The organism is Parasaccharibacter sp. TMW 2.1891, assembly GCF_023337675.1.
GTDB classification, from domain to species: Bacteria; Pseudomonadota; Alphaproteobacteria; order Acetobacterales; family Acetobacteraceae; genus Bombella; species Bombella apis.
The window spans coordinates 460,029-517,699 of record NZ_QORT01000001.1; the positions used below are offsets into that span (position 1 = coordinate 460,029).

The window sequence follows — 57,671 nt, forward strand, 5'->3', positions numbered from 1 at the left end:
TCTGGATACCGTCCTGCATCATGACCAGCCTGTGGTGATGACAGGGGCCATGCGTCCGGGCTCGGCCATCAGTGCGGATGGTCCGGCCAACATTTATGAGGCAGTCAAGGTGGCAGCCCATCCGCAGGCGAAGGGGCGGGGGGTGCTGGTCGTGCTGAATGATACCATCCATGCGGCCCATTGGGTCAGCAAGGCGGACAGCACGGTCCTGCAGACCTTCGTGTCCCGACAGACAGGGCCTGTGGGTATTGTGGACCCTGCCGCCGTACGCTTTTACGGGCCGCCGCGGCCCCGTCTGTTCCTGTCCCTGCCGGATGGAGCAACGCTGCCTGCTGTGGATGTGGTGTATGCGCATGCGGATATGGATGGTCGCCAGATTGATGATGCCATCCGTGCCGGTGTGAAGGGGATCGTCATTGCTGGAATGGGGGATGGCAATGTGTCGGCCCAGGCCATGCAGGCGTTGGACAGGGCCGTCCGGGCGGGGATTGTAGTCGTACGTTCCAGCCGTGTCGGTGACGGGTTTGTCAACCGTGATGTGGAAGTGGATGATGAGGCCCATCACTTCGTGGCGTCATATGACCTCAACCCGCAGAAGGCCCGTCTGTTGCTACAGCTGCTCCTGGCCGGTGGGGTGCAGGATGTCCAGGCCGTGCAGCGTGCTTTTGCCTTCGGGTATTGATTGCGTCGTGCTGAGTTCTACCTTGGTGTGAGTGCTGGATGTCGGCATGAAACGGGCCGGGGGAGGATGTGAATATGGATGAACCGATGCGGGATGGAAAAGCAGGGGCTGGTGGTTCTGCCGGCCGTCTGACACGCCGCGGTCTGCTGGCGGGTCTTGCAGGGGTAGCGGCGTCTCCCGTGGCGGGACATGCTCTTGGGTCCATCGTGTCGGGCCCGAGTGTGATTTCCTCCCCGCCCCGGACATGGGGTGCGGAGGAGACACCGGTCAATCTGCCCGACCCTGACGTGCTGGCGCTTGATCCATCCTTCGGGCTTGTGAATTATGGCAATGCTCCCTTGCGGAAGCTCTGGCAGGGGGCTGGCTGGCTGGAAGGCCCGGCCTGGTGTACGGTCGGGCGTTTTCTGCTGCTGAGCGATACGATCACGGGGTGCCAGTATCGCTACGACCCGGAGGATGGGCCGCAGGGCCATGTGAGCCTGTACCGGCGGGAAAGTTTTAATGCCAATGGCAACACGTTTGATGCTGAAGGGCGGCTGGTGACCTGTGAGCATGGGATGCGCCGGGTCATACGCTGGGAGCATGATGGCAGTGTCACCGTGCTGGCGGACCGGTACAGGGGCAGGACGCTCAACTCTCCCAATGATGTCGTGGCAGCACCCGATGGCAGCATCTGGTTCACAGACCCGGCCTACGGGGACGGAGTGGTGGAAGGCCACGCCGATGTGGATGGCCCTGCCAATCCCCAGCGTCATCTCAATCCTTATCTGGATGCGGAGCTGACAAGCCAGTATGGCGGGTTGCGTCGGCAGGAGGATCATACCTTCCGGGTGGATGCAAAAACCGGGAAGGTGGAGGCCGTGCTGGGGCAGAAGGATGTGGCAGGGCCCAATGGTCTCTGTTTTTCCCCTGATGGTAGCCGGCTCTATGTGGCGTCCTCTGGTGTGGGCCCTGGTGCGCAGCCGCCTTTGCCGGACCATGCCATCCATGTGTTCGACCTGAAACAGGGGCGGCCGACCAACGGGCGTCTCTTCACGGATTTTACGCTGGCTGGCCGGGCCATGCGCCCTGATGGCCTGCGCACCGATGTGGAGGGCAACCTCTGGTGCGGTGCCTGGGGGCCGCTGGGGCTTTGCGGTGTGTTCATCTATAATCCACATGGCCAGATGATTGGCCGTATCCGCCTGCCTGTCGGCTGTTCGAACCTCACTTTTGGGGGGCCGAAGCGCAATATCCTCTATATGTGCTGCGGGACGGCCCTGTTCAGCCTCATCACCGCCACGCAGGGTGCTGGCCACAGCTGAGCATCATCAGAGGTTACCCACAGTTCCGGCGGATGGAATGGTGGAGGAATCGGGGATGATGGTGTGAATAGAGGGTATGGAAAACGGCAGTCCGTTTTCTGATGTTTTTTGGAAGGACAGGACGGAATGCTCATGCCACATCCTCAGACCATCGAGATTTTTTTGCCGTCTGGGGATCCCCAGAGTCTGCGTGTCGCCTCGGTTGTGACCCGTACTGTCAGTCTGGTTGAAATTCCCCGGTCACAGCTGCGTCTTTTTTTACAAAGACCGGAAGCAGGGCGGGTGGGTCTTTATTTTCTTTTCGGGGAGGAAGATAAGACGGAACGGCCGAAAGTATATGTTGGTCAGACCGGAAAGTTGGGGGAGCGGCTGAAGCAGCATAACGGGGAAAAGGATTTCTGGAACAGGGCTGTGGTGGCTGTCACGTCGACGGATGTCTTGACCGAGGTGCATGCCCGTTTTCTGGAGGTGTGGTCTCTCAGGCAGGCAGAGGCGGTCGGCCGGTATGTGCTGGACAACAGACAGAAAGGCGGGGATTTCCCGCACATGTCTCCCTCCATGAGGGCTGTCTGTGATGAACTCTTTGAGACCATCAGCATTCTGTTGACGACTCTGGGGTATCCTGTTTTTAAACCGGTCCTGGAGCAGTTTCCTTTAGGTGAAGGGCAGGTTGCCCAAGTGCAGGATGATGTACCGGAACTGTTTTTCTGTCGAGGGACTGGTGTTGAAGGGCGGGGCCACTATACCGAAGAAGGCATGGTGATTTTGGCAGGGTCTTATGGACGCAGGTCTTCTCCGAGATATGAGGAATATGCTCCCCGTGCGGCGGAGGGGCGTCAGGAAGCTCTTGACAACGGTCTTTTGCGGTTGGAGGGAGAAAGGCTGGTGCTGACACGGGACACGCTTTTCAAGAATCCTTCGCCAGCTGCCAGCTTTTTGTTGGGACGTTCTGCCAACGGTTGGATAGAATGGAAAGATGGAGAAGGGCGTACCCTGTCACAACGGATGCGGGATGTCGTCGAGGATGATGTCTGAAGGTTCCAGATAGTGGGGCTGTTCAGGGTTGCCGGTATCATCCATTTCATAGACAAGTGGCGTGCCTGTCGGGATTTCCAGCGTCTGTGTTTCCTCGGGGGACAGGCCGTCCAGATGGCCGATGAGGGCCCGCATGACAGTCCCATGCGTGATGACAAGCAGGGACTGGCCCTGCCGCAGGGCTGGCAGCAGCATATCCTGCCAGTAGGGCAGCACCCGCTTCATGGTCATGGCCAGACTTTCGGCGCAGGGAAGATCGCATCTAGGGATGGAGGCATAGCGGGGGTCGTTCCCCGGATGGTGCGGGCTGTCCGGCTTTACAGCTGGCGGTGTGACGTCAAAACTCCGGCGCCATTGCTGCACCTGTTCCCGGCCGTAACGGGCGATGGTGTCGTCCTTGTTCAGCCCCTGCAGGGCACCATAATGGCGTTCATTCAGCCGCCAGCTCCTGTATTCCGGCAGCCATGACTGGTCCAGCTCGTCCAGACAGTGATGCAGTGTGTGGATGGTTCTTTTCAGCATGGAGCTGTGGGCTGCATCGAAGCGGAAGCCGTGGTGCCGCATCAGGCGGCCTGCCCTGCGGGCTTCCTCATGGCCGTTGGCGGAGAGGTCCAGATCATTCCAGCCCGTGAACAGGTTGGCCTCATTGCCCAGGCTCTGCCCGTGGCGCATCAGCACCAGCTTTGCCTCCGTCATCATGAGGGTCCTCCTTTCTGCTCCATGCCGTACTGTCATGCATGTGCGCATGGCAGGCCAAGATGGCAGGATATGTCAGGCTGGAAAAGATGGCAGGCATCATTATTACGCATGGCTTCTGATACTTGTCAGAAATGTGAATATACGTCATCCTTTTCAGGGAAGATTATGGAGGGATAAGGCTCATGACTGATAATCAGCAGAAAAATCTGGTAAAGCAGGAAGGTAATTGTGGAATCGTCATGGGGGCCCTGATCGTCCTCACGGGTGTGCTTGTGGCCATGACACCCGTGCTGAGCATCATCTCTCTTACGGCCCTCATTGCGGTCGGGCTTCTGTTCGTCGGGGTTTTCACGCTGGTGGATGTGTTCCGCCGGACAGGTATGGAACGCCGGATGCTGGATGGTCTCCTGGGTATTTTCTTCATCATCCTGGCCATCCTGATCTTCTTCAACCCCGTAGGGTCGGCCATCGGGCTGACGATCTGGGTTGCTGCATGGTTCATCGTGCGTGGCGTGATGGAGCTGGCCGGAATGGGGGCTTCGCCTTATGGCCGCAGCTTCATGGCGCTGGATGCCATCGTCAATATTGTTCTGGGCGTGACACTGTTCTGCATCAACCCGATCACGGCACAGGCGGCGCTGGGCTATTATGTGGCTATCAGCCTGATGTTCTGGGGCTTTTCGGTCATCCATCGCAGCATCCTGCTCAAGCATCTGGTCTGAGCCCTGCTTTCAGGCCTGGATGAGGTCAGAACCCGGCCAGAAAAGGCCGGGTTTTTTCATGTTCCGGTTCAGGGTTTCTCCAGGGCGTTTATGACGGCTCTGGTGAACTGGTCTGTTGTGGCCGTGCCACCGAGGTCGCCCGTGCGTGTGCCGTTCTGGAGTGTCTGGATGATGGCGGTTCTCAGGCGGGTGGCCAGGGCTGCATGGTTTGTGTGGTCCAGCATGAGGGCGCCTGCGAGCAGGAGAGCCGTGGGGTTCGCCCTGTTCTGTCCGGCAATGTCGGGAGCGGAGCCATGGACGGCCTCGAAGATGGCCATGTCTTTTCCAATATTGGCCCCCGGAGCCAGTCCCAGCCCACCTGTTAGACCGGATATCTGGTCGGAAAGGATGTCACCGAACAGATTGGTGGTGACAATCACATCAAACTGGGAGGGGGCGAGGCAGAGCTGCATGGCGCAGGCATCCACGATCCGTTCATCACAGGCGATGCGCCCTTCATAACGGGCGGCAACCTTGCGTCCTGTTTCCAGGAAAAGGCCGCTCATCAGCTTGAGGATGTTGGCCTTGTGGACCAGCGTTACCTTTCTGCGACCATGGGCCAGTGCATAGTCAAAGGCATGGGTCACGATGCGTTCGCATTCGGCCCGTGTTGTATAACCAGCTGAAAGAGCCATGCCCTGCGGGTCATCGCCCTGGGGAAGATAATAGTCACGGGCGGCGTAATAACCCTCGATATTTTCCCGGATGAGCACGATGTCCAGCCCGTCATAGCGGCGCAGGTCATCCCGTGGGAGAAGAGTACGGGCAGGGCGTATGTTGGCGTAAAGGTCGAATTTCTGGCGCAGTGTGACATTGACGGAGCGGAATCCCGTGCCGCTGGGCGTGGCCAGCGGTGCCTTGAGGGCAAGGCGGGTGCGTTCCAGGCTGCGGAGGGTGGCGTCCGGCAAAGGGGTTCCTTCGTCTTCCAGAGCATGGACTCCGGCTTTCTGCTCGTCCCAGAGGAAGGGGGCGCCAAGGGCCGCCAGAACCTCTTTTGTGGCCCGTGTGATTTCCGGGCCGATTCCATCACCGGGAATCAGTGTTACGGGTATGGGTTGTCCTGCTGTGGAGGATGTGTGGGCTGACATGGGGGGGAATTCTCCCTGAAAATGGGGCTGTGTGCCCTCTTCATGCCCGTGGTGGGTGAACCTTTCTGTCTGGCCGGTGGCATGATCCAGCCAGAGAGCACCAGCTCATCATGCTTCATGGGAATGTGACAAGAGCTGGAAGATAAAGATTTTTTTGTAGAGCATGATGCTTGCGGGGGCAGGAACTATGTGCGTTACTCAAATATAACGATACCGAAATTAAATGGACTGTTCCGGTGTTGTTTCGCAGGGAGGTCACATCATGGGGATCCGTGAAGTAATGGCAGCACAGCAGGATGCCGGGCAGTGGGTGCTTCGCAGGGTGGAGGGAACCGCGCAGGAGGTGCCGCTGGGCAGCATGAAGGGGCAGCTGGGGCCGGATGTGGTGGACATGCGGACCCTCTACCGGCGGGCGGGTGTGTTTTCCTATGACCCCGGTTTTGCCAATACGGCATCCTGCATGAGTGCCATCACCTATATTGATGGTGAGGCCGGGATATTGCTGCATCGTGGCTACCCGATTGAGCAGCTTTGCCAGAAAGCGAGTTTCCCGGAAGTCGCCTGGCTGCTGTCGCACGGAGAGCTGCCTGATGCACGGCAGAAGGCCCGTTTCGAACATGGGTTGATGGCTGAGGCACATCTGCATGAGCAGATACGCAACTTCTTCAACGGGTTCCGGCGGGATTCCCACCCCATGGCCATGCTCTGCGGGACGTTGGCTGGCCTCTCCAGCTTCTATGGCAATCAGGGAGCGGACCAGCGGCACCGTATCACATCAGAGGAGCGGGAGATGTCTACCCTGCGGCTTGTGGCCAAGATGCCGACTCTGGCAGCCTGGGTCTACCGCTACAGCCGGGGGTTGCCGCTGATCTACCCCCGTCCGGGACTGAGCTATGCGGAGAACTGTCTGCACATGCTCTTCTCCATGCCGGAAGCAGCCTGGGAGGTGAATCCGGTTCTGGCACGGGCCTTCGAGAGGATTCTGATCCTTCATGCCGACCATGGGCAGAATGTTTCTACATCCACCGTGCGGACGGTGGGGGCCACGGGGGTCAATCCTTTTGCGTGTGTCGCTGCTGGTGTGGCGGCGCTCTGGGGGCCAGCACATGGCGGTGCGAACGAGGCCGTGCTGGATATGCTGGATGAGATCGGTACGGTGGACGGCATTCCGGCTTTTATGAACCGTGTCAGGAATCAGGAGGATGGTACGCGGCTGATGGGCTTTGGCCACCGTGTTTACAGGAATCTGGACCCACGGGCCGGGCTGATGCGGAACATCTGCCATGAAGTGCTGGCAGAGCTCGGGATGGATCATGATCCCCGTCTCGAGCTGGCCATGAAGCTGGAAGAGACAGCCCTGAATGATGAGTATTTCATCTCCCGGCGGCTTTATCCCAATGTGGATTTCTATTCCGGAATCATCCTCCGGGCGATGGGGATTCCGTCCTCCATGTTCACGGTGTTTTTTGCTGTGGCCCGTACAGCGGGATGGGTTGCCCAGTGGAAGGAAATGCTGGAGAGCCGCGCAGGCATCAGCCGTCCCCGTGCCCTTTATGTCGGGCCGGACAGGCGGGATGTGCCGGCGTCCTGAGGAGCAGCCGGCTGAAGAAACAGGGCACGAGACTGGCAAGCGGGAGGGCATGATGACTGGAACAGACAGGACAGCCGGGCAGGGGGGCATTCCATGGCAGAGGCTGGAGCATGAGGGGCAGAGTTATCGATATGTATCGCTCCCCCAGGCTCTGGCCGGAGCGGGGGAGAAGGCGCAACGCCTGCCTTATGTGTTGAAGATCGTTCTGGAGAACGTGTTGAGGCAGGGGCAGCATGATGCGGCGGCGCTGGTGACGGGTTGGGCTGAGACCTGCCATGCCGAAGGTGAGATTCCGTTCCGTCCGGCCCGTATCCTGATGCAGGATTTTACAGGTGTTCCCGCTGTGGTCGATCTTGCCGCCATGCGTGACGGCATGAAACGGCTGGGTGGTGATCCGGAGGAGGTCAATCCGTTCATCCCTGTAGATCTTGTGATTGATCATTCCGTGACAGTGGATGTGGCGGGGCAGAAAGATGCTCTGGAGCAGAATGTGGCCCACGAGTTCAGCCGCAACCGGGAGAGGTACAGCTTTCTGCGCTGGGGGCAGCAGGCCTTCGACAATTTCCGGGTCATTCCGCCAGAGGCCGGCATCTGCCATCAGGTGAATCTGGAATATCTGGCTCCGCTGGTCATGCGGAAGGAGGAAGAGGGCGTGACAACCCTTTTCCCGGATACGGTCTTCGGAACAGACAGCCATACGACCATGATCAACGGCCTTGGTGTTCTGGGCTGGGGTGTTGGTGGCATCGAGGCCGAAGCCGCCGCCTTGGGAGAGGCCATTGCCATGCGTCTGCCCGATGTGGTGGGGGTGTATCTGGAGGGACGGTCCGCTCCCGGCGTGACAGCGACGGACATCGTGCTGACCCTGACAGAACAACTCCGGGCGGAAGGGGTTGTCGGCAAGTTTGTGGAGTTTTTCGGTCCGGCGCTGGACCACCTGCCGGTGGCGGATCGGGCCACCATTGCCAACATGGCACCTGAATATGGAGCGACCTGCGGCTATTTTCCACCCGATGCACTGGCCATGGACTATCTGACCCTGACAGGCCGTTCGCCGGATCATGTCCGGCTCGTGGAAGCGTACCTGCGGCAGCAGGGACTGTTCCGGGAGGGTAATGAAACACCGCTTTTCACCACTGTGCTGAGTCTGGACCTGGGGACGGTGAAGCCTTCTGTTGCCGGGCCGAAAACACCCTCCCAGCGTCATGACCTTCCTGCCGTGGCAGAGACCAGCCGGGCCGCCTTGGCGGCCGAAGGACAGGGGGATGTCCGTTTCCCCATCCGCACGAAGGATGCCGCCCTTGCGGGGGAAAGCCTTGGTGCCGGGGATGTCGTGCTGGCAGCCATTACATCCTGCACCAATACATCCAACCCTGCGGCCATGCTGACAGCAGGGCTTCTGGCCCGGAAGGCCCGTCAGCGGGGCCTGAAGGTGGCACGGCGCATCAAGACCTCTCTGGCCCCGGGCAGCCAGGCCGTAACCCGGTATCTGGAACGGGCCGGTCTGCTGGAGGATTTCAGTGCGTTAGGGTTTGAGATCGTTGGTTATGGCTGCACGACCTGCATCGGCAATAGCGGCCCTTTGCAGGCTGACATTGCCCGGACGATCACGGAGCATGATCTGACAGTTGCCGCAGTGCTGTCCGGGAACCGTAATTTCGAGGGGCGTGTTTCCCCTCATACGAAGCTGAATTATATCACCAGCCCACCGCTCGTGATGGCCTATGCCTTGGCCGGGACCGTGACACGGAATCTTGCGGTGGAACCTCTTGGCCATGATGAGGCCGGTCAGCCTGTCATGCTGGCCGATATCTGGCCCGGCGGGGATGAGGTGGCGAATCTCATGGCGCAGTCCGTCGTGGCGGAGGCCTTTGCCCGTGGCTATGCGACTGTGGAGCGGGGGCCTGCCCAGTGGCAGGCACTGGGAGACGGCAAGGCCGGTGCAACGTTTGCGTGGGATGGGTCTTCAACCTACATCCAGTCACCGCCGTGGCTGGAGGAGGCTGCCGGCGTGACGGGGCCAATCCGCAAGGCCAGGATTCTGGCCCTGTTCGGGGACAACATCACGACGGATCATATTTCTCCGGCCGGAACGATTGCCATCGGTTCGCCTGCTGCCCGGTATCTTGAGGAGCATGGCGTCTCACCGGCGCAGTTCAACTCTTATGGCAGCCGCCGTGGGAATGATCGTGTCATGGCACGGGGGACATTTGCCAATATCCGTATCCGTAATGAGATGATCCCCGGTAGTGAGGGTGGCGTGACCCGGCACTGGCCAGATGGGGAGGAAGGAGCCATTTTCGATGCTGCTGCCCGGTATCAGCAGGAGCAGGTACCGCTGGTGGTGGTAGCGGGGCGGAATTACGGCATGGGGTCATCACGGGACTGGGCAGCGAAAGGCCCCCGTCTCCTGGGGGTAAAGGCTGTCATTGCCGAGGATTTCGAACGGATTCACCGGGCCAATCTGGCAGGGATGGGGGTTCTGCCCCTTACCTTTCCCAAGGGGGTGACCCGTCAGACGCTCGGCCTGACGGGGCAGGAAGAAGTGAGCATCGACCTTCCGGCCCGGCTTGAGCCCCGGCAGCCTGTCCGTGTGTGTTTTACGGCACCGGATGGTATGGAGCAGGTCGTGCAGGCCACCCTCCAGCTGGAGACGGAGGCTGAGCTGGCCTATGTCGCCCAGGGGGGTATCCTGCCTTATGTGTTGCAGCGCATTGCGGATGGCGGGAGCGTGCGGTGACGGCATGGTCCATGTTTTCCTGATGATGTGTGTGCCGGTTGGTGTTACGGTGGCGGCATGACCGTAGAAGGAGAAAGAAAGATGTTCAGACGCCCTCATGCCGTCATGGTGATGACACTTGGTCTGCTGTCTGCCGTGCCAGCTTCTGCGGCTGGGCCGAAGGATGGTCGGGCCGCAGCTGTGGAAGCCGTGACGGAAAAAGGGGGAGGTCTGCCGGAAATCATGGCGGCTGAACATCCGGGAGTAACGGCCCGGTCCGCCTTTGCCGGGCCTTGGCGTTATGGTTGTGCCTATCCGGCCAAGGGCAGCCGACAGGGGACGCAGTTCTGCACCATCCAGCTGGAACGCATGACGGGGACGACGATGGATAGCGGATTTTTCCTGCTGGCTCATGCCACGCCAGACCTCATCAGGAAGCCGCTGGCCCAACAGCCCTGGCAGATCAGCCTGAACCTGCCGACACGCTTGCCGTTCGACATGAAGGCCACTCTTCAGCTGAGCGTGGATAACGGGCAGGCCGTGCCTTTGCCCCTGCAATCCTGTGACGAGACAGGCTGCATGGCCCAGCAGGAGCTTCCGGCCAGTGCCGTGCAGGCTCTGTCATCGGGGAAGACGGCACAGCTGACGGCGAAGACGAAAACGGGCGAGACATGGGCCTATGAGTTCCCGCTCTCCGACATCCAGACGGGGATGCAGCAGATTGCAGGCTGGCTGGAGCGGGGCGAGCTGAACCCGTAAGAAGCGGGCCGACCTTCAGCCCTTCCTGCCATCACGGATGAGCAGCAGGAAGACGAGGCTGAACAGCGAGGCCACGCAGATGATCGTGGCCATGGGGCGGGGTGTGGCATCCGCCAGCAGCCCCACCAGCCCGGACCCGATGATGCCGCTGCCATAATGGACGGCTCCCGTCATGGCGGAGACGGTGCCCGCATGGGCGGGGTCATCATGCAGGGCACCGGAGAGGGAATTGGCCACGATGAATCCGGCCATGGCGACATAGAGGAAGAGCGGCAGGAACAGCCCCCACAGTCCGCCATAATCAGTCCAGACATCAGCGACCAGCCAGAGCGAGACCAGAACGCTGATGATGACCCCCATGACAAGCAGCCTGTCGCTGCCCCATGCGTGGACCAGCCGGGCATTGATCATGTTGGCCGTCATGATGCCCACGATGCCCATTCCGAAGAGCAGCGCATAGAGCAGGGAGGAGGCGTGGTGGTAGCTGATATAGGCAAAGGGGGAGCCGGAAATGTAGGCGAACGTCCCCGCATAGTAGCAGCCGCCGGCACAGGCATAGCCCAGCAGGCGGGGGCGGCGGATGAGGTGGGCATAGTGTGAGAAGGCATGGAGAACGGAGTGGGGGCGTTCATCCCGCTTCGGCAAAGTCTCCGGCAGGAAGAACAGGCTGCCGAGCATGATGAGGCCCACACAGACCAGACTGACGAAGATGGCCCGCCAGCCCCAGAAGGCCAGAATCTGTCCGCCAACCAGCGGGGCCAGCAGAGGCGTGATGGCCGTGACGGTCATCAGTGTGGAGAGCATCTGGGCGGCACGGTGGCCGTGATAGAGGTCCCGCACCATGGCCCGGGCGATCACGACATTGGCGCAGGCCCCGATGGCCTGAAGGAGGCGGAAGGCGATGAGCGTCGTGATGGAACCGGCAGCGGCACAGCCTGCCGACCCGAGAGTGAACAGGACCAGCCCGATGGCAATGGGCAGCCGTCGGCCATAATGGTCACTGACCGGCCCCCAGATGAGCTGGCTGAAACTGAACCCCACCAGATAGCCGGAGATCGTCCAGGCCATTTCACCTCCCGGCGCCTGCAGGGCCTGCGCCATGGTGGGCATGGCTGGCAGGTAGAAATCGGTGGAGATGGCCGCAAACCCCATCAGGACGCTGAGAATCCCCAGCAGGCGGAGGGAGTGGACGGTTGGTGGCTGTGTGGCGGTGGAGGACATGCCTCAAGAGATGCGGGGCCGTTGTCGGCCTGTCAAGCAGGGGCGGTACATGGGCATGGCGGGTTTCTGCCGGAGTGACCTTGCCATGCCGGTCCAGATCGGCACGATGGGGCTGGTGATGGATGGTGCGGATCATCCGGCAGCGGGAGGCCGGGCCGGTGGAGATGGAGGAGAAAGACCCATGCCGACAGGAACGCAGACGGACGCTCACGTCCCGCCCATGCATGTGCTGGCACGGCGTGCCCGTGAGGCAGCCGGGATTCTGGCCGTATGTCCGGCAGGGCAGCGGACGGCGGCACTGCGCCATGTGGCCGCAGGCTTGCGGGACGGAACGGAAACCCTGCTGGCTGCCAATCGCCGGGACCTTGAGCAGGCCAGTCTCAGCCCGTTCTTTCAGGAGAGGCTGACCCTGACGGCGGAACGGCTTGAGGGCGTGGCCCGCAGCGTGGACGCCCTTGCGGGCATGGAAGACCCGGTCGGACAGGTTCTGGCCGCATGGCAGCAGCCGAATGGCCTGAAGCTGCGTCGTGTGGCCACGCCACTTGGCGTGCTGGGGATGATCCATGAGGGGCGGCCCACCGTTGGGGTGGATGCGGCCATTCTGGCCATCCGGTCCGGCAATGCCCTGCTGCTGCGGGGCGGGCCGGAGAGTTTTCACAGCACACAGGCCCTGCATCATGTGATCCAGCAGGGGCTGGCCCGTGCTGGCCTGCCGGAGGATGCCGTGCTCATGGTGCCGGATGCCGGGCCGGAGCATGTGGGGGACATGCTCCGTGCAGCAGGGCTGATTGACGTGACCGTGGTCCGTGGCGGGCGCGCGCTGGTGGAGCGTGTGCAGGCCGAGGCACGGATGCCGGTTCTGGCCCATGCGGCGGGGCTGTGCCACAGCTACGTCCATGCGGCGGCGGATCATGAGCTGGCCCGGAGGGTCGTGCGCAATGCCAGGCTGCGCCGTCCCGGCATCTGTGGGGCCACGGAAACGCTCCTGATCGACGCTGCCATTGCTCCGGGTCTCCTGCCGCAGCTTGTGGCCGATCTGGCAGCGGAGGGCTGCACCTTCCGGGCTGACGAGGCCGCCCGCAGCATCCTGCCGGAACTGCCCGCTGCCACGGAGGAAGATTTTGCCACGGAATGGCTGGACAAGGTTCTGAACATTTCCGTCGTGGAAGGGGTGGATGCGGCACTGGCGCATATTGTCCGCTTCTCGTCCCGTCATACGGAGGCGATCCTGACGGAAGATGAGGCCGTGGCGCAGTATTTCATGCAGCGTGTCCCCAGTGCTATCGTGATGTGGAACACCTCGACGCAGTTCAGTGATGGTGGTGAATTCGGACTGGGTGGGGAAATCGGTATCATGTCAGGCCGCCTGCCGCCCCGTGGCCCGGTTGGCCCGGCCCAGCTCATGACATGGCGTTATGAGGTGCACGGAACAGGGCAGCTGCGCCCGTGACGGACCGGGATGACCCTTCCAGACCATTCCTGAACCGGAACGGGCCGTGCATGGTCATGTAAACGGATCGTGACGTGAAACCGTTTGATGCGCTCCGGGAGGGCGGTTGACGTGCGGGGCGGGGCAGAAGGTGGTCTTCATCAGGAAGAGCTGTTGAATTGAAACAGCTTGACGTGATGGCCGATATTCGCAGAAGGTCGTCTTCATCAGGAAGAGCTGTTGAACAGGAGATGCCCCATGTTCCGAGATGAGATGGATACGACCCGGCCAGGTGAGGCTGCTGCCAGCCATGAAGGCGAGGGCGTGTCATCCGTGGGCAGGTGGGCGTTTTTCTCCGGTGTGGCGGCTTTTGTCATTGGTTTGCTTCTCGCCGCTCCTGTAGTTGCCGAAGCTGCTCCCCTCTCCATTCCTGCCACCATTACCGTGACCATGCCCAAGGGTAGCGAGACAGTCATGGTCTGTACGTCCAAGCTGAATCTTTCGGACGTACAGGTTGCTTGTCGTCCTACTGAGAAGGTCGTCAAGAAGTTCCTGATAATGGCAGGGATTTTCGAAGTGGTTGGCATCGTCCTTCTTGTTCTTCTGATTGAGGGCATTGCCTTCTTTCTTCGGAAGCTGTGGTCACGGAGGAAGTCATGACGTTCTTGTGTGAACAGGAGACACCCTAGTACCGTCCCGGACAGCCGGTGGAGATTGCGCCGGTCTATGTCACCCTGGCCTCTCAGGAGAGCAGCTACGTGACTGGGCAGGTCTGGGGCATCACCGGCGGTGACGGCGTACCGGGCTGAGGGAAGGCGGGCTGCCTGTGGAGAACATGAGGCGCAGGCTCTTTCGAGATATTTTTCCGAGATCGTAACATTCTCTGGGCTGCATTCTCTGGATTATACGGCAGACATGAGGTAATAAGCCGCCAGAACAGCCTGAGAATAAGGATGGTCATGGCGGCAAGGGTGCGGAAACTGCTTTGTACAGCTGCAATGTCGGCTGGTGTTTTTACCGCTTCTGAAGCATCTGCGGACGTGACCCTGTTTTCCCGCAAGGATATCACCCTGAATGCCGCTCTCGATATTGGGGGTGATGCCTTTTATTTCCCCAATGCCAATTTTGGCACGGGCTCTTATGCGCCGCATAAAGCGGGTTATTACACACGCACGAAAAATGTTGGTCTTGGTGAGCTGTATGGCCAGCCCATGCTTTCAGGCACATGGCAGACCCCGTGGGGTTTTTCGGTGTTCGGGCTGGTTTCGGCCATCGGGTCCACGACGTTGGGTGACGGCGATGCAGAGAGCGTGAGCCAGACCTCCGGCACGCCCCGGCAGGTGAATCTTGAGGATGCCAATCTGGGCGTGAAGATTCCGCTGAATGGGAAAAGACGTCTGATCATCGAGGGGGGACGGCAGAAATTCCAGATTGATGACGGTTTTCTCATGGGGAAGGGAGCCTACAGCTCTGGTGAGCGTGGGGCCTGGTGGTATGCGCCCCGGTTTGCTTTCTCCGGGCCGGGGGTCATCAAGTATGAGGGGACATCCATCCGGTCCGATGTGTTCATGCTGGAGAACAACAGCAACAACCGGCAGACCTACGGCAATGACAAGCCGGAAACGAAGTTTGTCGGTTTTGACGTGACGCTCTTCCGCAGCCGTCCGGATGGAGATGGCGGCTCGTCCTACGGAGACCGGGCGGCCTATGTCACGCTGACCTATTTTTATGTCCGCCATGCCGACAAGGGAGCGGCCTACGATTACTCCAACAGGGCGGACCGGCAGGGTATGAGCGTGACGGCCCTGAGCTGGGGGGGAACGCCCTTTGCGATGAAGAGCCGCCCCTTCACGAAGAACATCACCTTCTATGGCAATTTTGTTTCCGAGCAGAACAGCCACGCAGGCAATGGGTACAAGGGGGTCAGTGCCTATGCCGTCTATGTGGAGCCGGGCTATACGTTTTCCCGGGTTCCGTGGCGGCCTCATGTTTTCTACCGGTACACCCGCTTCAGCGGGGGGCGGGATCCCCACAGCCGGACGAAACACAATTACGATACGTTTTTTCTTTATGATGGTGCCCGTTACACGTACGGCGGTTACTGGCCGGGGGAGATTGTGGGGAACAACATGTCCCCACTCTCCAACATGGAGGTCCATCAGTTTGACATTACCGGTGTGCCGCCCGTCCATCTGCTGAAGAAGGATGATGAGCTGAAGCTTGGCCTGCATTTTTACGATCTTGCCTATCTGTATCCCACGGGCGCAGGCCTGCCTGCGGGTACGAAGCGACATATGTCGGATGAAGTCAACGTTTCAGCAGAATATGCTTTTGATGCGAATACATCCGGTGCGATTGCAGCGGGTGCTGCCTTTTCTGGTCCAGCAGGGCGGGCACTGGCCAAGGCTGGCGTGCCGGATGGACAGACCATGCCGAAGATCCATGGAGCTTCCGGTGTAATGGAAATTTATTTTTATAAACATTTTTAATATTAGCGCCCATCATTCCGTTTCTGTTCTTCTGTCCGGTTTGATACGGAACAGGGCGTGGAAGGGTTAATAAACTGCCATTTAGAGCGTGTTTTCGTGAGGCAGTATCGTCATGATGAAGAAAAAGAATAAATTTTATATTGTCTCCATTTCATAGACTGTACTGATAAACAAGTCAGACGGTCGATAGACAAGGAACGGTTCTTCTGTAATAAAATTGTGAGGAAAATTTCCAAAAGGTTCCTCATATGTCATCAAAACTGCGGAAACTCTTCGTTTCGTTGGCCGTTTTGGGCAACGTTTATGTGATTTCTGACGCTTATGCTGACCAGACACTTGTTGCGACCAGAAACATTTCTCTCAAGGCCTCTCTGGATATTGGGGGTGATGCGTTCTTTCTGCCCAATACCAACTTCGGGACAGGGTCGTACCGTGAAAAGCGGACGGGCGGCTATGCCCTCATCAAGGATACGACATATGCCGAGCTGTACGGCAAACCCATTCTTGCAGGGCAGTGGAAAACGCCCTGGGGGTTCAGCGTATTCGGGCAGGCATCGGCCATTGGCTCCACGACATTGGGGGATGGCGATGCCGAGAGCATTTCCCAGACGACACGGACCCCTCGTGCGGTCACGCTGGAGGAGGCCAATCTGGGCATAGACCTGCCCTTCAACAAGGAGCGGAAGCTGATCATTGAGGGAGGACGGCAGAAGTTCCAGATTGATGATGGCTTTCTGATGGGGAAGGGTGCTTACAGCTCCGGGGATCGTGGCGCTTGGTGGTATGCGCCCCGGTTTGCCTTTTCCGGCCCTGGTGTCATCAAATATCAGGGGAAGGCGCTGCGGGCGGATGTCTTCATGCTGGAGAACAACACCAACAACAAGCAGACCCGCAATAATGACAGGCCGGAGACCAAGTTTGAGGGGTTTGACATCACATGGTTTCGCAGCAGGCCAGGAGGGGATGGCGGGGCCGTCTACGAGGACAGGGCGGCTTATCTGACCCTGACCTATTTTCATGTGCGGAAGGCGAATATCGGTTCAGCCTACGACTACGCCAATCGTGGGGACAGGCAGGGGATGAATGTCAGTCAGCTGAGCTGGGGTGGTACGTTCGTGCCCATCCGGGCGCTGGGCATCTCAAAGCACTTCACGCTCTATGGCACATTCGTTTCCGAGCAGAACAGCCATGCGGGCAATGGTTACAAGGGGGTCAGTGCCTATTCGACATATATTGAGCCAGGCTATACGTTCACCAGCCTGCCATGGAAGCCGCACGTCTTTTACCGTTATACCCGTTTCAGCGGGGGGAAAAACCCACATAGCCGGACAAAGCACAATTATGATACGTACTTTCTGTACGATGGGCGCCGGTATACCTATGGTGGCTACTGGCCGGGGGAAATCACGGGCATGTATCTGTCTCCCCTGTCCAATATGGAGATCCATCAGGTGGATCTGACAGGTGTCCCACCTGTCCATCTGTTGCGTAAGGCGGACGAGCTGAAGCTCGGCCTGCATTTCTACGACTTGTCTTTTCTCTACCCCACAGGGTCGGGTTTGTCCCGCAATGTGGGGAGCCACATGTCGGATGAGCTTGATTTCTCCGCAGAATACACGTTTGATGGCAACACATCAGGAGCGATTGCTGGCGGTGTTGCTTTTGCGGGGCCAGCGGGAAAGGCACTGGCAAAGGCCGGTGTTCCGGGAGGCATGCCTATGCCGCCCATACATGGGACATCAGGTGTGCTGGAGCTTTATTTTTACCGTCACTTCTGAGAAGGAACGGAGTTTTAATCTGTTCCGGCTTCCATTTTGACAGTAGATGTTACAAAATGGGAATGACTTAGCGGAGAACCCGTCATCTACTGGATGGGCGATTTGCACAGCCAACTATTCATAAGGACCTTTTCATGAAGGAACCCACCACTGACCAGGCTCAGGCCGAAGATAAGGGGCTCTCGAGTCGTCATATTGCGATGATTGCCCTCGGCGGCGTGATCGGCGCCGGGCTTTTTGTTGGTAGCAGTGCCGCCATTGCCAAAGCGGGACCAGGCATTGCGCTTGTGTTCGTTGTCGTCGGATTCCTGATCATGGGGATCATGCGGATGCTTGGCGAGATTGTTGTCAGCGACCCGGGGCGTGGCTCCTTCGTGGAGTATATCCGCCTTGCGCATGGTGACCGGATCGGCTTTGCCTCCGGCTGGCTCTACTGGTTCTTCTGGGTGGTCGTGATCGGCTCGGAAGCCATCGCTGGTGCCATGATGCTGCGGGACTGGATCGACCTGCCTGTCTGGCTGCTGTCGATCATCCTCATCCTCAGCATGAAGTTTGTGAATTTCTTTGCCCCGAAGATTTTTGGTGAGTGCGAGTTCTGGCTTTCCAGCATCAAGGTTTTCACCATCGTGGCCTTCATCCTGCTGGCGCTGCTGTATGTCCTGCATGTTTTTGGTCCGGGTGTGCCGGTCCATCACAACCTGTTTGGTCGTCGTGGGCTCTTCCCCAACGGGATCGTGCCGCTGCTGGCGCTGGTGCCGACCGTGCTGTTCACCATGATGGGCTCCGAGATCTCCACCGTGGCGGCGTCCGAGACGTCTGATCCGGGGCAGAATGTCTCCCGTGTGACGCGGACACTCGGCCTGCGCATCATGATGTTCTACGTTTCCTCCATCTGCCTGATCACGATGATCGTGCCGTGGTGGAGCCTGTATCCGGGCAAGTCCCCGTTCGTGGCCGTGCTTCAGACCATGGGTGTGCCGGGTGCTGCGCTGATCATGCAGATCGCCATCCTCAGCGCCGTGCTGTCCTGCCTGAACTCCAGCATGTACATCACGTCCCGCATTCTGACAGAGCTGGCCATCCAGGGTGATGCCCCGGCGTTTCTGGTGCGTACGTCGCCGGACAAGGCGCCCCGCATGGCCATTACCATCAGCTCCGTGGCTGGTCTTCTGGTCGCCTTCTCCTCGATCTTTGCACCGAGCGAGATTTTCGGCTTCCTGCTGAACTGTAGTGGTGGTCTGATCCTGCTGACATATGCGCTGATTTCCACGACGTACATCGTGCTGCGCCGCCGGAGCAAGCGCTCTGGGACGAGCAAGCACTTCACCCTGCCGCTTTTCCCCTATCTCAGCCTCCTGTGCCTGGGTGCCATCATTCTGGTATTCGTGGCCATGCTGATCAATCCGGGTGAGCGCAACACGGCTTTTGCTTCTCTCGGTACGGCGGTCGTCTGCTACCTGATGGCCTGCAACTTTGCCAGCCGTCTGGCTCCCGTAACGACGGAAGAGCCGGCTGCGGTTGAAGAAGAAACCGGTAAAGAAGGCGAGTAAGCTGGAGGAAGAGGGAAGGCCTGCCTCCCTCTTCTGACAGAAGAGTCTTTTCTGAAGAAAACGGACCTGCCCTCTGGGTGGGTCCGTTTTTTTGTGGCGACTGATAACGGGGAGAAAGGTCTACCCCAGGGAGACCAGAATGGCTCCCAGCCCGATGAACAGGACTCCCAGCCAGCCCTTGAGGGAGAGTTGCTCCCCGAGGACGGTGACACTGAGTATGGCCACGAAAACAACGCTCAGTTTGTCAAGGGGGGCAACACGGGCAGCATCGCCCAGCTTTAGGGCACGGAAATAGCAGAGCCATGAGGCCCCCGTCGCCAGACCGGATAATAGCAGGAACAGGCAGCCCCGCATGTTGAAGCCTCTGGTCTCGTGAAATTTGCCTGTAATCAGCAAGATCATCCCCAGTACGCCGAGTATGACCAGCGTGCGGATGAAGGTGGCCAGGTCGGAATCAATGTTGTTGACGCCAATCTTGGCGCACAGAGCTGTCAGTGCAGCAAAAACTGCTGAAAGCAGAGCCCAGAAGACCCATGAGGTGGAAAGCATGATGATGTGTCCTCCTGATATTGTGGCAGAGACGTTCTGAAAGATGATCGGATGGGCCTGCGGGCTGTCTTCGTGTTTCAATCATGGTGGGGAGTAGACATCATGGCAATTCTGCTTCTTTGACGGGAATGGGCTGTTCAGAGTGCTGGTGATGCTTTCCAAATGCGAATGAGAATCAATTTTTAATTGAATCGAAAAATTTTTCCGATATCAATAATAAGAATCATTAACAGTTATCGGAGCCGCCATGCCCACCCTTACTTTCAGAAGGCTGTTCACCCGGTCCCGTTATTGTGCTGTGCAGGTTGCAGTGATTGGCCTGCTCTCGTTTTTCATGGAAACTACAGCTCAGGCCCGTGCCCCCGTGGTCAATCTGGGCAATGCCGCAGCGGCAGGGGATGAGAGTGCAGACGGCCTCTTCGGGTTTCTGTCAAACTGGAAACGGGATTCCAACCTGCTCGGCAGCATGTGGGGCCTGCGGACAGCCATGGGGAAGGCGGGGCTGGTTTTTGCCCTTCAGGAGACGTCGGAGATTTTCGGCAATGTCACGGGGGGAACACGGCGGGGAGCCGCCTATGACGGCCTGACTGTTGCGGTGCTGCAACTGAATACGCAGCGGGCTTTTGGCTGGTACGGTGGTACCTTTCAGGTCAGCATGGAACAGATACATGGGCGCAGTCTCAGTGATGACAATCTTCAGGTGGCCCAGACCATCAGCGGGATCGAGGCAGACCGTTCCACCCGCCTGTGGGAAATGTGGTTTGACCAGAAATTTCTGGACCAGCAGGCTCTGGACATAAAGATTGGCCAGCAGAGCCTGGACCAGGAATGGATGGTGAGCAGCAATGCGCTCGTGTTTGCCAACACCATGTTCGGCTGGCCCATGGTGCCTTCAGCGGACATGCCCGGTGGCGGACCGGCCTATCCGCTCTCCTCGCTGGGGGTGAGGGCGAAATACTGGATGGCCACACCATTATATGTGCAGGCTGGCGTGTTCAGTGGCAGTCCTGCTCATAATGTCAGTGTGGATGCTCAGAAGAGCAATCCATCCGGGACGAGTTTCGTGTTGAACCGGGGTGTGCTGGCTCTGGTGGAGTTCCAGTATGTCTATCCCGCCCTGGGGGCCATGGTCTCGCCAGATCAGGCCGATGCGCTCTCACGGGTCTATCGCATCGGGGCCTGGTATGATTCCGAGCCTTTTGCGGACCAGTACTGGGACAACATGCACGTGCCGCTTGCGTCTCCGGCCAGCAGTGGCGTGGCCCGCCGTCACCGTGGCCTTTTCAGCCTGTATGCGGTGGTGGACCAGATGCTGTGGCACAGCCATTACGATCCCAACCGGACATTCAATGTCTTTGGCCGGGCGATGGGGACGCCGCAGTCCGACCGTGCGCCCAACGATTTCAGCCTGAATTTCGGCTTCACGTTCAAGGACCCGCTGCCATACCGGCAGGATGACACGCTGGGGCTTGCCATGGGCTACACGCATTTCAGCAAGGCGCTGGCCAAATTTGACAGGGCGACCCGGTTCTACAACGGGAGCTACATGCCGTCCCAGAGCGGGGAAACCTACATGGAGCTGATGTATCAGTGCCAGATGACAGGCTGGCTCCAGCTCCAGCCGGACTTCCAGTACATTTTCAATCCGTCAGGTGGGGTGCCGAACACTCTTCACCCTGACAGGCGCGTGAAGGACATTGCCGTCCTTGGTCTGCGTGCGATCATTGCCCTGTAGGAGGTGCTTCATGAAACAGTTTCTACGCAGAGTTCTGCCCGGCCTGGCCTGCTTCGCTTTCGCTGCCGTGTTTGCTCCACAGGGAGGGGAGGCTGCTCCGAAGGGATTTCTGGAGACCATCCACCGCCATGCCATGCTGGCTTCCACAAGTCCGGGCAATGGCGATCTCAATCCCTATGCGATCTATCTGGTGCCGCAGGACATGGGCAGCCTGAAGAAGGATGAAGTGCTCATCACCAACTTCAACAATGTGAACAATCTTCAGGGAACCGGCACGACCATCGTGGCCTATTCGCCCGTGACAAAAAACATACGCCTGTTTGCCAGTGCCCCTGCCAATCTGGCAGCCTGCCCGGGGGGGATCGGCTTCACGACAGCCCTGACGGTGCTCAAGGCGGGCTGGGTCATTGTTGGCAGCACGCCAAGCAAGGATGGGACGACAGGTACGAAGGGGGATGGCTGCCTTCTGGTTTTTGATGCCAACGGAAAATTTGCCACGGCGTGGAAAGGACCGGACATTACGGGGCCGTGGGGGAATATTGCCAGCATTGATAACGGAGACACGGCCACGCTTTTCATCTCCATGGCGGCGGCGGGTCTGCCAAGCCCCTATGTTCTGGACCCGGCAACGCATTATCCACCCATCCTGCATAATGCGACGGTCATGCGTTTCAATCTGCATGTTCCGCCGGGGAAGCCCCCCGTGCTGGACAGACAGTCAATCATAGCGACCGGGTTTGCCGGTCGTGCCGATCGTGACAATTTCCTTTTTGGACCAACCGGACTGGCTCTGGACAGTGACGGCACGCTGTATGTCACGGATGGCTATGATGAGGAGGTCACGGCCATTGATGATGCCGTGAACCGCACGACCCCCGTGACACGTCAGAATGATGCCGTGGGGCGCATCATCACCAGAGGGCAGCTGCTCAACTGGCCACTGGCGATGATCTGGGTGCCGGGGCATCACCTGCTGGTGGCCAACGGGCGCAACGGGCAGGTTGTCGAGATAGACCCCGTGGCGAAGAAACAGCTCTATGCCCAGTGGGTGGACAATGACCAGGCCCAGCAGCCCCCGGGCAATGGCGACCTGTTCGGTCTGGCGATGACCCCTGACAACAGGGGATTCTATTATGTCGAAGATGACATGAACACGCTCAATGTTGCCCTTCCGTGAAAGTAGAACCATGACATTTTCTCTTTCCCGCCGCACTCTTCTGGGGGGGGCGCTGGGGCTGGCAGGGCTGGAGCTGATGCGCCCCGCCACCAGCCTTGCGATGGCCTCTTCCCTGCGTCATCAGCCTGGCATCATGCTGCCGCAGCTGCCGTTCCTGTATTTCATCACGTTTGATCTCACGGCGGAGAAGAAGGCCGATGTGGCCGACATGATGAGGGCATGGACGGAGGCCGCCGAGGCCCTGATGGCGCACCGGCCCGCCCCGCATCTTGTTGATTCCGGTGATGTGGATGGTCTGGAGCAGGCGAGCCTGACCCTGACCTTCGGCTTCGGGCCGGGGCTGTTCACGAAGGAGGGGAAAGACCGGTATGGTCTTGCGGACCGGCGTCCGGCTCCGCTGGCCGACCTGCCCCGCTTTACGGGGGATCAGCTCGTTCCGGCCCATACGGGGGGTGATGTCTGCATCCAGAGCTGTGCGACGGATCCGCAGACGGCCTTTCATGCCATCCGCATCCTGGCCCGTCTGGCCGATGGCAGGGCAACCCCACGCTGGGCACAGACCGGTTTTTCACCGGAGTTCGGCCGGCATCAGACACCCCGCAATCTGATGGGTTTCAAGGATGGCACCATACAGCCTGATATCGCCAATCCTGCCGTGGCGAAGCGGGTCCTCTGGGCAGCCCCGACGGACGAACCGTGGATGCAGGGGGGAACCTATCTTGTGGCCCGCATCATCCGCATTGCCCTGGAGCATTGGGACCGTACGAGGACGGGCTTTCAGGAAGAGACGATGGGGCGTCAGAAGCAGAGTGGCGCACCCATTGGGGGGCATCATGAGAATGAGCCGCTGACTCTCAGTCAGACTGACAGGGACGGGAATCCTGTCACGCCTGAAAATGCACACGCCCGCCTTGCCGCCCCGCAGGAGAATGGTGGTGCGGAGCTGCTGAGGCGGTCTTATTCCTATGATAACGGTTTGAGCTACATTGCCGAACGCTGGCCCCCGTGGCGGCAGGGCAACGAGTTTGACGCCGGGTTGATGTTCCTCGCCTATCAGCAGGACCCCCGCACGGCCTTCACCAGGATATTCGAGCGCATGTCGAAATTCGACATGATGAACCAGTACACGACCCACATAGGCAGTGGCCTGTTCGCCTGCCCAGGGCGTCTTGATGGTCATTACATAGGGCAGGAGCTGCTGGGGTGAGGGGCTAGTTCCTCTTTTGTGTGGGGAAGGCTTTTTCTAAAATTTGTAATGAGGATAGTGGGCGTATTTTTGTCATCCCTTATTTCATGGATAGTCAGTAGGTTGAGGTGGCTTAAATTCTATTATCATTAACGATTAAGTTTTCTTGGAGATCAAAAACTTTAAAGGGTTATTCTGTTGTTTGATAAGGTGATGCATGTGATACTTGGAGATGAGAAAGATGTTGGGTATCTTTTTGAAAGTGGAATTGTAGAGGAGGGCATTTCTTTCTTCTTCATGTTTGTATATTTTTTGATAAAAAGTACGGAATGAAAGAAAAGTAATACAGTTAAGAGGCCGAGAGACTGACAGTGAAAATTCATGAAATTGAATATCGCTTACAGAAATTATTGAACACGAATCCTAGAGAAGCGATTCGTGAAGTGAAAAAACTAAAATTAACAGTTAAGGATTCTATAGATTATTTTGATCTGGAATATGTGAAGGCCTGTATTTTGGTTAATGCTGGAAGTCTCATAGGGGAAAGGAACGTTATTGAAGAAGGCTTAAGAGTATTCCAGACGTGTTATGAAAAACGTCCCAATCCTGGAACGGCCTATAACTTAGCAAATGGCATATGTGCCATGGTTGGTACGCCGCCACATGATGAAGGTTGGTTGGATCATCAGGAGAGAACACGGCATGACCGTAACAAAATACGTCAATATTTCTGGAGTGCAGCAGACGGCGGCAAGTTTCACAATAAACTCAGATCAGTTGCTTTGACAAATCTTGGAAATCAATTTTCCGCTAGTTTCCGATATGGAGATGCGCAGGATGCATGGTTTTTTGCTCTGAGGGCAGACCTGAAGAATGGGGTTGCGGCCTGTTGTGCGGCGCGGAATCTCTTTTATTTGTATCAACAGGGAATGGGGTCTGATGCGACTCTTGAACAGATAAGAAGACTGAGTAGAATTGTAAGGCTGAATAAGGAGAGACTGACCGAATACACCAGTCAAAAAGAAGCTGACAATATTCTGAATTTTGTGAATCAGTGGGATGAACCTTTGTCTCAACCTTCGTCTGAGAGTCTTTATGTGCAATGGGTTAAAGATGAACGCCTTGCCCTTGCGCCGGTTTTGGAGGCCGTGAATTCTACTTCAGAAACCTTGGATTGGCTGTGTTTGCCCGGAATCGTAGTCCCGGTAGGTGAAGGTCAGCCAATCATATTTTCCATGTTTAATATGCTGAAAAGTGATTATATCCTGGCACGTGATCTGACATGGAGGGCTTTAGATAGAGATCACTGGGCGGATATAGAAGGGTTTGCCAGTACATCTGATGGTGCTTTATATGGAGCGGATGTATCGGCCCTTATTTTGGCCCATCGTTCTGTGTTAGATATTTTGGATAAAATATCCGTTTTTATTAACAGATATTTTGAAATTGGCGAGAATATGAAAGGTACAAATTTTAGCAAGCTGTGGCGTGTTCCTAAAGGTTCAAATGGAGAGTCTTCTCTAAAAGATAAATTTAAAGAAATAATCAATTCTGGTGTTCGAGCCCTTTATGGTCTGGTTGAATTGTCAGGAGATTATAACTCTGGAAATGGCATTTTTAATGCACACAAAAACATACGAAATTCCTCAACACATCGTTTTATGATATTGCATGAATATTTGTTTCCTGAGTTTCCTGAAGAAGAAAGAATTTTTGATGAAATAAAAAGATACGAATTCTCACAATTTCAGGATGAGGTTCTTCAGGCACTTCGTATTGCACGATCTGCGTTGCAAATACTTGTTTTGTCGATAAAACAGAATGAGGATATATTATCGAAAAATAGAGAGGGTGTTTGTTTGGAAATTGATGTTCCTGATTTTAGAAGAATGTAGCTGTGTTTTTTTAGATTTTATTCGACAATTCATGGTGGAGCACAATCTTACTTGCTCTAGCGTGGGAATGGCACGCTCGTCTCTGAATTTTTTGATACCGTCATTCTAATTCTTGTCCAACTTTTAGTAATAATTGTCTTTTTGCTGTATTAGGTTGGACGGGGACGGATAGCGTACCAAGAACTATCAGGATAGTGGTCCGATCAGGACACGGGAGACCTCATAGCTCAAGTCAAACCTGAGTCAATTCTTTGTGGCACTGTATTTGCCTTCGACGGTAAAAAGACATCAGAAAGCTGGGGAAAATCCATGGTGGACCCGGCGCGATTCGAACGCGCGACCTTTGCCTTCGGAGGGCAACGCTCTATCCAGCTGAGCTACGGGTCCCCGTTGGCGGTACTTTTAACGGCAAGTGGCGTGCTTGCCTAGCCCTTGCGGCACTCTTTTTTCATCCATGTCAGCGTGTCTGTTCCAGCCAGAGCCACACGGTGGCGGTACTGTCTCCGCCAGAGGGGAGAAAACGGTCCGGCCACTCGATCCATGAGATGATGTCTCTGGCCGGACGGTCCTGCGGCTCACGGGTGATGAGGTGATACCCACGGGGCAGCTCATCCAGCCGGAAGAGGGATGGCGGGGCCTGTCGTATCAGCCGACGTGTGGCAGAGGCGGGGACGAACTGGTCCCTGTCTCCCCAGATGAGCAGGGTCGGTATCTGTACGGAGGGTGCCTGCTCCAGCGCATGGGCCATCAGATGCGTCAGCCCTCGCAGGGCGTGCACGTTCGTGCCGTGGCGGGTCAGCGGGTCGAAGAACATGCGGCGCATGGCCCTGAGATTGGCTGTGGCGACATGATGCCCCGGCATATGCGCACCCGTCAGCCGTGCCTGTGGCGTGATGAGGTTCCAGCCTTCCAGAAGGGTCTGCCAAGGCTCACCAATCGTCATGATGGCCGGGGCCAGAAGGATCAGCCCGTCAGGGCGGGGAGCCGTCAGGGACGTGCTGGTCAGGAGGGCAAGGGCACCCCCCATGCTTTCCCCCATCAGATGGAGGGGCTGGCCGGGCCAGCGCTGCTGGCACCAGCGGGCTTCCTCCACGGCATCGGCAACCATCCTGTCGGTCGTGCTCCATCCCCCTTTGGCGGGGAATTCGCCAAAGCCCCGCACGTCCGGTGCGACGATGAGAAAGCCCGCCCTGTTGAGGGCCGGGGCCATGACTTCCCAGGCGTCCCGGCTGTCTCCAAAGCCATGAAAGGCCAGAATGATACCACGTTGGGGAACAGTTGCCGGGTAGAGCCGTACCGGTGCCCTGCGGCCATCGGAGAGGGCAATTGTCGCACTGGCTGGGACGTAAGCCGCCTCGGCCGGGCGGTGGGGCAGGCTCCGGGGGGCTGGGGGTGTCTGGCATCCTCCGGGCAGGCCCATGAGCAGAAATGCGGACATGACGGACAGGGAGCCGTTTTTAAAACGGCGGAAATCGGCTAGAGAAGAGAGCATCTGCAAGACTGATCTGCCAGCACGGGCAGGGGAGAAAGACGGCGTGACGTCAGAAAACACACATCTGGTTCTGGTGGATGGTTCGGGGTTCATTTTCCGTGCCTTCTTTGCCATTCCCCCCATGAGCAGCCCGGAGGGTGTGCCCGTCAATGCCGTCTATGGCTTCACCAACATGCTCTCCCGGCTCATCAAGGAGCATGAAGGTCAGCCGATGGCTGTGATCTTCGATGCAGGCCGCAAGACCTTCCGTAACGACATTTACCCTGATTATAAAGCCCATCGCCCCGAACCGCCGGAAGACCTGCGCCCCCAGTTCGACCTCATCCGTCAGGCAACCGACCAGTTCGGGATTCCGGCCATCGAGCTGCCGGGCTGGGAGGCGGATGACCTGCTGGCGACCTATGCCCGCCTGGTCGTGGAGCAGGGCGGCAGCTGCACCATCATCTCGTCAGACAAGGACCTGATGCAGCTTGTCCGCCCCGGTGTCTCCCTGAAAGACCCGATGAAGCAGAAGCCCATCGGTCTGGCCGAGGTTGAAGCCAAGTTTGGCGTCACGCCGGACAAGGTGGTGGATGTGCAGGCCCTCATGGGGGATTCCACCGACAACGTACCGGGCGTGCCGGGCATCGGCCCCAAGGGAGCGGCGCAGCTGATCAATGAATATGGATCGTTGGAGGCCGTTCTGGCCGCAGCCCCCGGGATGAAGCCTTCCAAGCGGCGGCAGAATCTGATCGATCACGCCGAAGGTGCCCGCATCTCCCGGCAGCTTGTCCTGTTGGCGGATGATGTGGCCGTGCCGACACCTGTCGATGAGCTGCGGCCCCGTGAGCCGGACGCCGAAACGTTGCGGAGCTGGCTGGAGAGCATGGGGTTCTCTTCCATTCTCCAGCGCATGGGTTTTGGCGGCAAGGCCCGCCACCCGGCACAGCGCAGGCCCGAGGCCAGCCCGGCCTCAGCTGCGGCAGAGGGGCAGGATGCCGGGGAGATACCCCGCAGTGAGGCTCCTTTCGGTCCCTATGAGACCGTCACGGACAGGGACACGCTGGCCCGGTGGATCGACGCCGCCCGTGCCGCAGGACGTGTGGCCGTGGATACGGAAACAACCGGCCTGAACGCCCGCACGGCCGAAATTGTTGGCCTGTCTCTGGCCGTGGCTCCGGGCAGGGCCTGTTATGTGCCGTTCCGTCATGAAGGCACGCTGGAAGCTCCCGTGGGCGACCAGCTGGACGTGAAGGCAACGCTGGATCAGCTGGCCCCGCTGATGGCTGATGAGGCCGTCCTGAAGATTTTCCAGAATGCAAAATATGACCTCACCATCCTGCGGCAGGCCGGTCTGGAGGTCATTGCCCCGCTGGATGATACAATGCTGCTGTCCTATGCCCAGTCCGCCGGGGCGCACGGGCAGGGCATGGATGAACTCTCCCGCCTGCATCTGGATCATACCCCCATTCCCTATGATGACGTGACGGGCAAGGGGCGCAACCGGGTGCCTTTCACGCAGGTGCCGCTGGATAAAGCGACTGCCTATGCAGCGGAAGACGCCGACGTGACGCTGCGCCTCTGGGAGGTGCTGCGTGTGACGCTGCCCCGCCAGAAGGCGGCGGCCCTGTATGAGGAAATGGAACGCCCGCTCATCACCGTTCTGGAGCGCATGGAGGAAGCTGGCGTGCGGGTGGACGCCGATGAGCTGCGCCGCCTGTCGGAGGATTTCGCCACCCGCATGGCGGAGATGGAACAGGGGATTCATGACCGTGCGGGGCGGCCCTTCAACATCGGGTCGCCCAAGCAGCTGGGGGAAATCCTGTTTGATGAGATGGGCCTTCCCGGTGGCAAGCGCACCAAAACGGGCTCGTGGGGAACGGATTCCCGTGTGCTGGAAGAGCTGGCCGAGCAGGGCCATGATCTGCCGACGGCCATCCTGAACTGGCGGCGTCTGGCCAAGCTGAAATCCACCTATGCGGATGCGCTGCTCAAGCTGATGGACCCGAAGACCCAGCGTGTGCATACGACCTTCCAGATGACGACCACGACCACGGGGCGTCTCTCCTCCAACGAGCCGAACCTCCAGAACATTCCCATCCGCACGGAGGAGGGGGCACGCATCCGTCAGGCTTTCGTGGCGGCTCCGGGATACAGGCTTCTGTCTGCCGATTACAGCCAGATCGAGCTGCGTCTTCTGGCTCATGTGGCGCAGATTGAGCCACTGTTGGATGCCTTCCGTCACGGGCAGGACATCCATGCCCGCACGGCGTCCGAAGTGTTCGGCATCCCGCTGGAAGAGATGGACCCGCTGACAAGGCGACGGGCCAAGGCCATCAATTTCGGCATCATTTACGGCATTTCAGCCTTCGGGCTGGCCCGGCAGCTTCAGGTGCCGCAGGGTGAGGCCAAACGCTATATCGAGGCCTATTTTGACCGCTATCCCGGTATCCGGGATTATATGGAAAAGATGAGGGAAGAGGCCCGGGAGAAGGGCTATGTGCTGACCCCCTTCGGTCGCCGCTGCTATGTGCCGGGAATCACGGCAAAGCAGGCAGCGCAGCGGTCCTATGCCGAGCGTCAGGCCATCAATGCTCCCCTGCAGGGTGGGGCGGCGGACATCATCAAGAAGGCCATGGTCACCCTGCCGGACCGTCTGGCCGAGGCCGGGCTGAAGGCCCGGATGCTGCTTCAGGTACATGATGAGCTGCTTTTTGAAGTCCCGGAAGCCGAGGCTGAGGAGACGGCGGCCCTCGTGAGGGAGGTCATGGAATCTGTGGCCAGGCTGGATGTGGCCCTCTCCGTGGAAACGGGGCTTGGCCAGAACTGGGCTGAGGCGCACTGATGCAGCCGGACAGGAATGAGGAGACAGGAACAGACATGACGGACCGTTCGAAGACCGGGGCAGGCCCGGAAACTGACCCGAAGAAAACAGTCGTCCGTCGGGCCGGGCTGGTCGTTCTGGGGCTGATCCTGCTGGCAGGGCTGCTGGGCTATGGTGGTTACTGGCTCTCCACAGGGGCGGATGAAGGGGCACGGGTTCACGCACAGGGCAATGTGGTGGGCGGCTCCTTCCGGGTCTTTTCCCTTGGTGGTGGCATGGTGACGGAAGGTGATTTCCGGGGCTCATGGACGGTCGTCTGGTTTGTGGACCCACGCTGCCCGCCGGAACGCTGCCAGCCTCCGCTCAAGGCTCTGGACCAGACCCTCGTGACGATGAAGCAGAAAGGCCAGCCTGTCCTGCCTCTGGTCGTCTCGCTGGATGCCCGGGCGGAAGATCCGGACACGCTGAAGGACTATGTGATGGGCGTAGCCCCGCACATCTTCCCGGTCTTTGCGACCCCGAACATGACACAGGCCATGACACGCCTCTACCATGCGCCCTATGCGTTGGAGCCGGGGCAGAGTTACTATCAGTCGGCTCCATCTTTTGTGGTCATGACACCGGAAGGTCATTACGCTGACACGCTGCCCGTGACGGATGATGCAGCTGGTCTGACGGCGGGTCTGGAACAGATCATGGCCCGTTCAGGACAGAATTGAGAGCAAGGAAGAGCCCACATGCTACGTTACCCCATTCTTCTGCTGGATTATGACGGCACTTTGGCCGAGACCCGCCCTGCCATCCTGCGGAGTCTGGAGGAGGCCTTCACGGATATCGGCCGGACGCCACCGCCCCGTTCCTACCTGAAGGAGCGGCTGGGCAAGGGGGATGCGCTACAGGGGTTCTATCAGAGCATTGTGGATGAAGGGGCCTCCATGGATGAGGCCCAGCGTTATGTGGCTGCCTACCGCCAGCGTTATGCCCAGGCGGATGAGGAAGAAACCTATCTGTATGACGGAGCCCATGAGGTGCTCCAGATTCTCCAGGGGCGGGGCTACAGGATGATTGCCGTAAGCAACAAGCACGGTCCGACCTTGCGGCACAGCCTTGCCCGGTTTCAGCTGGAGCCGTTTTTTGAGGCGTCCATCGGTGCTGAAGAGGGGCTGCCCCGCAAGCCGGAGAAGGAGGTTTTCACGCAGCGTCTGGCCCATATGCTGCCGGGCTGGGGGGCGGAGCAGTGCCTCATGGTGGGTGATACGACAGCGGATATCGGGTTTGCCCAGACCCTTGGCATGGATGTCTGCTGGGCCAGTTACGGTCACGGTGTGGCAGAGGTTTGCAGGGAGATGAAACCTACCTATCAGTTTGACAGCTTGTGGGAACTGCCGAATCTGCTGTCAGAAACGGAAAGCTGACAGAACCCGGCGGACAGGTTCATACGGAACAGGCCCGGCTCATTTTCATGGGCCGGGCCTGTTTTGCAGGTGCGGAAAATCTTACAGCCCGATGTCGCTGCGGAGCATCTTGTCATCCCACTGGATGGTCGCAGCAGCTTCATAGGCCCGGGAGCGTGCCTTGGCTGCCGTGGGACCCGTGGCGCAGATGGTCAGGACACGCCCGCCATTGGCCAGCAGCCTGTCACCATCCTGTTTCGTCCCCGCATGGAAGACGGATACACCGGGCAGCTGTTCCGTCCGGTCCAGCCCGGAAATGACACCGCCCTTGACGGGCGCATCCGGGTATCCCTTGGCGGCCAGCACCAGAGAAATGGACGGCTTGTCCGAGAAGCGGATGCTGTCCTCGGACAGCGTGCCTTCCGCCAGAGCCTTGAGGGCAGGGAGAAGGTCGCTTTCCAGACGGATGAGCAGGGCCTGTGCTTCCGGATCACCAAAGCGCACGTTGTATTCGATCAGCTTCGGCCCTTCTTCCGTCAGCATCAGGCCAGCAAAGATGACGCCACGGAACGGCGTGCCCCGGCGGACCATCTCGGCCAGCATCGGGCGGACCGTGAGGTCCAGTGCGGCTTCCTGCGCCGCCCGGTCGAAATCCGGTGGCGGGCAGATGGCTCCCATGCCGCCGGTGTTTGGCCCGGTATCGCCATCACCGACCCGCTTGTGGTCCCGTGCAGCCCCGATCAGGCTGGCCCTGTCATCCGCACAGAAGGCGAAGAGGGACACTTCCCGTCCGACAAGACATTCCTCAATCACTAGCGGCAGGCCGAGGCGGTCGATGGCTTCCAGAGCCTCATCCATGCTCTGTGCCACGACCACGCCTTTGCCGGCGGCCAGACCATCCGCCTTGATGACGATGGGAGCACCCTGTTCACGGACGTAGGCCTTGGCGGCCTCCTTGCTGCTGCTGGCGTCGAAACGCTGCCAGCGGGCGGTGGGGATACCGGCAGCATCGGCCACTTCCTTGGTGAAGGCCTTGCTGCCTTCCAGAGCGGCGGCAGCCTGGGAGGGGCCAGCGCAGGCGATGCCTGCTTTCTGGCAGGCATCGGTCAGCCCTGCCACGAGGGAGACTTCTGGCCCCGGTACGACGAGGTCGATCTTTTCCTTCCGGGCGAACTCGACAAGACCGGCAATGTCATCAGCCGCAATGGGAACACAGCGTGCGCAGGCTGCCATGCCGGGGTTGCCGGGGGCGGCAAAGAGTGTGTCCAGCAGAGGGGACCGGGCAATGGCTGTGGCAAGGGCATGTTCCCGCCCACCTGAACCCACCAGAAGTACGCGCATCCTGTTTCCTTTTATATCTCGTGTGATGCAGATAGCCGCTTTCACGTCATCTGCCATTTAGCATAGAATGGCCGCATGATGGAACGAGAGAGCCTTCTTTCTCCCGCCGGGCCGCAGGGCGGTACGGGGCCGGGGAGCAGCAACATACCGGAATATTCCGTAGGAGCCATTTCCTCGGCGATCAAACGTGTGCTGGAAGGCACCTTCGGGCGGGTACGTGTCCGTGGCGAGATCACGGAGATGAAGAGATATGCTTCCGGTCATGTCTATCTCTCCCTCAAGGATGAGGGCGGGAAGATATCGGGTGTCATCTGGCGGGGGAACGTTTCCCGGCTGGGGATGGTGCCGGAGAATGGAACGGAGGTCATCGCCACCGGGAAGATTTCGTCCTATGGCGAACGCTCAAACTATCAGCTCATCATCGACAGCATGGAGTTTGCAGGGGAAGGTGCCCTTCTGGCCCGGATCGAAGCCCTGCGTGTCCGCCTGCGGGATGAGGGGCTGTTCGATCAGGGGCGCAAGAAGCCCATTCCGTTCCTGCCCCGTTGCGTGGGGGTGGTGACGTCCCGGTCCGGGGCGGTGCTGCACGACATCTGCACGACCATATCCCGCCGTTTCCCGCGGGATGTCCTGCTCTGGCCCGTGGCAGTGCAGGGGGAAGGGGCAGCCCGTCAGATCACCCATGCCGTGCAGGCCATGGGGAACCTTCCCAATCCGCCTGATGTGCTGATCGTGGCCCGTGGTGGTGGCTCATTGGAGGACCTGATGGCCTTCAATGATGAAGCCGTGGTACGGGCCGTGGCGGCCTGCCCCCTGCCGGTGATTTCTGCCGTGGGGCATGAGACGGATACGACCCTCGTTGATTACGCTGCCGACCGTCGGGCCCCCACACCGACTGCCGCCGCTGAAATGGCGGTGCCCCTGCGGTCCGAGCTGATGGCGGACCTCGCCCATCGGGCGGCACGGCTTTCTGGTGGTCTGGCGGGGATATTGCAGCGGCAGGGGCTGCGGCTCCAGGCCGTGGCGGCCCGGATGCCGGACCTTCCGGGGCTTCTGGACACAGCCCGGATGCGGCTGGATGATCGTGCCCAGAGGCTGGAGCTGGCCCTGCCGGGATTTGTGATGCGTGCCCGTGCCCGGCTGGGGCAGGCTGCCTATCATTTGCCCGCCGTGGAGACCGTCATGGGGCAGCGGCGTGGCCTCGTGGAGGCACAGGCCGGGCGGTTGCAGTCTGGTTGGGAGCGGTATCTGGATGGCTGCCAGATGCGTCTGCTGCGGGCGCCGTTGCGGCTGGAGACGGTGCAGTCCCGGCTTGCCCTCCAGCGGACGAGGCTGGAAGGGGTGGCCCGGCATCTGAAGGCCGTCTCACCCCTCGCCATTCTGGAACGGGGCTATGTTCTGGTGCAGGATGAGGCAGGTCATGCCGTGACATCATCCGCTGCCCTGCCAGTGGGGAGCCATGTGCAGCTTTCCTTTGCGGATGGTGTCCGGCAGGCCCGGCTGGACCCGGATGAAGGCCGCAGATAGTCTGCACAGGAGATTTCGGAGCCCCGGGAGCCATCATGGCGTCCCGAGGAAGGACAGGACATCCATGAGGATGTGGAGGAGGGATATGGTGCGTAACATTGCGAGGGGCCGCCACAGATGTGGCTTGCAGAGACTGGGCTGTGGCCTGCTTCTTGTGGCAGGGAGTGTCCTGGCAGGCTGTAGCAGCCAGCCAACAGCCCGGCAGGTCGAGGCAGCGCAACATCCGGCCATCCAGAGCTTTGCCGGGGCGCCGTCTGGTGGGGGGAGCGGGGACAGTTCGTCCTCACCACAGATGAAGACGAACCTGCCATCTGCTCCCGTCAATACACCGCTTTGTGGTACGGCCCTGCGTGAGCAGGCCAGTACGGGGAGCGAAATCTATGGTCGCAGTCTGGCTACAGGCAACAGCTGTACCCGTAATGCCTGCTTCCAGCCATTGACGGGGACGTTCATTGCGGAGGATGGCAACAATAGCGTCTGTCGCTAACATCATATTTGTGTGGATGTGAAAAGGGCGGCCAGAGAGTGATCTGGCCGCCCTTTTTCATGGGCTCCGATGGGAGGGGGAGGAGGCGCCTTTAGCGCTTCCACCAGCCGACACGCCGCTTTTTGGGCTTTGCCTCATCGATATTGACAGGCTGCGGTGCTGCCACATTCTCGACCGGGGCTGTGTCCTCAGCCTTGGGGGCGGCTGCTACAGGGGCCTCTTCTGCCGTGTCCGCCTTTTTGCGGCGAGCTGGGCGCCGCCGACGGGCTGGTTTTGCCTCTGTCTCGGTTGGTGTCTCATTGTCCACACCGGTTTCAGCGACAGAAACAGGCGCCTCTTCCGCAGCCGGGGCAGCGTCCGCTTCTGCCGTTTCGTTCCGTGCCGGGCGGCGGCGGGGACGGGGGCGGCGCGCCTGACGACGAGCGGCTTCCTCTTCAGCCTCGGCAGGATCGACTGGACGGGCCGGTATCTTCACGACACGATTGTCGTCTTCTTCCTGGTCTTCGTCCACCACGATGCGGCTGCGTGTAGCCGGGCGGCGACGGGTACGGGTGCGACGGGCCGGTTTTTCATCATCCCCTTCTGCAGGGCTTCCCGTTTCCACGGGCTGCCTGTGGGGGCGGGAAGAAACGGCAGGTTCTTCTTCTGTGGCAGGAGGGGCTTCAGCACGTCCGCTCAGGCGGGCCTCCTGCTGTTCCATCATGTCGAAGATGTCGATGCCAGCCCCCTGGAAGGGATTGGCCGGTGTTGGTCCCTGATAGCCAGAAGATGCCTGACCGGGGGCCGGTTCATCCTGATGGCGTGCCGGGCGGCGCCGGGATGCCGGGCGTTCACGGCGGCGGCTGGGCTGCTCGGTCTCTTCCTCACGGTGGCTTGGAGCAGACGGAGCGGCGGTCGTGACACGCCGTGTCCTTGTCCGGCGACGACCGGGCATGAGAGCCTGGTCATCATTGGTATCTGCCGTGCTGTCAGCCTCTGGCGCTGCGGGGCTCGCCTCCTGCAGGCTGGTCTCTGCCGTTTCGTCCCGGGTCTCCTGCTCGTTGCGGCGACGTCCACCACGGCGGCGGCGGCGACGACGGGAGCTGCTTTCACTGCCCGTTTCCTGTTCGTCCCGGGTATCTTCGGCCTCGGCTGGCAGGCTGGCTTCCATTGCAGGGGCAGCCCCTTCCGTGATGTCGATCGTACGGACCGTGTTGACAGGGCTGTCCTCACGGGAGGGTTTCTGGCGTGCGGCCAGCCGTTCGATGCGGAGCTCGCCTTCCGGCAGGCTGTCGTCATTTTCGAAACGGATGGTCATGTCATGCCGTTGTTCAAGCTGGCTGATGGCAGCCCGTTTGCTGTTGAGCATGTAAAGAACGATGCTGGGGCTGACATGGACGATAATGTCCGAAGAGCGACGGCGGCTGGCTTCATCCTCCACGCTGCGGAGGACCTGGAGGGCCATGCTTTCCACACCCCGGATGAAGCCGGTACCCTGACAGTGCGGGCAGGGGCTGAGCATGCTCTCGGCAATGGAGGGGCGCAGACGCTGCCGGGACATTTCCAGCAGGCCGAAATGGGAGATGCGGCCCAGCTGGATGCGGGCACGGTCCACCCGGAGGGCATCCTTGAGGCGCTTTTCCACCTGGCTGTTGTGGCGGCGGCTTTCCATGTCGATGAAGTCGATCACGATCAGCCCGGCCAGATCACGCAGGCGCAGCTGGCGGGCGACCTCCTCGGCCGCTTCCAGATTGGTGCGGAGGGCGGTTTCCTCGATATTGCGCTGGGAGGTGGACTTGCCGGAGTTGACGTCAATGGCCACCAGAGCTTCAGTCTGGTTGATGACGAGATATCCGCCGGATTCCAGCTTTACCGTCGGTGAGAACATGGCCTCCAGGTGGCTCTCCACCTGATAATGGGCGAAGAGATTCTGCCCCCTGTTCTGCCACATGCGGATGCGGCTGGCATTGTGGGGCATCAGCAGGCGGGCAAATTCCTTCGTGTTTTTCCATGCCTCTTCCCCATCCACCAGTACGGTCTCGATATCACGGGTGAACAGGTCCCGGATGGCCCGCTTGATCAGGCTTGCTTCCTCATAGATCAGCGCCGGGGCGATGGAGGAGAGGGCGTGGTTGCGGATGTTGTCCCATAGCTGGAGAAGGTAGTCGCAGTCTTTGGTGATTTCCGCTTCCGGGCGGCCTGCACCGGCCGTGCGGATGATCATGGCCATCGTCCGGGGCAGGTCCAGCTTGCCGACAATGTCCCGCAGGCGACGACGGTCCGTTTCGGAGGTGATCTTGCGGGAGACCCCACCGCCACGCAGGGCGTTGGGCATCAGCACGCCATATCGTCCGGCAAGGGAGAGGTAGGTCGTCAGGGCGGCGCCCTTGTTGCCACGTTCTTCCTTGACAACCTGGACAAGGATCACCTGCCGACGGCGGATGACTTCCTGAATGCGGTAATTGCGGAGGAACCGGGCCATGCGGCGGCTGGCGCTCTGTTCCTCACCGGTATCATGTTCCCCGCTGACGATCTCCGGGCCGGGCTCGTCATCCTCGGGAAGGCTGTCTTCGTCATCACCAGCCTCTGGATCGCTGTCCCGGCCCCGCTGCTCGGCAGCGTATTCTTCTTCCTGCAGGGCAAGGAGCTTTTCCCTGTCCGCAACGGGGATCTGGAAATAGTCGGGGTGGATCTCGCTGAAGGCCAGAAAGCCGTGGCGGTTGCCGCCGTAATCCACGAAGGCCGCCTGGAGGCTGGGCTCTACACGGATGACCTTGGCGAGGTAGATGTTGCCTTTGAGCTGACGGCGCGCTGATGTCTCGACATCATAATCTTCAATGCGCTTGCCGTTCATGACCACAACGCGGGTTTCTTCGGCGTGTGTGGCGTCTATGAGCATCTGCTTTGTCATGAAGGACTGGACTCCGTGGCGCACGGGGCATGGCCCTGTCTGCGCCGATTGTCTTGGTCAGCAGAGGGCAGGTGGTCCGGTCTCTTGCGGGCAGATACCCTGAGGGGGTCGCCAGATTGGATAACACAGAACAGCATTGCAGCCTCTGGTAAACACGCTGATGGCAGGTCCTGCCATCGGGAATTGACGCAGCCCGCCGGGGGATGGTGTGGCCATCCGGGTAGGCTGCCTGTGGTTCGGATGCAGTGTCTCCGCCAGGGTGTGAGCACACCGGGAACAACCGTCCCGGGCTATCTGCACCAAACGGCGCGAAAGGTACTGCATGTGCGGGCCCTGTCTGATGCTGTCCTGCCTGCCCGTTGTCAGGGGCGGGGATGCATGGGAGATCCGGGCTTCTGCAAAGCGACAATGGCCTAAATCGGCCTTCATGGCAAGTGGGTAGTTGGGGGGTGGTGAAAGGGGCAGAATAAAGCCATTTTTTCCTGTCTGTATCGGGCTGTTAACCAAAGAAAGCAGGAAGATTGTTCCCGTGGCAGGAATGATCGCCTAATGGGGTGTGACAGGCAGGACCTGGACCGGAGAGGGAGGAGGATCACCATGGCAAAGCTGACACGTCGTCATCTTCTTGGTGCGGCTGCCAGCGGGCTGCTGGCGGGCGGAGCGGGAAAGGCTGCGGCAGCACGGCATGGCTTGCGGAAGGCCCCCGCCGTATTGCGTGGAGCATCACCGCCCAGACCCGTCATCATGCTGGACCCCGGCCATGGCGGAAAAGACCCCGGGGCCATCGGTGTCTCAGGAACATATGAGAAGCATATTGCTGTGGCTGCAGCAACGGAGCTGCGCGCGCTTCTCATGGCGTCTGGCCGGTATGATGTGGTGCTGAGCCGGACGGATGACCGTTTCATCCCCCTTGCCGGGCGGGTGGAGCTGGCCCATCGGCACAAGGCGGATCTTTTCATCTCCATGCATGCCGATGCGCTGCATCAGTCTGATGTGCGTGGGGCCAGTGTCTATACGCTGTCCGGCAACGCTTCGGACAGGCAGACTGCCCTGCTGGCAGAGACGGAAAACAGTGCCGACCGTTTTGCCGGGCCGGGCATGGCCGACGTGCCGCCGGATGTGGAGGAAATACTCAACAGTCTTGTTCATGAAGAGACGCGCCGGGGGTCTGCGCATATGGCGGCCAGTGTGATCCGGTCATTCCAGAACCGCATCCAGCTCCTGCATCATCCATCCCGCCATGCGGCCTTCCGGGTTCTGAAGTCTGGAGACATTCCGTCTGTTCTGGTGGAAATGGGGTTCATGTCCAACCATCTGGATGAACAGGCGCTGCGTCGTGCTGCCCACCGTACGCAGATCACCCAGGCCATGAAACAGGCCATTGATGGCTATTTCCTGCGGCAGCGGAAAGGGATGCTGTAAAAAAAACAGAGAGTTCCGCTTGCATTCCCTGTCATTGCTCGCTAGCGTGGAGGGGTAATGACATTTTTTCACGCCCTCCTTCTACGACTTATGAACCCCTGAACGCCATACAGGCGAGCAGGTTGCTTTGCTGCGTTCAGGGGTATTTTTTCCCATTTCGGGTTTTCGTAGATATCTGGAGTTAGAGCGTAGTTATGTCTTTTCAGCATCCTTCCTTTGGTCATGTTGCCGATAACCGTGTCATCATTTTTGACACGACCCTGCGTGATGGTGAGCAGTCCCCTGGTTTCTCCATGAATCTGGGCGAGAAGCTGCGGATGGCCCATGCGCTGGCAGCTCTGGGCGTTGACGTCATAGAGGCAGGCTTCCCGGCTGCATCGGAAGGAGACTTCGAGAGCGTGAAGCAGATTGCCGATAATGTGGATGGCCCCGTAATCTGTGGTCTGGCCCGCAGCGCCGCCAAAGACATCGAGGCTGCCGGAAGGGCCATCAAGGGCGCACGGCGTGGGCGTATCCACAACTTCATCTCCACGTCTCCACTGCACATGAAGTACAAGCTGCGGATGGAGCCGGAGCGGGTGTTGGAGCTGATCGCTTTCGGCAACAAGGAATCCCGCCGTTACACGGATGACGTGGAGTGGTCTGCTGAGGATGGATCCCGCACGGACCCGGATTTTCTGTGCCGCTGTGTGGAAACGGCCATTGCCAACGGGGCAACGACCATCAACATTCCCGATACGGTCGGGTTTGCAACCCCCGATGAGATGGAGCGCATCTTCAATATGCTGAGGGAGCGTGTGCCGGGGGCGGATCAGGTCATTTTCTCCACGCACAACCACAATGATCTGGGGCTGGCTGTTGGCAACACGCTGGCAGCGGTTGAAGGTGGTGCCCGACAGATTGAATGTACGATCAACGGCATTGGTGAGCGTGCTGGTAATGCCGCTCTGGAAGAAGTCGTGATGGCCCTGCGGACCCGTCATGACCGTTATGGCATGGAAACCGGCATTGAAACGCCCCGCCTGCTGGGCATGTCCCGTCTGCTGGCGACCATCACGGGCTTCGATGTCCAGCCGAACAAGGCCATCGTGGGGCGGAATGCCTTCGCCCATGAGAGTGGCATCCATCAGGATGGCATCCTGAAGCATGCCGGGACTTATGAGATCATGACGCCGGAAAGCGTGGGCTGGACGAGCACCTCGCTGGTGCTGGGCAAACATTCCGGCCGTGCGGCCTTCCGGGACAAGCTGAAGGCTCTGGGTTATGATGACCTGACTGAAGAGACGGTCAATGCGGCCTTCCAGCGTTTCAAGACCCTGGCAGACCACAAGAAGATCGTTTTTGATGATGATGTGCGGGCACTGGTGGATGATGAGAGCCGTGACCATGAGCGTGTCCGTCTGACCTCGCTGGAGCTGAAGGGCGGTACGCAGCATGCTGCCCAGGTCGTTCTGGATATCGAGGTGGATGGTGAGGCCCGTCATGTCTCTGCCACGGGCAATGGGCCTGTGGATGCCGTGTTCCGGGCCATCGGTGAGGCCTTCCCGCATCAGGCGACGCTGGCGCTGTTCTCCGTGGCCAATGTGACAGAAGGTACGGATGCGCAGGCCCGTACGACCGTGCGTCTCCAGGAAGGGGGGCGCCTGGTGGACGGGCAGGGGAGTGACCCGGATACGGTCGTTTCGGCAGCCCGGGCCTATATCCATGCCCTGAACAAGCTGCTGGTGAAACGTCTGCGGGGTGAACCGGAAGAAATGTCTGCCTGAAGATGAGAGAAGGGGACCGGTAGCCGATACTGCCATGCCTGCATGTCGGCTGCTGTTTTCCTTCTGTCATGGTGGGAATGAAACGTTACCGCATGTTAATTGAAGCGGAGTTTTCTGCGAAAAATATTGTCTCTGGCAGGAATATGGCCTTGCTGAACTGTTGTGGGGCTCTATAATTTGTGGCGAATGCTGTGGGTGGTGTTCTGCTTATTTTCATTCCCCGTGCGTGCGGGGTTATCCGGCCAGGAGTTTTGAATGTTCTCTCGTCTGTTGGGGCTCATTTCCGCTGATATGGCGATCGATCTCGGCACTGCCAATACCCTCGTTTATGTCAAGGGGCGTGGCGTGGTGCTGAGTGAGCCTTCCGTCGTCGCTGTAACGGAAGTGCGCGGGCGCAGACAGGTCCTGGCCGTGGGAAATGAAGCCAAACTGATGGTCGGCCGTACGCCGGGGAACATTCAGGCCATCCGCCCTCTCCGTGACGGTGTCATCGCCGACTTCGAGAGTGCGGAGGAGATGATCAAGCATTTCATCCGCAAGGTTCACAACCGCCGTTCCTTCTTCAGTTCCCAGATCGTCATCTGCGTGCCGTCCGGTTCCACTGCCGTGGAGCGCCGTGCCATCCAGGAGAGTGCAGAGAGTGCTGGTGCCCGCAAGGTCTATCTGATTGAGGAGCCGATGGCCGCAGCCATTGGGGCCGGTCTGGCCGTGACGGAGCCTTCTGGCAGCATGATCGTGGATATCGGTGGGGGAACGACCGAGGTTGCCGTGATCTCCCTTGGCGGGATTGTCTATGCCCGGTCTGTCCGGGTTGGTGGCGACCAGATGGATGAGGCCATCATGGCTTATATCCGTCGCAACTATAACCTCATGATCGGGGAAAGCTCCGCCGAGCGGATCAAGATTGATCTCGGCGCTGCGTCTTTTGACGCCAACATACAGACGGAAGAGCGGACCATGCCGCTCAAGGGGCGTGACCTGCTGAATGGCGTCCCCCGGGAGATCACCGTCAGTGAGGCCCAGATTGCCGAAGCCCTCCAGGAGCCTGTCGGGCATATCATTGATGCCGTAGCCACCGTGCTGGAGCATACACCGCCGGAGCTGGCCGCTGACATCGTGGAGAAGGGCATTGTCCTGTCCGGCGGGGGAGCGCTGCTGCGGCGTCTGGATGATGTCCTGCGTCAGGCTACCGGCCTGCCGGTTTTCGTGGCAGAGAATGCGCTTTCATGCGTGGCTGTGGGGACTGGCCGCACGCTGGAGCACATGCAGCAGCTCCGCAGTGTCCTGAGCAGCATGTATTGATCCCTGGTCTCCGGCGGGGGATGGTATCCTCCGTGACCGGGGGCTGAGCGGAGGGAAAAGGCGGGCCATGGTCTCCATTCACACACGTCAGCTTCTGTCCGGGCTTGTTCTGCCGGTCATGGTTTTTCTGGCTGTGGGGACTGTTCTGGCCGGGCAGATATGGCCGGGCAGGGCCATACAGATTCGCATGGCGGCGGCGCAGAAGGCCGGGGCCATCTATCAGGTTCTGTTGTTCCCTCAGCGGCAGTTTCATGAATGGCAGATCACCCTGCAGGGGGTGGGGGACCTGTTGGCCGCCAATGCGCAGCTTCGGCAGGAAAACCAGAAACTTGCTTACTGGCATGGTGAGGCCCAGACTCTTCGGCAGGAAAATGCCCGCCTGAAGGCTGTGCTGCACTGGGGAGCGGAAGATACCCGGGATTATGTCAGCGGATGGGTCGTTCGGGATGAGAGTGGCCCTTACCTGCGGGCGGTTCTGTTGCAGGTGGGGGAACACCGGGTGCAGCAGGGAAGTCTGGCCGTTGATTCTTTCGGGCTTGTCGGGCGTGTCAGTGAGGTGGGACCGCATGTGGTGCGAGTGCTGCTGATTGAGGATGCTGCCAGCCGGATTCCCGTCACGTTACAGAGCAGCGGGGGGGATGCCATGATGATTGGCGACAACACGCCTTATCCCCGTCTCATGTATTACAATCAGAGCCTCATGCCGGAAGAAGGCGAGCATATCGTCACACGGGGGCAGACAGGCCTGACAGGCGGTGTTGCCGTTGGTCATGTGCATTATCTGGCGCCAGGGCAGCCGGTTGTCATCCCTGATGCCGCTCTGGGAAAACTGGAGCTGGTTCGTATTTTTGATGGTGGCTTTACCCTGGAGGCCCCACCCAGTGCGGGAAGGGTCCGGGAGAAGCCTCCGCTCCTGCCGGATCATCGGGATGGGGAAGCCCCTTCGAATTGGCAGAATCTGCGCCGCTTTCTGCCATTTTCGTCTCTCAGGAACGGCTGAGGGTACTTTCTGGACGGTCGGCGTTCCTGATATACGGTCTCAAATTAAGCCGTTTGTTATCATCAATGCCTTATAAGGTGGTCAGGTGGCATTTGTGGCACGATTCGGGTAATGGCATGAAACCTGCCCCGAAGGCGTGATCTGCCCTCCAGGGAGGTTTGCTTTCTGTAGAAGAGAGCACTATTTCCGGGAAGGCACGGGGGCGGTGGAGCAGCAACGGGTACGGGGCTATGGCATTACGGTTGGAGCAGGGGCGTCTGGATCATGAGGCGCTGGAGGGAACACGGCAGCGCAAGCTGATGGTTCGTGTGCGGCGCAAGCTGTCCCCCTGTGTCATCATGGTGGTTCTGGCTTTTGTGTTGTCCGCCCCGTTTGGCATACTCGGGCAGACCGAACTCCAGACAGCCCTGACACTGGGGACGGTCTGGTTCTGGGCGCTTTACCGTCCTGCTTTCATGCCCCTGTTCGGGCTGTTCTGTAGTGGGGTGGTGATCGAGTTCTTCAGTGCCAATCCGCCCGGCGTGCTCCTGTTCTGGATGCTGGTAGCCTATGGCGTGGCTCATGGCTGCCGTGTTGGTCTGTCCCGTCGTGGATTCCTGCTTTCCTGGAGCCTGTATGGGTTGATTGTGCTGGGAGAGGCCCTGACAGACTGGGTGTTGATGGTCATCCGGGTCCGGGGGGCGCTGTCGGTCTATCCCATTGTTTTTCAGGAGGCTCTCGCTGTAGGGAGTTATCCCTTTCTGCATGTTCTGTATTTATGGGGGCTTTCTGTTATGGAAAAGCATGACAGACTGTAATAGACTATGGCCATCTGAAGTGTGGAAGCCTTGAGTTTTCCTTCCTTAATCTTTTTTTAAGCGTATATTGCAGATGTTCTTCCGGCGTGATGAAACTCGTCCGCCATTTCGGAAACGAAGTGGGCCAGCGGCTGACCTGTCTTTTTCAGAAGAACAGGCTGTCGGTGGGGGTATGTTCACACGCCGTGCCCTGCTGCTTCTGGCAGCGCAGACAGGGGTCATGGGGACGCTTGCCCATCATCTCTATCAGATGCAGGTCGTTCATGGCGATGAGCTGAAGGAGCAGGCACGCCGCAACCGGACCAGCCGCCGCCAGATTGCACCAGCCCGTGGTGAGATCTACGACCGCTGCGGTGTGCTGCTTGCCGGCAACCGTCCCAACTGGCGTGCGCTGATCATGACGGAGGAAACGACGGACCTCCAGGCCGTGGTGGACCGCTTTGCTACGATCGTGCCGCTGGATGACCGTGACCGGGCCCGTATCGAGCATGATCGCAAACATATCCATCGTTACGTCCCGCTGACCCTCAAGGAATTCCTCTCCTGGGATGATGTCGCCCGGCTGGGGCTGAATGCTCCGACCCTGCCCGGTGTTCTGATCGATGTGGGAACAACACGGGAATATCCGTTCAAGGACCTGTTGTCCCATATCATCGGGTATGTGGCCCCTCCCAATGAGACGGATGTCCAGCGGGATGGCATCATGGCCCTGCCGGGGATGAAGGTGGGGCGTGCCGGGGTGGAGCAGACGCAGGAAAGCCATCTGCGTGGACAGCCCGGCACGGTGGAGATGGAGGTCAACGCCCATGGCCGTGTCATGGGCGAGCTTGAGCGTGTGGAAGGCCAGCCCGGGGCCCGGCTGGAGCTGACGCTGGATAGCGCCTTGCAGACCCGCATCCGGGAGCGGATTGGTGAGCGTGTGGCCAGTGCCGTGGTGATGGACTGCCGCAATGGCGAGGTGATGGGGCTGGTCAGCACACCTTCTTTCGACCCGACCCTTTTTGATGGTGGCATCAGCCGGACACAGTGGAACAGTCTGATCACCGACCAGCGCACGCCGCTGGTGGACAAGGCCGTTTCCGGCCTTTATCCGCCGGGCTCCACTTTCAAGCCTGCCGTGGCACTGGCCGCCCTGAAGGCCCATGCCATCACCCCGTCGGACCGTTTTTCCTGTCCGGGTTATTACGACATGGGGGGCGTGCGCTTCCACTGCTGGAGCCGTTACGGGCATGGGTCGATCAACCTGCATCAGGCACTGAAATATTCCTGCGATGTCTATTTCTATCAGGTGGCCCGGCGCTGTGGCATGGAGGCGATTCATGAAGCCGCCGCCTTCCTGGGGCTGGATGGGAAGCTGCCGATAGAGCTGCCCCACATGCGGGCAGGGTCCGTTCCGACCCCGGAGATGCGCCGTCGCCATGGTCACCACTGGAATGGTGGTGATACCGTCAATGCCGGTATTGGGCAGGGGCTGGTGCAGACAACACCTCTGGCACTGGCCACTTATGTATCCCGTCTGGCAACGGGGCGGTTTGTGCAGCCACATCTTCTGCGCTCGGTGAGCGGGCAGGGCATTGCACCGGTTCTGGATCCCCTGCCTTTCGCAAAGGAGGCCCTCGCTGCTGCCCGGGGGGGGATGTTTGCTGTGGTGAATGAGCCACAGGGCACGGCTCCGGCTGCCCGGTTGAGCCTGCCTGGTGTACAGATGGCTGGCAAGACCGGCTCTGCACAGGTGCGGAACGTGCCGAGAGCCCTGCGTGAGAGCGGGCACTTCAACTCCATGAACCTGCCGTGGCAGTATCGTCCTCATGCGTTGTTCATCTGCTTTGCACCTTATGACAATCCCCGTTATGCGGTGTCTGTCGTGGTGGAGCATGGCAATGCGGGTGCGACCGAGGCGGCCCCTCTGGCTGCACAGATCATGACGGATACTCTCATCAGGGACCCGGCCAGCCGGACCTCCCTGTCCCGGGGGGTCGTGGCGAGGGCTGACGGCCTGGATGACTGAGGGATAGAAGGACGTCATGCCGCTGAAGGACTTCACCGTTCCCCGTACGGCCCGCCGCCTGCTGCGGGCAGAGCCGAACCTGCGCATGTTCTCCCGGCTCTGGCAGATCAACTGGTTCTTTGTTCTGCTGGTCTGCTGTCTGGCCGGTGTGGGGTATGTTGCCCTGTATTCAGCCGGTGGCGGGCGTGCGGAGGCTTTTGCCCAGCCCCAGCTCATCCGTTTCTGTTTCGGGCTTCTGATGATGCTGGGCGTGGCGCTGGCCAGCCCACGGGTCTTGAGGATGCTCTCCGTGCCCATTTATGGGCTATCCATCCTGCTCCTGGTACTGGTGCTGAAGATGGGGCATGTGGGCAAGGGGGCGGAACGCTGGATCAATCTGGGCGGCTTCCAGTTCCAGCCCTCCGAATTTGCCAAGATTGCCCTGGTCCTCATGCTTTCAACATGGTTTTACCGGATCGGGCGGGACCGTATGGGCAATCCGCTGCGGCTCATCATCCCGGCGCTTCTGACACTTCTGCCGGTCGTGCTGGTGTTGAAGGAGCCCAATCTGGGGACAGCAACCATTGTTGGTGTGATCGGGGCTTCACTGTTCTTTGCGGCGGGGATGCGGTGGTGGCAGATCATCATCCTTGTTGCGCCCCTGCCGTTTCTGGGGCCCTTCATCTATAACCATCTCCATGATTATCAGAAGGCTCGGATTGATACCTTTCTGCATCCTGAGCATGATCCGCTGGGGGCAGGATACAACATTCTCCAGTCCCGTATTGCTCTGGGGGCGGGTGGGCGCTGGGGGCAAGGCTACCTGCATGGCACGCAGGGGCAGCTGAGCTTCCTGCCGGAGAAACAGACAGACTTCATCTTCACCATGATCGGGGAGGAATGGGGGTATGTCGGGGGTGTGGCCGTCATCGGGCTACTGTTCCTGATCCTGCTGAGCAGCATGCTGATTGCCCTGCGTTGTCGGAACCGCTTTGGCCGGCTGGTCGGGCTGGGCATCGCCATGGATTTCTTCCTGTATTGCGTGGTCAATCTCTCCATGGTCATGGGGGTCATCCCGGTGGGAGGCGTGCCGCTACCGCTGATCTCCTATGGAGGGTCAGCCATGCTGACCATGATGTTCGGTTTCGGTCTGCTGCTTTCCAGCTGGGTGCATCGGGATGACCCTGACTGATCTATTGGAACCGTAGGGCCGAGACCCCATCTGGAGGAGGTCGGGTTGCGGAGTATTGTGGCCGGTTTTTTTCAGGTGTCTGTTTTTTATGCATCAGTGGCTTCTTCCCCTGCTGGCTTTTACGACCGCAGCGGCAATTTTCACCATCACGCCGGGGCTGGACTCCGTCATGGTCCTGCGGACGGCTGCCTCCGATGGGCGCCGTGCTGGGGTCGGGGCCATTTTTGGCATTGCCGTGGGGCTGAGCCTCTGGGGGCTGGCAGCGGCCTTCGGGCTGACGGCCCTTCTGGCGGCGTCTTCCACGGCGTTCTTCGTCGTCAAATGTGTTGGTGCGGTTTATCTGGTCTGGATGGGCGTCAGCCAGCTTCTGCGCCCCCGTATGGCACTGACGACGGAGGCCGGGCCGGAGCAGGCCCGGCGGGTGGAACATCGCAACGCCTTCTGGCCGGGATTCCGCCGTGGGATGCTGACGGACCTGCTCAACCCCAAGGCGGGTATTTTCGTGATCACCTTTTTCCCTCAGTTCATCCCGCCCGCCACGGATGTGGTGGCGTTTACGCTCGTGCAGGTGGTGATCCAGGTTGTGCTGACCTTCATATGGCTGGGGCTGCTGGTGGCCCTGACGGTCCCGCTGGCACAGTTCTTCAACCGGCCCGTCGTGGTGCGCCGTCTGGACCGGCTGACCGGGCTGGTCTTCATCGGTTTCGGAGCCAAGATATTCCTGACAGACAGTCCCTCGCACTGAGAGGGACACATAAAAAAGGCCGGTGAGAGAACGCTCCCACCGGCCTTTTTATCGTAGCCTGTTTGTGAGACTGAAGCTCAGCCTTCGATCCGGCCAAAATCAGCAATCAGCTGGCCACTGCGGCTGAAGGCCGACAGCAGGCGCAGACGGTTGAGACGCTGGCCAGCATCTTCCGCATTGACGGTCACAGCCTCGAAGAAGCGGTCCATGATCGGACGCAGGGCGGCGAGATGCTGCATGGCACTGGTGAAGTCATCATCGGCCAGACTGGCCGTGATCTTCGGCCCGGCCTCATTCAGGGCCGCATCCAGGTCACGTTCCTCATCCTGTACATAGAGTGCCGCTTCAGGGGCCTGATGGTGCGGGCCGTCCTTTTTCTCCTCGATGCGCAGGATGTTCGTGGCCCGGCGGTAGGCTGCCAGAAGGTTCTGCCCGTCTTCCGTGCCCATCATGTCGGACAGGGCCTCCACACGGCTGAGCAGGCGGACCAGGTCGCCATCCAGATGATCGGTGAAGAGGCTCCTGTTTTCCTGCACCTGTGTGACGGCCAGCGTGGCATCCAGCACGTCGTGACGGCGTCCTTCATTGCGGAGCTGGACCCGGAGCCTGTCGGTGAAGAAGGGTTCCAGCTCACCCAGAGCGGAATCCTTGCCCTCCTTCCCGGCATAGGCCTCGGCTGCTCTGGAGAGCAGGCTGCCGAGATCGATACGCAGGCCATTGTCCCGGATGGTGCGGATCACCCCAAGGGCGGCACGGCGCAGACCATAAGGATCACCAGAGCCGGTGGGGGTTTCCCCGATAGCGAAGAACCCCGCCAGCATGTCCAGCCGGTCCGCCAGAGCGACGGCAACAGAGACGGGAGCACTGGCTGTGCCATCCTGCAATCCACGGGGCATGTAATGTTCGGCAACGGCCTGGGCCACTTCCGGGGCTTCACCATCATGGGCGGCGTAATAGCCGCCCATCACGCCCTGAAGCTCGGGGAACTCACCGACCATGCCGGTCGTCAGGTCGGCCTTGGCGAGCAGACCGGCCCGTTCGGCGTGTTTCATCTGTGCGTCACTCAGCTGCATGGCCGTGGCGATGATGCCTGCCAGAGTGCTGATGCGCCGTGCCCGCTCTTCCTGAGTGCCCAGTTTCGCATGGAAGGTGACAGGCTTCAGGGCCTCGACACGGCCGGCCAGTTTCGTCTTGCGGTCGAGGTCCCAGAAATGGCGGGCATCGGCGAAGCGGGCCCGCAGGACACGTTCATTCCCGGCGATGCAGAGCGTGCCGCCGTCGCTGAAGGTCTGGTTGGCCACGAAGGCGAAATAGGGAGCGGCTTTGCCGTCTTTCGTGCGCAGGGCAAAGTACCGCTGGTTGACCCGCATGGAGACCTGCATGACTTCCGGTGGAAGGTCCATGAAGGCATCATCGATGCGGCCCAGCAGGGGCACGGGATATTCCACCAGCCCGCTGACTTCACGGACCAGCCCTTCATCCTCGACCAGCGCCAGCCCCTTCTCATCAGCGAGCGCATGGACACCCTGACGGATGAGATCGGCCCGTTTCTCCTCGTTGATGACGACGTGGCGGGCTTCCAGCTCCTTCAGCCACTGTTCCGTGCCGGTGACGGTGAACGTGCCGGGGGAGAGGATGCGGTGGCCTTCGGTCACGTTGCCGCTCTTCAGCCCGTGGGCGTCGTCATCCTGACGGGCCAGGGTGAAGGGAACGGTCTGGCCATCCAGCAGGCAGACAACGTGATGGAGCGGGCGTACCCAGGTGAAGAGGGAGCCATTGCCCCAGCGCATGGCCTTGGGCCACGGGAACTTCCAGAGGAGGTCCGGCAGCTGTTCGGCAACCAGCTCCGCCGCCCTGACTGGCGGCAGGGTACGGTTGAGAACCCAGAAACCGTTTTCCTTCGTCAGCTCATCGGGGCTGACGCCATGCTTGCGGGAGAACCCGGCAAGGGCCTTTTCCGGGGCAGTTTCCCGGGGGCCACGTTCGGAAATGGTGCGGGCGGGGATGCTCTCATCCACCTCGAGGCTGGCCGCAATGTGGCGGGCACCATGAAAGCTGCGGATGTTGCGGGGGTTTAGATCGGCGAGGGCCTGTTCCAGCAGGCGGGCGAGGTCCTCGGCAGCACGGGCCTGCATCCCGGAGGGGATTTCCTCGCAGAAGAGGTCAAGAAGCAGTTCAGCCATGGGTGGTTTCCTCCTCGTCTCCAGCAAGCCATGCTTCGCAGGCAGCTTTGGCCAGCGTGCGTACACGCCCGATATAGGAGGCACGTTCTGAAACAGAAATGACCCCTCGTGCATCCAGCAGATTGAACAGATGGGAGGCCTTCAGGCACTGGTCATAGGCGGGCTGGGCCACGCCAGCTTCGGAGAGGCGGATGGACTCAGCCTCGGCTGCCCGGAACTGCGCCAGAAGCATGTCCGTATCAGCCAGCTCGAAATTGTGCCGTGAATAGTCCCGCTCTGCCCGGAGGAAGACATCTCCATAGGTCAGGCCCCGGCCATTGAAGTCGAGGTCATAGACATTCTCGACCCCCTGCACATACATGGCCAGACGTTCCAGCCCGTAGGTCAGCTCGGTGGAGGGAACGACGGTCGGGATGCCACCAACCTGCTGGAAGTAGGTAAACTGTGTGACTTCCATGCCGTCGCACCAGACCTCCCAGCCCAGCCCCCAGGCCCCGATGGTGGGGTTTTCCCAGTCATCCTCCACGAAACGGATGTCGTGCTTTTCCGGGTCGATCCCGATGGCCCGGTAGCTTTCCAGCAGCAGGTCCTGGCTTTCCTGCGGGGTGGGTTTGAGCAGCACCTGATACTGGTAATAATGCTGGAGGCGGTTCGGGTTCTCGCCATAACGGCCGTCGGACGGGCGGCGGCAGGGCTGCACATAGGCGGCAGCCCACGGCTTGCGGCCCAGTGCCCGCAGGGTCGTGTGAGGGGACAGTGTACCCGCACCCAGTTCAGTATCGTAAGGCTGGAGAATGGCACAGCCCTTCTGTGACCAGAACTGATGAAGGCGCAGGATCAGATCCTGAAAGCAGGGGGGCCGGGATGTGGACAATTCACTAGGCTCCATTAACGTAAAGATGTCTGCATATTACAGGATGAGAGGCCGGATCACCAGCGGGTAGGGGTGGGAGAGGGTAAAGAAGTTGCCGCCGTGCAGGGTGGTTTCTTAAGATGGTCTTTACGGCAGGTGCATTCTGTGGGCCTCTGCCGGGAGAAGAGGGGGCCAAGACCCTTGCGGGGGATGGAGAGCTGTATCATATCATGTGGCATGAAGAGACAGCGCCCATGTCGCGCCCCGCCCGGGCGGGCGGGGGCTGCTGAGCAGTTGTGAAGGACAGCACGCCCATGAACTCGGAAGAACGTGATCTCATAAGTCGCTTTGTTGCCCGTGTTGGGGGAGGCGTGGGGCTGCCGAATGGCCAGAGCCCGGCGTCCCTGCCGCCGATCGACCCGGAGGCAGACCGCTTCATCGCCGAGAATTTCCAGCGTTTCCCGGAGGCCCGCTACCGTATCACGCAGCTGGCTGTCGTGCAGGAGGCGGCTCTCTCCCAGGCGCAGGCCCGCATTCGTGATCTGGAGTTCCAGCTCCAGCAGGCGAGGGGGCAGATCGCCCAGCTCCAGCAGCAGGCCAGTCAGCCGGGGCAGCAGTCAGGTGGGTTCTTCTCCGGGCTGTTCGGTCGGGGGGCTTCTGCGTCCGCTCCACCGCCCCGCGGGGCCTCCCTGCCACCGGGCTGGGGGCCTGCCTCTGGTGCTGCTGCGCCGGAGATGGGGCGGAGTTATGCCCCGCCACCGGGTTATCAGCCGGGTATGTTCGGGCGGTCCGGTTCCGGTTTTCTGGGGTCTGCCCTGTCCACGGCGGCCGGTGTCGCAGGCGGGATGATGGCGGCCCATGCGCTGGAGGGTCTGTTCTCCGGGGAGCATGGCCATGAAGGTGTCGGTGGTGCTGGCGATGGTTTTGGCAATGAAACGACCATCATCAACAATTATGGGGACAATTATTCTGATCCGTTTGCCGGAAGCGGGACAGATGCCGCAGGGTTCTCTCCGCAGGATTTTGGCCCGCAGGATGCGCCGGTTGATAATGGTGGTGGCTTCGGTGGTGATGACATCGACAGGGACGATTTTTTCTGAGATCGGCTCCGAACGGAGCATGATGCAGGCGGGGCCTTCAGGGGCCCCGTCTTGTCATCATGGAGTACATATTCCGGCCGTGATGGCCCCATGTTCGGAACAGGCTATGTGACCGCCGGGGGCTGACAGAAAGGGACAGGACAGAGAGTTATGGAAAAAGCCCCCCAGCCCGTTCTCGGGCCTGATGCCAGCGCTGAGACACCGGACCAGCAGCCGGACCGGACCCTGTATGATGTGGCTGCTGTTGAGGATGTCAGGGAAGGAGAGGTTTTTTCTGTCATCATCAAGGAGCAGTCCATTGCTCTCGTGCGTGTCGGGGGGGAGGTTCATGCGCTGGGGGGGCGTTGCCCGCACAAGGGGGCGCCGCTGCGGGGGCGTCTGCACTGTTACAGCAAGGCTCACGGTGATGTGATTGTCTGCCCGTGGCACAAGGCGGTGTTTGGCGTACGGGATGGCCGGGTGAAGGAGCCGGTCGCCTTTTCTGGCCTGCCCGTCTATCCTGTCCGCCTCGTGGAGGGGCGGGTGCTGGTCGGGGTCAGTCCTTTGCCTGCCAGAGTTCCTGAGCCCTGCATGGAGGACAGTTCCGTGCTGGTGCTGGGTGGTGGTGCGGCGGCAGCCAGTGCCATCTATACCCTGCGTGAGGAGGGTTTTGCCGGTAGTATCATCCTCATCGGAGATGAAAGCCTGCCTCCTTATGACCGTCCATCGCTCAGCAAGGGCATTTTTCTTGGGGGGCCGGACAAGGTTCAGCCTCCGCTGCTGCTGAATGATGCTTTTTTTGCCCATCATGAGATCACCCGTGTGCAGGGGACAATCACCAGTCTGGACTGCACGGCAAAGCGTGTCGAACTGGCTGACGGGCGGGATTACAGTGCGGACCATGTGCTGATCACGACAGGGGGGCGGCCTGCGAAGCCGGATCTTCCCGGCATCGAGCTGACCGGGGTGATGACCATGCATGGCGTGCAAGATGCCCGCCAGATTGCAGAGGAGATCACGGGGGAGCAGGCTGTCGTGCTGATAGGTGGCGGGCTGACCACGTTGGAGCTGGCTTCTGCCCTGCGGCAGAAAGGGGCTGGTGTGACGGTGATTGCCCCGGAGCAGGTCATTCCTATGGAGGCCCAGTGGGGGCGGGAGGTCGGGCGCATCCTGCTGCGCCTGCATGCTGACAATGGCGTAGCTTTCATCACGGATAGTGAAGTGGTGAACATATACGGAAAGGACCATGTGGAGGGCATCGAGCTTGATGATGGCATGAAGCTGCCCTGCACCCATGTTCTGGTGGCTGTCGGCAATGAGCCATGCCGCGGTTTCCTGCCTGATGATGTTGGGACGGACGCTGATGGTGGAGTGTCTGGCATTGTTGTGGATGAGGACATGCGGGTTCTGCCCGGCATTTATGCGGCGGGGGATGTAGCCGCCTTCCAACATGAAGGAACGCTTTGTCGCATTGAACACTGGCGTCAGGCGCAGATAGAGGGGCGGGCCGCTGCCCGGACTATTCTTGGTCTGTCCCGGCAGCCCATGCCCATCCCCTGGTACTGGACCCAGCAGTTCGGCAAAAAGCTGGAATATATGGGGTGGGGAGAGCCGTTCGACCGGGTCCTGATAGAAGGGGACTTGAGCGGGTTCGACTTCATGGCGGCTTACATGAGGGGGCAGAAGGTGGTGGCGCTGGTTTCGGCTGGCCGGTCTTCCGCCATGGCTCGTGCTGCGGTCGATTTTGATGGGTTCGTTGCAAAAGAGGTGCGGACAAGCATCGTGTGATAGGGCTTGCATCCTGTTTGTTCCACATGGTTAACGGCTGCCTTCTGCAGGGCAGCCGTTTTCTGTTTCCGCAGCTGTTTTGTCGGGAGAGGGGGACATGGGATGGCATGACTGTCAGCTCATGCTCATGCCGTGGGTACAAGTGAGAGTCTTCGTATCTGTTCTGCAATAATTGTAAGTTCTGTTTTTACCAAAAAGAAATATTAATGATACATTGTGAATGTTTCATGTGGTCTGGATTTGTAAATTAAAAAAATAATTAATTTTTATATGATTATGCAAGTGCTATGAGGCGTCATCCATTCTTTTGTTACAACATGTATTGAGATATTATGTCAGATACTGCACCGTCTCGTCCGCATACTTCCATTTTTCATCAGGAATGGTGGCTTGCTACGGCCAGTCGGCAGGCAGTGTCCTTCATTGATGTGGAAATGGGGGGCAGGGTTGTTTCCCGTTTTCCTTTCGTAATGAAAAAGAGGCTTGGCTCTCCTGTCATCAGGATGCCCAAATATACCCGCACGCTGGGGCCGGATTTTGCTCTGCCACCATCAAAAACATTTCGCCAGGAGCAAAATATCAGGCATGTCGTGGACAGGACCGTTGCCAGCCTGCCCAAATATCATGGTGTCCATTTCTATCTGGACCCCGACAATGCGTCCTCCTTTGCGTTCAGGCTGGCTGGGTTCAGGGTGTACCAGGATTTCACCTTCCGCATCATGCCTGAAAAAACTCTGGACATGGCCTGGCAGGATTGTGACCAGAAGACCCGCAATCTCATCCGCACGGCGGATAAAAAACTCACTGTCCAGCAGTCTGGGGATGTGGCTCCGTTCATCGACCTGGTCAGGCAGGAACTGCCACAGAACCATCATGACTATGCCCTGCTGGAAGACCTGTTTACGGAGGCCCGTAATCGGGACCAGGCCATGGCGCTCTATGCTCATGATGGGGGCGTGCCCGTCTCGGCAGCCCTGCTCGTCTGGGATGACAGGGTGCTGTACTACTGGCAGGCCGTCCGTGTCCGCCGCTCCAGAGTGCCGGGCATGAACATGCTGCTGATCTGGAAGGCGATCGAGGAAGCCAAGAGGCGCAACCTGATTTTTGATTTCGATGGTTTCGGGTCTGTCAGAACGGCCAAGATGCTGGCCAGTTTCGGGCAGAAGCCGGTCATAAGGCCGGAAATCCGCTTCGAGACGCCCCTTTACGCCATGAAGTGCCGTCTCATCAATGTTGTCCGGCGGCATGTGCTCAGGAAGTACCGGGGTTACGATCTTTTCTGAGGCCATCATCTGGCCCTGGTTCCGGGGTGGTGGCGCTGATTAGGATTGGCTTTTCCACCACGATTGGGGTAGGAAATCCCTTAGGGGGAGAGCTGCGTTCAGGGCGTGGCCGCCATTCCATGTAGCGAGCCGGAGCATTGGGCACAGCCTGTGCGGAGCCGGGTCACAGACAGATTGACGAGGTTTGAATTCATGCATCAGTACCGTACCCATTTCTGCAACGCCCTGCGTGCTGATGATGCAGGCAGGACCGTACGGCTGTCGGGCTGGATTCACAGCAAGCGTGACCATGGCGGGCTGCTCTTCATCGACCTGCGGGACAATTATGGCGTGACGCAGATCGTCGTTCCGTCCGAAGGGGCGCTGCTGGAACAGGCCGAGCGTCTGCGGGTGGAGAGCGTCATCACCGTGACGGGTGAGGTCGTGGTGCGTGAGGAGGGGCAGCGCAACCCTTCCCTGCCAACGGGTGATGTGGAGGTCCGGGCCAGCGGGATTGACGTGCAGTCCCGGGCGGAGGTTCTGCCCTTCCAGGTGGCCGGGCAGGAGAACTATCCCGAGGACCTGCGCCTGAAATACCGTTACATCGACCTGCGCCGGGAGAAGATGCACCGCAACATCATGCTGCGCAGCCAGGTCATCACCAGCCTGCGCCGCCGCATGGTCGAGCAGGGCTTCACGGAATTCCAGACTCCCATCCTGACGGCCTCCTCCCCGGAAGGCGCACGGGACTTCCTCGTTCCGGCCCGTCTGCATCCCGGCAAGTTCTACGCCCTGCCGCAGGCTCCGCAGCAATTCAAGCAGCTGGCGATGGTGGCCGGGTTCGACCGTTATTTCCAGATCGCCCCCTGCTTCCGTGATGAGGCCTCCCGTGCGGACCGCAGCCCTGGCGAGTTCTATCAGCTCGATTTCGAGATGTCCTTCGTCACGCAGGAAGACATCTTCAGCGTGCTGGAGCCGGTTCTGGCTGGCGTGTTCAACGAATTCACACCGGAAGGCTGGAAGATCACGGACGGGGCCTTCCCCCGCATCCCGTATGCCGATGCGATGCGGGATTACGGGTCCGACAAGCCGGACCTCCGCAACCCGCTCATCATCAGGGACGTGACGGAACAGTTCGCTGACTCCGGCTTCGGTCTGTTCGCCCGCATTGCAGCCTCTGGTGGCCGTGTGCGTGCCATCCCCGCACCGGGTGCGGGCAGCCGCCCCCGGGCGTTCTTCGACAAGCTCAATAACTGGGCACGGGATCAGGGGGCCGGGGGCCTCGGTTACATCATCTTTGATGAGGAAGGTGGCAAGGGGCCGATCGCCAAGAACCTGGAAGCTGACCGTGTCGAGAAAATCCGTGAAATCTGCGGCCTGAAGGCCGGTGATGCGGTCTTCTTTGCAGCGGGCAAGGGGGATGAGGTCGTCAAGTTCTCCGGCGTGGTGCGGACGAAGGTGGCGACCGATCTGGATCTCATCGAGAAGAATGCTTTCCGCTTCTGCTGGGTCGTGGACTTCCCGATGTATGAGCGCAACGAGGAAACGGGCGAGATCGACTTCTCCCACAATCCGTTCTCCATGCCGCAGGGCGGTCTGGAAGCCCTGAACACGCAGGACCCGCTGACCATCAAGGCCTATCAGTACGACATCGTCTGTAACGGTGTGGAGCTGTCCTCCGGTGCCGTGCGTAACCACCTGCCGGACGTGATGCTGCGGGCCTTCGAGATCGCCGGTTATGGCCCGGATGTGGTGGAGGCCCGCTTTGGCGGGATGCTCAATGCGTTCCGTTATGGTGCCCCGCCGCATGGTGGCGCTGCGCCGGGTGTGGACCGTATCGTCATGCTGCTGGCCGATGAGCCGAACATCCGTGAGGTCATTCTCTTCCCGCTGAACCAGAGCGGTGAGGACCTGATGATGGAAGCTCCGGCTCCGGTCGAGCCTGCCCGCCTGAAGGAACTTTCCCTCAAGCTGGACCTGCCCAAGCCGAAGCCCTCTGCTGGTGGCAGCAAAGCTCAGGAAAAGCAGGGCTGATTCTGGTTCTCTGATCTGTTGATCTGATCCGGGCAAGGCCGGGGCGGCGCGATCCGCTCCGGCCTTTTTCGTGTCAGGTGTTTCTTCCTGCGCCGCTCTGTCCCATTCTGTGAAAGAAAGGGAAGGAGACCTGTCATGAATTTTGATGAGATCATGCCGGATTATGTGCCGGAAATTGCACCGGACATACGGGAGGAGGTCATGACCATCCTGCGTCAGATCGAGCGGGACCATGATGTTGACATCCTGTTCGCTGTGGAAAGTGGCAGCCGGGCCTGGGGCTTTCCCTCACCGGACAGTGATTACGATGTCCGCTTCATCTACCGTCACAGGCTGGACTGGTACCTGTCCCTGAAGCCGGGCCGGGACGTGATCGAGCTGCCCATTTCCGATGATCTGGACGTGAATGGCTGGGACCTGCGCAAGGCCCTGAACCTGCTGACGAAACCCAATCCAACCCTGATGGAGTGGCTGGTCAGCCCGGTGCGTTATCTGTGGCGGGAGGAAGCGGATGAGCTGGCTGCTTTTGCCAGACAGGTCGAAGCTGGACTGAGCTGCCAGCTTCACTACCTGAATCTGGGCCGCAACAGCTGGAGACGGGCGATCCGGGAGGATGGCAGCACGCATTACAAGCGGCTCTTCTATGCACTTCGTCCAGCCATGGCCTTACGCTGGATGCG

The 57,671-nt window shown here is 59.7% G+C and carries 43 protein-coding genes, 1 tRNA gene and 1 pseudogene (2 of these 45 cut by a window edge); 35 read left to right on the plus strand and 10 right to left on the minus strand.

Annotation, left to right across the window (positions count from 1 at the left end):
• From DTJ15_RS01990 to DTJ15_RS02000, 3 genes are all read left to right on the plus strand, one after another.
• Positions 1-682, plus strand: the 3' portion of a protein-coding gene (locus tag DTJ15_RS01990; RefSeq protein ID WP_081562954.1) for an asparaginase. 455 nt of this gene lie to the left of the window's left edge; 682 of the gene's 1,137 nt are visible here — the last part of the coding sequence; its start codon lies off the left edge, out of view; the stop codon is at positions 680-682.
• A gap of 74 nt (positions 683-756) precedes the next feature.
• On the plus strand, positions 757-1,986 hold the full coding sequence (locus DTJ15_RS01995) for an SMP-30/gluconolactonase/LRE family protein (protein ID WP_081562955.1): 1,230 nt from the start codon (positions 757-759) through the stop codon (positions 1,984-1,986).
• A 132-nt stretch (positions 1,987-2,118) separates the two neighbouring features.
• Positions 2,119-3,021, plus strand: a complete 903-nt coding sequence (locus DTJ15_RS02000; RefSeq protein ID WP_086431210.1) for a GIY-YIG nuclease family protein — start codon at positions 2,119-2,121, stop codon at positions 3,019-3,021.
• Here the strand turns inward: DTJ15_RS02000 and gpmA are convergent.
• Complete coding sequence (gene gpmA, locus DTJ15_RS02005; protein WP_283162637.1) at positions 2,983-3,720, minus strand: 2,3-diphosphoglycerate-dependent phosphoglycerate mutase; 738 nt, start codon at positions 3,718-3,720, stop codon at positions 2,983-2,985. The two genes, DTJ15_RS02000 and gpmA, sit on opposite strands and share 39 nt — an antisense overlap.
• A gap of 182 nt (positions 3,721-3,902) precedes the next feature.
• Here gpmA and DTJ15_RS02010 point away from each other — a divergent pair, with 182 nt between their 5' ends.
• Positions 3,903-4,442: an HdeD family acid-resistance protein gene (locus tag DTJ15_RS02010; RefSeq protein WP_081562957.1), complete on the plus strand. Its 540-nt coding sequence runs from the start codon at positions 3,903-3,905 to the stop codon at positions 4,440-4,442.
• Positions 4,443-4,510: 68 nt separating this feature from the next.
• Here DTJ15_RS02010 and DTJ15_RS02015 read toward each other — a convergent pair whose 3' ends face one another.
• The gene (locus tag DTJ15_RS02015; RefSeq protein ID WP_249109299.1) at positions 4,511-5,569 is read right to left on the minus strand and encodes an isocitrate/isopropylmalate dehydrogenase family protein; all 1,059 of its coding nucleotides are present in this window, start codon (positions 5,567-5,569) and stop codon (positions 4,511-4,513) included.
• 280 nt (positions 5,570-5,849) lie between these two features.
• Between DTJ15_RS02015 and DTJ15_RS02020 the strand changes: the two genes are divergently transcribed.
• The 3 genes from DTJ15_RS02020 (at position 5,850) to DTJ15_RS02030 (ending at position 10,638) form a co-directional block, all read left to right on the plus strand.
• Entirely contained in the window at positions 5,850-7,160 is a 1,311-nt protein-coding gene (locus DTJ15_RS02020) for a citrate synthase (RefSeq protein ID WP_086441530.1), read from the plus strand.
• Between the two features lie 52 nt (positions 7,161-7,212).
• A complete protein-coding gene (gene acnA / locus DTJ15_RS02025; protein ID WP_408902169.1) occupies positions 7,213-9,900 on the plus strand; it encodes an aconitate hydratase AcnA in 2,688 nt (895 codons plus the stop codon).
• A gap of 81 nt (positions 9,901-9,981) precedes the next feature.
• Positions 9,982-10,638 carry an invasion associated locus B family protein gene (locus tag DTJ15_RS02030; RefSeq protein ID WP_043560795.1) on the plus strand — a complete coding sequence of 219 codons (657 nt, stop codon included), beginning with the start codon at positions 9,982-9,984 and terminating at the stop codon, positions 10,636-10,638.
• 15 nt (positions 10,639-10,653) lie between these two features.
• Here DTJ15_RS02030 and DTJ15_RS02035 read toward each other — a convergent pair whose 3' ends face one another.
• Complete coding sequence (locus DTJ15_RS02035; protein ID WP_086431146.1) at positions 10,654-11,859, minus strand: multidrug effflux MFS transporter; 1,206 nt, start codon at positions 11,857-11,859, stop codon at positions 10,654-10,656.
• A gap of 181 nt (positions 11,860-12,040) precedes the next feature.
• Here DTJ15_RS02035 and DTJ15_RS02040 point away from each other — a divergent pair, with 181 nt between their 5' ends.
• The 6 genes and pseudogenes from DTJ15_RS02040 to DTJ15_RS02065 all read left to right on the plus strand — a co-directional run bounded on the left by DTJ15_RS02040 (position 12,041) and on the right by DTJ15_RS02065 (position 19,105).
• The gene (locus DTJ15_RS02040; protein ID WP_249109607.1) at positions 12,041-13,309 is read left to right on the plus strand and encodes a glutamate-5-semialdehyde dehydrogenase; all 1,269 of its coding nucleotides are present in this window, start codon (positions 12,041-12,043) and stop codon (positions 13,307-13,309) included.
• A 237-nt stretch (positions 13,310-13,546) separates the two neighbouring features.
• Positions 13,547-13,948: a hypothetical protein gene (locus DTJ15_RS02045; protein ID WP_043560789.1), complete on the plus strand. Its 402-nt coding sequence runs from the start codon at positions 13,547-13,549 to the stop codon at positions 13,946-13,948.
• 32 nt (positions 13,949-13,980) lie between these two features.
• Positions 13,981-14,097: pseudogene (locus tag DTJ15_RS02050) on the plus strand (NAD(P)-dependent oxidoreductase); the annotation flags it as partial.
• 231 nt (positions 14,098-14,328) lie between these two features.
• Positions 14,329-15,777 (plus strand): alginate export family protein, encoded by a 1,449-nt coding sequence (locus DTJ15_RS02055; protein ID WP_227449654.1) that lies wholly within the window; start codon positions 14,329-14,331, stop codon positions 15,775-15,777.
• 248 nt (positions 15,778-16,025) lie between these two features.
• The gene (locus DTJ15_RS02060; RefSeq protein ID WP_249109301.1) at positions 16,026-17,555 is read left to right on the plus strand and encodes an alginate export family protein; all 1,530 of its coding nucleotides are present in this window, start codon (positions 16,026-16,028) and stop codon (positions 17,553-17,555) included.
• A gap of 134 nt (positions 17,556-17,689) precedes the next feature.
• Positions 17,690-19,105 (plus strand): amino acid permease, encoded by a 1,416-nt coding sequence (locus DTJ15_RS02065; RefSeq protein ID WP_052349139.1) that lies wholly within the window; start codon positions 17,690-17,692, stop codon positions 19,103-19,105.
• 120 nt (positions 19,106-19,225) lie between these two features.
• Here DTJ15_RS02065 and DTJ15_RS02070 read toward each other — a convergent pair whose 3' ends face one another.
• Positions 19,226-19,654, minus strand: coding sequence for an EamA family transporter (locus DTJ15_RS02070; protein ID WP_043561539.1), 429 nt, complete (start codon positions 19,652-19,654; stop codon positions 19,226-19,228).
• Positions 19,655-19,901: 247 nt separating this feature from the next.
• Here DTJ15_RS02070 and DTJ15_RS02075 point away from each other — a divergent pair, with 247 nt between their 5' ends.
• The 4 genes from DTJ15_RS02075 to DTJ15_RS09125 all read left to right on the plus strand — a co-directional run bounded on the left by DTJ15_RS02075 (position 19,902) and on the right by DTJ15_RS09125 (position 25,647).
• Positions 19,902-21,389 carry a carbohydrate porin gene (locus tag DTJ15_RS02075; protein WP_249089392.1) on the plus strand — a complete coding sequence of 496 codons (1,488 nt, stop codon included), beginning with the start codon at positions 19,902-19,904 and terminating at the stop codon, positions 21,387-21,389.
• Between the two features lie 10 nt (positions 21,390-21,399).
• On the plus strand, positions 21,400-22,566 hold the full coding sequence (locus DTJ15_RS02080) for a hypothetical protein (protein ID WP_143539893.1): 1,167 nt from the start codon (positions 21,400-21,402) through the stop codon (positions 22,564-22,566).
• 10 nt (positions 22,567-22,576) lie between these two features.
• On the plus strand, positions 22,577-23,773 hold the full coding sequence (locus DTJ15_RS02085) for a Dyp-type peroxidase (RefSeq protein ID WP_249109302.1): 1,197 nt from the start codon (positions 22,577-22,579) through the stop codon (positions 23,771-23,773).
• A 350-nt stretch (positions 23,774-24,123) separates the two neighbouring features.
• The gene (locus DTJ15_RS09125; protein WP_249109303.1) at positions 24,124-25,647 is read left to right on the plus strand and encodes an LA2681 family HEPN domain-containing protein; all 1,524 of its coding nucleotides are present in this window, start codon (positions 24,124-24,126) and stop codon (positions 25,645-25,647) included.
• 310 nt (positions 25,648-25,957) lie between these two features.
• Here DTJ15_RS09125 and DTJ15_RS02095 read toward each other — a convergent pair.
• A tRNA-Arg gene (locus DTJ15_RS02095) sits at positions 25,958-26,034 on the minus strand.
• A 70-nt stretch (positions 26,035-26,104) separates the two neighbouring features.
• Positions 26,105-27,085, minus strand: a complete 981-nt coding sequence (locus DTJ15_RS02100) for an alpha/beta fold hydrolase (RefSeq protein WP_249109305.1) — start codon at positions 27,083-27,085, stop codon at positions 26,105-26,107.
• A 97-nt stretch (positions 27,086-27,182) separates the two neighbouring features.
• Between DTJ15_RS02100 and polA the strand changes: the two genes are divergently transcribed.
• From polA to DTJ15_RS02115, 3 genes are read left to right on the plus strand one after another with little or no spacing between them, the layout of a single operon-like run.
• Positions 27,183-29,963 carry a DNA polymerase I gene (polA, locus tag DTJ15_RS02105; RefSeq protein WP_249109608.1) on the plus strand — a complete coding sequence of 927 codons (2,781 nt, stop codon included), beginning with the start codon at positions 27,183-27,185 and terminating at the stop codon, positions 29,961-29,963.
• Positions 29,964-29,998: 35 nt separating this feature from the next.
• Positions 29,999-30,661 carry an SCO family protein gene (locus DTJ15_RS02110; RefSeq protein WP_043561521.1) on the plus strand — a complete coding sequence of 221 codons (663 nt, stop codon included), beginning with the start codon at positions 29,999-30,001 and terminating at the stop codon, positions 30,659-30,661.
• An 18-nt stretch (positions 30,662-30,679) separates the two neighbouring features.
• Complete coding sequence (locus DTJ15_RS02115) at positions 30,680-31,357, plus strand: HAD family hydrolase (protein ID WP_103765371.1); 678 nt, start codon at positions 30,680-30,682, stop codon at positions 31,355-31,357.
• Between the two features lie 81 nt (positions 31,358-31,438).
• Here the strand turns inward: DTJ15_RS02115 and purD are convergent, their stop codons facing one another.
• Complete coding sequence (gene purD, locus DTJ15_RS02120; protein WP_249109306.1) at positions 31,439-32,677, minus strand: phosphoribosylamine--glycine ligase; 1,239 nt, start codon at positions 32,675-32,677, stop codon at positions 31,439-31,441.
• Between the two features lie 75 nt (positions 32,678-32,752).
• On the opposite strand from purD, the gene xseA reads away from it, so the two are divergent.
• A complete protein-coding gene (gene xseA / locus DTJ15_RS02125) occupies positions 32,753-34,204 on the plus strand; it encodes an exodeoxyribonuclease VII large subunit (RefSeq protein WP_043560782.1) in 1,452 nt (483 codons plus the stop codon).
• Positions 34,205-34,289: 85 nt separating this feature from the next.
• Complete coding sequence (locus DTJ15_RS02130; protein WP_052349135.1) at positions 34,290-34,691, plus strand: hypothetical protein; 402 nt, start codon at positions 34,290-34,292, stop codon at positions 34,689-34,691.
• A 91-nt stretch (positions 34,692-34,782) separates the two neighbouring features.
• Here the strand turns inward: DTJ15_RS02130 and DTJ15_RS02135 are convergent, their stop codons facing one another.
• Complete coding sequence (locus DTJ15_RS02135) at positions 34,783-37,581, minus strand: ribonuclease E/G (RefSeq protein ID WP_249109308.1); 2,799 nt, start codon at positions 37,579-37,581, stop codon at positions 34,783-34,785.
• A gap of 597 nt (positions 37,582-38,178) precedes the next feature.
• On the opposite strand from DTJ15_RS02135, the gene DTJ15_RS02140 reads away from it, so the two are divergent.
• The 8 genes from DTJ15_RS02140 (at position 38,179) to DTJ15_RS02175 (ending at position 47,792) form a co-directional block, all read left to right on the plus strand.
• Positions 38,179-39,003: an N-acetylmuramoyl-L-alanine amidase gene (locus DTJ15_RS02140; protein ID WP_227431372.1), complete on the plus strand. Its 825-nt coding sequence runs from the start codon at positions 38,179-38,181 to the stop codon at positions 39,001-39,003.
• A gap of 194 nt (positions 39,004-39,197) precedes the next feature.
• The gene (locus tag DTJ15_RS02145; protein ID WP_043560779.1) at positions 39,198-40,769 is read left to right on the plus strand and encodes a 2-isopropylmalate synthase; all 1,572 of its coding nucleotides are present in this window, start codon (positions 39,198-39,200) and stop codon (positions 40,767-40,769) included.
• 255 nt (positions 40,770-41,024) lie between these two features.
• A complete protein-coding gene (locus DTJ15_RS02150; RefSeq protein ID WP_043560776.1) occupies positions 41,025-42,071 on the plus strand; it encodes a rod shape-determining protein in 1,047 nt (348 codons plus the stop codon).
• A gap of 67 nt (positions 42,072-42,138) precedes the next feature.
• On the plus strand, positions 42,139-43,071 hold the full coding sequence (gene mreC / locus DTJ15_RS02155) for a rod shape-determining protein MreC (protein WP_043560775.1): 933 nt from the start codon (positions 42,139-42,141) through the stop codon (positions 43,069-43,071).
• Positions 43,072-43,301: 230 nt separating this feature from the next.
• Entirely contained in the window at positions 43,302-43,868 is a 567-nt protein-coding gene (locus DTJ15_RS02160) for a hypothetical protein (RefSeq protein WP_043560774.1), read from the plus strand.
• 172 nt (positions 43,869-44,040) lie between these two features.
• Positions 44,041-45,876: a penicillin-binding protein 2 gene (gene mrdA, locus DTJ15_RS02165; RefSeq protein WP_227449652.1), complete on the plus strand. Its 1,836-nt coding sequence runs from the start codon at positions 44,041-44,043 to the stop codon at positions 45,874-45,876.
• Positions 45,877-45,892: 16 nt separating this feature from the next.
• Positions 45,893-47,047 carry a rod shape-determining protein RodA gene (gene rodA, locus DTJ15_RS02170; protein WP_052349127.1) on the plus strand — a complete coding sequence of 385 codons (1,155 nt, stop codon included), beginning with the start codon at positions 45,893-45,895 and terminating at the stop codon, positions 47,045-47,047.
• A gap of 88 nt (positions 47,048-47,135) precedes the next feature.
• The gene (locus DTJ15_RS02175; protein WP_081563446.1) at positions 47,136-47,792 is read left to right on the plus strand and encodes a LysE family translocator; all 657 of its coding nucleotides are present in this window, start codon (positions 47,136-47,138) and stop codon (positions 47,790-47,792) included.
• Between the two features lie 77 nt (positions 47,793-47,869).
• Here DTJ15_RS02175 and glyS read toward each other — a convergent pair whose 3' ends face one another.
• Complete coding sequence (gene glyS, locus DTJ15_RS02180; RefSeq protein WP_249109310.1) at positions 47,870-49,975, minus strand: glycine--tRNA ligase subunit beta; 2,106 nt, start codon at positions 49,973-49,975, stop codon at positions 47,870-47,872.
• Positions 49,968-50,864, minus strand: coding sequence for a glycine--tRNA ligase subunit alpha (locus DTJ15_RS02185; protein WP_081562978.1), 897 nt, complete (start codon positions 50,862-50,864; stop codon positions 49,968-49,970). Before DTJ15_RS02185 ends, glyS begins: the two co-directional genes overlap by 8 nt.
• A gap of 278 nt (positions 50,865-51,142) precedes the next feature.
• On the opposite strand from DTJ15_RS02185, the gene DTJ15_RS02190 reads away from it, so the two are divergent.
• The 5 genes from DTJ15_RS02190 to DTJ15_RS02210 form a co-directional block, all read left to right on the plus strand.
• Positions 51,143-51,928 carry a DUF2076 domain-containing protein gene (locus DTJ15_RS02190; RefSeq protein WP_081563447.1) on the plus strand — a complete coding sequence of 262 codons (786 nt, stop codon included), beginning with the start codon at positions 51,143-51,145 and terminating at the stop codon, positions 51,926-51,928.
• Between the two features lie 150 nt (positions 51,929-52,078).
• Entirely contained in the window at positions 52,079-53,695 is a 1,617-nt protein-coding gene (locus tag DTJ15_RS02195) for an FAD-dependent oxidoreductase (RefSeq protein WP_086431134.1), read from the plus strand.
• Between the two features lie 332 nt (positions 53,696-54,027).
• The gene (locus DTJ15_RS02200; RefSeq protein ID WP_249109311.1) at positions 54,028-54,978 is read left to right on the plus strand and encodes a GNAT family N-acetyltransferase; all 951 of its coding nucleotides are present in this window, start codon (positions 54,028-54,030) and stop codon (positions 54,976-54,978) included.
• Positions 54,979-55,170: 192 nt separating this feature from the next.
• Positions 55,171-56,991, plus strand: a complete 1,821-nt coding sequence (gene aspS / locus DTJ15_RS02205; protein WP_043560765.1) for an aspartate--tRNA ligase — start codon at positions 55,171-55,173, stop codon at positions 56,989-56,991.
• Positions 56,992-57,126: 135 nt separating this feature from the next.
• Positions 57,127-57,671, plus strand: the 5' portion of a protein-coding gene (locus DTJ15_RS02210) for a nucleotidyltransferase domain-containing protein (RefSeq protein WP_248460436.1). The gene runs 271 nt beyond the window's last position; the window shows 545 of its 816 coding nt (coding positions 1-545); the start codon lies at positions 57,127-57,129; its stop codon lies off the right edge, out of view.

What these genes read in the sequence shown, in the direction of transcription:
- DTJ15_RS01995 (WP_081562955.1), top strand. Translation starts at nt 757, where the DNA reads ATGGATGAACCGATGCGGGATGGAAAAGCAGGGGCTGGTGGTTCTGCC.
- DTJ15_RS02000 (WP_086431210.1), top strand. Translation starts at nt 2,119, where the DNA reads ATGCCACATCCTCAGACCATCGAGATTTTTTTGCCGTCTGGGGATCCC.
- gpmA (WP_283162637.1), bottom strand. Translation starts at nt 3,720, where the DNA reads ATGATGACGGAGGCAAAGCTGGTGCTGATGCGCCACGGGCAGAGCCTG.
- DTJ15_RS02010 (WP_081562957.1), top strand. Translation starts at nt 3,903, where the DNA reads ATGACTGATAATCAGCAGAAAAATCTGGTAAAGCAGGAAGGTAATTGT.
- DTJ15_RS02015 (WP_249109299.1), bottom strand. Translation starts at nt 5,569, where the DNA reads ATGTCAGCCCACACATCCTCCACAGCAGGACAACCCATACCCGTAACA.
- DTJ15_RS02020 (WP_086441530.1), top strand. Translation starts at nt 5,850, where the DNA reads ATGGCAGCACAGCAGGATGCCGGGCAGTGGGTGCTTCGCAGGGTGGAG.
- acnA (WP_408902169.1), top strand. Translation starts at nt 7,213, where the DNA reads ATGACTGGAACAGACAGGACAGCCGGGCAGGGGGGCATTCCATGGCAG.
- DTJ15_RS02030 (WP_043560795.1), top strand. Translation starts at nt 9,982, where the DNA reads ATGTTCAGACGCCCTCATGCCGTCATGGTGATGACACTTGGTCTGCTG.
- DTJ15_RS02035 (WP_086431146.1), bottom strand. Translation starts at nt 11,859, where the DNA reads ATGTCCTCCACCGCCACACAGCCACCAACCGTCCACTCCCTCCGCCTG.
- DTJ15_RS02040 (WP_249109607.1), top strand. Translation starts at nt 12,041, where the DNA reads ATGCCGACAGGAACGCAGACGGACGCTCACGTCCCGCCCATGCATGTG.
- DTJ15_RS02045 (WP_043560789.1), top strand. Translation starts at nt 13,547, where the DNA reads ATGTTCCGAGATGAGATGGATACGACCCGGCCAGGTGAGGCTGCTGCC.
- DTJ15_RS02060 (WP_249109301.1), top strand. Translation starts at nt 16,026, where the DNA reads ATGTCATCAAAACTGCGGAAACTCTTCGTTTCGTTGGCCGTTTTGGGC.
- DTJ15_RS02065 (WP_052349139.1), top strand. Translation starts at nt 17,690, where the DNA reads ATGAAGGAACCCACCACTGACCAGGCTCAGGCCGAAGATAAGGGGCTC.
- DTJ15_RS02070 (WP_043561539.1), bottom strand. Translation starts at nt 19,654, where the DNA reads ATGCTTTCCACCTCATGGGTCTTCTGGGCTCTGCTTTCAGCAGTTTTT.
- DTJ15_RS02075 (WP_249089392.1), top strand. Translation starts at nt 19,902, where the DNA reads ATGCCCACCCTTACTTTCAGAAGGCTGTTCACCCGGTCCCGTTATTGT.
- DTJ15_RS02080 (WP_143539893.1), top strand. Translation starts at nt 21,400, where the DNA reads ATGAAACAGTTTCTACGCAGAGTTCTGCCCGGCCTGGCCTGCTTCGCT.
- DTJ15_RS02085 (WP_249109302.1), top strand. Translation starts at nt 22,577, where the DNA reads ATGACATTTTCTCTTTCCCGCCGCACTCTTCTGGGGGGGGCGCTGGGG.
- DTJ15_RS02100 (WP_249109305.1), bottom strand. Translation starts at nt 27,085, where the DNA reads ATGTCCGCATTTCTGCTCATGGGCCTGCCCGGAGGATGCCAGACACCC.
- DTJ15_RS02110 (WP_043561521.1), top strand. Translation starts at nt 29,999, where the DNA reads ATGACGGACCGTTCGAAGACCGGGGCAGGCCCGGAAACTGACCCGAAG.
- DTJ15_RS02115 (WP_103765371.1), top strand. Translation starts at nt 30,680, where the DNA reads ATGCTACGTTACCCCATTCTTCTGCTGGATTATGACGGCACTTTGGCC.
- purD (WP_249109306.1), bottom strand. Translation starts at nt 32,677, where the DNA reads ATGCGCGTACTTCTGGTGGGTTCAGGTGGGCGGGAACATGCCCTTGCC.
- xseA (WP_043560782.1), top strand. Translation starts at nt 32,753, where the DNA reads ATGATGGAACGAGAGAGCCTTCTTTCTCCCGCCGGGCCGCAGGGCGGT.
- DTJ15_RS02130 (WP_052349135.1), top strand. Translation starts at nt 34,290, where the DNA reads ATGGTGCGTAACATTGCGAGGGGCCGCCACAGATGTGGCTTGCAGAGA.
- DTJ15_RS02135 (WP_249109308.1), bottom strand. Translation starts at nt 37,581, where the DNA reads ATGACAAAGCAGATGCTCATAGACGCCACACACGCCGAAGAAACCCGC.
- DTJ15_RS02140 (WP_227431372.1), top strand. Translation starts at nt 38,179, where the DNA reads ATGGCAAAGCTGACACGTCGTCATCTTCTTGGTGCGGCTGCCAGCGGG.
- DTJ15_RS02145 (WP_043560779.1), top strand. Translation starts at nt 39,198, where the DNA reads ATGTCTTTTCAGCATCCTTCCTTTGGTCATGTTGCCGATAACCGTGTC.
- DTJ15_RS02150 (WP_043560776.1), top strand. Translation starts at nt 41,025, where the DNA reads ATGTTCTCTCGTCTGTTGGGGCTCATTTCCGCTGATATGGCGATCGAT.
- mreC (WP_043560775.1), top strand. Translation starts at nt 42,139, where the DNA reads ATGGTCTCCATTCACACACGTCAGCTTCTGTCCGGGCTTGTTCTGCCG.
- DTJ15_RS02160 (WP_043560774.1), top strand. Translation starts at nt 43,302, where the DNA reads ATGGCATTACGGTTGGAGCAGGGGCGTCTGGATCATGAGGCGCTGGAG.
- mrdA (WP_227449652.1), top strand. Translation starts at nt 44,041, where the DNA reads ATGTTCACACGCCGTGCCCTGCTGCTTCTGGCAGCGCAGACAGGGGTC.
- rodA (WP_052349127.1), top strand. Translation starts at nt 45,893, where the DNA reads ATGCCGCTGAAGGACTTCACCGTTCCCCGTACGGCCCGCCGCCTGCTG.
- DTJ15_RS02175 (WP_081563446.1), top strand. Translation starts at nt 47,136, where the DNA reads ATGCATCAGTGGCTTCTTCCCCTGCTGGCTTTTACGACCGCAGCGGCA.
- glyS (WP_249109310.1), bottom strand. Translation starts at nt 49,975, where the DNA reads ATGGCTGAACTGCTTCTTGACCTCTTCTGCGAGGAAATCCCCTCCGGG.
- DTJ15_RS02185 (WP_081562978.1), bottom strand. Translation starts at nt 50,864, where the DNA reads ATGGAGCCTAGTGAATTGTCCACATCCCGGCCCCCCTGCTTTCAGGAT.
- DTJ15_RS02190 (WP_081563447.1), top strand. Translation starts at nt 51,143, where the DNA reads ATGAACTCGGAAGAACGTGATCTCATAAGTCGCTTTGTTGCCCGTGTT.
- DTJ15_RS02195 (WP_086431134.1), top strand. Translation starts at nt 52,079, where the DNA reads ATGGAAAAAGCCCCCCAGCCCGTTCTCGGGCCTGATGCCAGCGCTGAG.
- DTJ15_RS02200 (WP_249109311.1), top strand. Translation starts at nt 54,028, where the DNA reads ATGTCAGATACTGCACCGTCTCGTCCGCATACTTCCATTTTTCATCAG.
- aspS (WP_043560765.1), top strand. Translation starts at nt 55,171, where the DNA reads ATGCATCAGTACCGTACCCATTTCTGCAACGCCCTGCGTGCTGATGAT.